This window comes from Kribbella sp. NPDC050281 (genome assembly GCF_040655855.1).
Classification (GTDB): domain Bacteria; phylum Actinomycetota; class Actinomycetes; order Propionibacteriales; family Kribbellaceae; genus Kribbella.
The window spans coordinates 112,387-167,471 of the sequence record NZ_JBFAKS010000016.1 but is presented as its reverse complement, the minus strand read 5'-3'; the positions used below and the strand labels follow the sequence as shown (position 1 = coordinate 167,471).

General features: G+C 68.2%; 57 protein-coding genes and 3 tRNA genes (2 of these 60 only partly in view). 42 read left to right on the top strand and 18 right to left on the bottom strand.

Annotation, left to right across the window (positions count from 1 at the left end; all coding sequences use genetic code 11):
- Positions 1-338: the 3' end of an alpha/beta hydrolase gene (locus AB0I34_RS19660; protein ID WP_360446791.1), read on the top strand. The gene continues 502 nt to the left of window position 1, outside the view; the window shows 338 of its 840 coding nt (coding positions 503-840); its start codon lies beyond the left edge, outside the window; the stop codon is at positions 336-338.
- On the opposite strand, the gene AB0I34_RS19655 is transcribed toward AB0I34_RS19660, so the two are convergent.
- Positions 328-1,230 carry a M23 family metallopeptidase gene (locus AB0I34_RS19655; protein ID WP_360446789.1) on the bottom strand — a complete coding sequence of 301 codons (903 nt, stop codon included), beginning with the start codon at positions 1,228-1,230 and terminating at the stop codon, positions 328-330. The two genes, AB0I34_RS19660 and AB0I34_RS19655, sit on opposite strands and share 11 nt — an antisense overlap.
- A gap of 336 nt (positions 1,231-1,566) precedes the next feature.
- Here AB0I34_RS19655 and AB0I34_RS19650 point away from each other — a divergent pair, with 336 nt between their 5' ends.
- From AB0I34_RS19650 to rpmG, 4 genes are all read left to right on the top strand, one after another.
- Complete coding sequence (locus AB0I34_RS19650) at positions 1,567-2,529, top strand: NAD-dependent epimerase/dehydratase family protein (protein ID WP_360446787.1); 963 nt, start codon at positions 1,567-1,569, stop codon at positions 2,527-2,529.
- 128 nt (positions 2,530-2,657) lie between these two features.
- Positions 2,658-2,730, top strand: a tRNA-Thr gene (locus AB0I34_RS19645).
- 50 nt (positions 2,731-2,780) lie between these two features.
- A tRNA-Met gene (locus tag AB0I34_RS19640) sits at positions 2,781-2,854 on the top strand.
- Positions 2,855-2,916: 62 nt separating this feature from the next.
- The gene (rpmG, locus tag AB0I34_RS19635; RefSeq protein WP_131361122.1) at positions 2,917-3,084 is read left to right on the top strand and encodes a 50S ribosomal protein L33; all 168 of its coding nucleotides are present in this window, start codon (positions 2,917-2,919) and stop codon (positions 3,082-3,084) included.
- A 93-nt stretch (positions 3,085-3,177) separates the two neighbouring features.
- Here rpmG and AB0I34_RS19630 read toward each other — a convergent pair whose 3' ends face one another.
- Positions 3,178-3,924 (bottom strand): (2Fe-2S)-binding protein, encoded by a 747-nt coding sequence (locus AB0I34_RS19630; protein ID WP_360446785.1) that lies wholly within the window; start codon positions 3,922-3,924, stop codon positions 3,178-3,180.
- A 240-nt stretch (positions 3,925-4,164) separates the two neighbouring features.
- Between AB0I34_RS19630 and AB0I34_RS19625 the strand changes: the two genes are divergently transcribed.
- The 10 genes from AB0I34_RS19625 to AB0I34_RS19580 all read left to right on the top strand — a co-directional run bounded on the left by AB0I34_RS19625 (position 4,165) and on the right by AB0I34_RS19580 (position 15,386).
- Positions 4,165-4,587 (top strand): MaoC family dehydratase N-terminal domain-containing protein, encoded by a 423-nt coding sequence (locus AB0I34_RS19625; RefSeq protein ID WP_360446783.1) that lies wholly within the window; start codon positions 4,165-4,167, stop codon positions 4,585-4,587.
- Entirely contained in the window at positions 4,584-4,991 is a 408-nt protein-coding gene (locus AB0I34_RS19620) for a MaoC/PaaZ C-terminal domain-containing protein (protein ID WP_360446781.1), read from the top strand. The genes AB0I34_RS19625 and AB0I34_RS19620 overlap by 4 nt, the downstream gene beginning before the upstream one ends.
- On the top strand, positions 4,988-6,013 hold the full coding sequence (locus AB0I34_RS19615; protein WP_360446779.1) for a UDP-N-acetylmuramate dehydrogenase: 1,026 nt from the start codon (positions 4,988-4,990) through the stop codon (positions 6,011-6,013). The genes AB0I34_RS19620 and AB0I34_RS19615 overlap by 4 nt, the downstream gene beginning before the upstream one ends.
- 187 nt (positions 6,014-6,200) lie before the next feature.
- Positions 6,201-7,739, top strand: a complete 1,539-nt coding sequence (locus AB0I34_RS19610; RefSeq protein ID WP_360446777.1) for a hypothetical protein — start codon at positions 6,201-6,203, stop codon at positions 7,737-7,739.
- A gap of 106 nt (positions 7,740-7,845) precedes the next feature.
- Positions 7,846-9,144 carry an ABC transporter substrate-binding protein gene (locus tag AB0I34_RS19605; protein ID WP_360446775.1) on the top strand — a complete coding sequence of 433 codons (1,299 nt, stop codon included), beginning with the start codon at positions 7,846-7,848 and terminating at the stop codon, positions 9,142-9,144.
- Positions 9,144-10,079 (top strand): sugar ABC transporter permease, encoded by a 936-nt coding sequence (locus AB0I34_RS19600; protein WP_360446773.1) that lies wholly within the window; start codon positions 9,144-9,146, stop codon positions 10,077-10,079. The genes AB0I34_RS19605 and AB0I34_RS19600 overlap by 1 nt, the downstream gene beginning before the upstream one ends.
- Positions 10,072-10,893 (top strand): carbohydrate ABC transporter permease, encoded by an 822-nt coding sequence (locus AB0I34_RS19595; protein WP_360446771.1) that lies wholly within the window; start codon positions 10,072-10,074, stop codon positions 10,891-10,893. The genes AB0I34_RS19600 and AB0I34_RS19595 overlap by 8 nt, the downstream gene beginning before the upstream one ends.
- Positions 10,890-12,266 carry a hypothetical protein gene (locus tag AB0I34_RS19590; protein WP_360446769.1) on the top strand — a complete coding sequence of 459 codons (1,377 nt, stop codon included), beginning with the start codon at positions 10,890-10,892 and terminating at the stop codon, positions 12,264-12,266. The genes AB0I34_RS19595 and AB0I34_RS19590 overlap by 4 nt, the downstream gene beginning before the upstream one ends.
- Positions 12,267-12,285: 19 nt before the next feature.
- Positions 12,286-13,161, top strand: coding sequence for a MurR/RpiR family transcriptional regulator (locus AB0I34_RS19585; RefSeq protein ID WP_360446767.1), 876 nt, complete (start codon positions 12,286-12,288; stop codon positions 13,159-13,161).
- A gap of 11 nt (positions 13,162-13,172) precedes the next feature.
- Entirely contained in the window at positions 13,173-15,386 is a 2,214-nt protein-coding gene (locus AB0I34_RS19580) for an FAD-dependent oxidoreductase (RefSeq protein ID WP_360446765.1), read from the top strand.
- Here the strand turns inward: AB0I34_RS19580 and AB0I34_RS19575 are convergent.
- Positions 15,310-15,996 (bottom strand): 2'-5' RNA ligase family protein, encoded by a 687-nt coding sequence (locus AB0I34_RS19575; RefSeq protein ID WP_360446763.1) that lies wholly within the window; start codon positions 15,994-15,996, stop codon positions 15,310-15,312. The genes AB0I34_RS19580 and AB0I34_RS19575 overlap by 77 nt on opposite strands.
- 11 nt (positions 15,997-16,007) lie before the next feature.
- Positions 16,008-17,324 (bottom strand): hypothetical protein, encoded by a 1,317-nt coding sequence (locus AB0I34_RS19570; RefSeq protein WP_360446761.1) that lies wholly within the window; start codon positions 17,322-17,324, stop codon positions 16,008-16,010.
- A gap of 283 nt (positions 17,325-17,607) precedes the next feature.
- Here AB0I34_RS19570 and AB0I34_RS19565 point away from each other — a divergent pair, with 283 nt between their 5' ends.
- On the top strand, positions 17,608-18,108 hold the full coding sequence (locus AB0I34_RS19565; protein ID WP_360446759.1) for a hypothetical protein: 501 nt from the start codon (positions 17,608-17,610) through the stop codon (positions 18,106-18,108).
- Here the strand turns inward: AB0I34_RS19565 and AB0I34_RS19560 are convergent.
- The 4 genes from AB0I34_RS19560 to AB0I34_RS19545 all read right to left on the bottom strand — a co-directional run bounded on the left by AB0I34_RS19560 (position 18,105) and on the right by AB0I34_RS19545 (position 22,417).
- Positions 18,105-19,475 carry a TrpB-like pyridoxal phosphate-dependent enzyme gene (locus AB0I34_RS19560; RefSeq protein WP_360446758.1) on the bottom strand — a complete coding sequence of 457 codons (1,371 nt, stop codon included), beginning with the start codon at positions 19,473-19,475 and terminating at the stop codon, positions 18,105-18,107. The two genes, AB0I34_RS19565 and AB0I34_RS19560, sit on opposite strands and share 4 nt — an antisense overlap.
- A gap of 63 nt (positions 19,476-19,538) precedes the next feature.
- Complete coding sequence (locus AB0I34_RS19555; protein ID WP_360446756.1) at positions 19,539-20,171, bottom strand: histidine phosphatase family protein; 633 nt, start codon at positions 20,169-20,171, stop codon at positions 19,539-19,541.
- Positions 20,129-21,172, bottom strand: coding sequence for an adenosine deaminase (locus tag AB0I34_RS19550; RefSeq protein ID WP_360446754.1), 1,044 nt, complete (start codon positions 21,170-21,172; stop codon positions 20,129-20,131). Before AB0I34_RS19550 ends, AB0I34_RS19555 begins: the two co-directional genes overlap by 43 nt.
- Positions 21,173-21,223: 51 nt before the next feature.
- Positions 21,224-22,417, bottom strand: a complete 1,194-nt coding sequence (locus tag AB0I34_RS19545) for a pyridoxal phosphate-dependent aminotransferase (RefSeq protein WP_360446752.1) — start codon at positions 22,415-22,417, stop codon at positions 21,224-21,226.
- 265 nt (positions 22,418-22,682) lie between these two features.
- On the opposite strand from AB0I34_RS19545, the gene AB0I34_RS19540 reads away from it, so the two are divergent.
- The 5 genes from AB0I34_RS19540 (at position 22,683) to rplA (ending at position 25,602) form a co-directional block, all read left to right on the top strand.
- Positions 22,683-22,755 (top strand) — tRNA-Trp (locus AB0I34_RS19540).
- Positions 22,756-22,810: 55 nt separating this feature from the next.
- Entirely contained in the window at positions 22,811-23,053 is a 243-nt protein-coding gene (gene secE, locus AB0I34_RS19535) for a preprotein translocase subunit SecE (RefSeq protein WP_360446750.1), read from the top strand.
- An 83-nt stretch (positions 23,054-23,136) separates the two neighbouring features.
- Positions 23,137-24,324 carry a transcription termination/antitermination protein NusG gene (gene nusG, locus AB0I34_RS19530; RefSeq protein WP_360446748.1) on the top strand — a complete coding sequence of 396 codons (1,188 nt, stop codon included), beginning with the start codon at positions 23,137-23,139 and terminating at the stop codon, positions 24,322-24,324.
- A 12-nt stretch (positions 24,325-24,336) separates the two neighbouring features.
- Positions 24,337-24,768 (top strand): 50S ribosomal protein L11, encoded by a 432-nt coding sequence (gene rplK / locus AB0I34_RS19525; protein WP_131361094.1) that lies wholly within the window; start codon positions 24,337-24,339, stop codon positions 24,766-24,768.
- A 111-nt stretch (positions 24,769-24,879) separates the two neighbouring features.
- Positions 24,880-25,602 (top strand): 50S ribosomal protein L1, encoded by a 723-nt coding sequence (gene rplA / locus AB0I34_RS19520; RefSeq protein ID WP_360446745.1) that lies wholly within the window; start codon positions 24,880-24,882, stop codon positions 25,600-25,602.
- Positions 25,603-25,737: 135 nt separating this feature from the next.
- Here the strand turns inward: rplA and AB0I34_RS19515 are convergent, their stop codons facing one another.
- The 3 genes from AB0I34_RS19515 to AB0I34_RS19505 form a co-directional block, all read right to left on the bottom strand.
- Positions 25,738-25,935: a hypothetical protein gene (locus AB0I34_RS19515; protein WP_360446801.1), complete on the bottom strand. Its 198-nt coding sequence runs from the start codon at positions 25,933-25,935 to the stop codon at positions 25,738-25,740.
- A 203-nt stretch (positions 25,936-26,138) separates the two neighbouring features.
- Positions 26,139-26,597: a formyltransferase family protein gene (locus tag AB0I34_RS19510; protein ID WP_360446743.1), complete on the bottom strand. Its 459-nt coding sequence runs from the start codon at positions 26,595-26,597 to the stop codon at positions 26,139-26,141.
- A 1-nt stretch (position 26,598) separates the two neighbouring features.
- On the bottom strand, positions 26,599-27,663 hold the full coding sequence (locus AB0I34_RS19505; protein WP_360446741.1) for an alpha-hydroxy acid oxidase: 1,065 nt from the start codon (positions 27,661-27,663) through the stop codon (positions 26,599-26,601).
- Between the two features lie 242 nt (positions 27,664-27,905).
- Between AB0I34_RS19505 and AB0I34_RS19500 the strand changes: the two genes are divergently transcribed.
- Positions 27,906-29,024 carry a hypothetical protein gene (locus tag AB0I34_RS19500; RefSeq protein WP_360446739.1) on the top strand — a complete coding sequence of 373 codons (1,119 nt, stop codon included), beginning with the start codon at positions 27,906-27,908 and terminating at the stop codon, positions 29,022-29,024.
- Here the strand turns inward: AB0I34_RS19500 and AB0I34_RS19495 are convergent.
- Positions 29,021-29,521, bottom strand: coding sequence for a hypothetical protein (locus tag AB0I34_RS19495; RefSeq protein ID WP_360446737.1), 501 nt, complete (start codon positions 29,519-29,521; stop codon positions 29,021-29,023). The two genes, AB0I34_RS19500 and AB0I34_RS19495, sit on opposite strands and share 4 nt — an antisense overlap.
- Before the next feature lie 155 nt (positions 29,522-29,676).
- On the opposite strand from AB0I34_RS19495, the gene AB0I34_RS19490 reads away from it, so the two are divergent.
- Genes AB0I34_RS19490 through AB0I34_RS19480 form a run of 3 tightly spaced genes read left to right on the top strand, consistent with a single transcriptional unit; the run spans position 29,677 to position 32,323 of the window.
- The gene (locus AB0I34_RS19490) at positions 29,677-30,963 is read left to right on the top strand and encodes a sensor histidine kinase (RefSeq protein WP_360446735.1); all 1,287 of its coding nucleotides are present in this window, start codon (positions 29,677-29,679) and stop codon (positions 30,961-30,963) included.
- A gap of 17 nt (positions 30,964-30,980) precedes the next feature.
- Positions 30,981-31,625: a response regulator transcription factor gene (locus AB0I34_RS19485; protein ID WP_360446733.1), complete on the top strand. Its 645-nt coding sequence runs from the start codon at positions 30,981-30,983 to the stop codon at positions 31,623-31,625.
- A complete protein-coding gene (locus tag AB0I34_RS19480) occupies positions 31,625-32,323 on the top strand; it encodes a hypothetical protein (protein WP_360446731.1) in 699 nt (232 codons plus the stop codon). The genes AB0I34_RS19485 and AB0I34_RS19480 overlap by 1 nt, the downstream gene beginning before the upstream one ends.
- On the opposite strand, the gene AB0I34_RS19475 is transcribed toward AB0I34_RS19480, so the two are convergent.
- The 3 genes from AB0I34_RS19475 to AB0I34_RS19465 form a co-directional block, all read right to left on the bottom strand.
- Positions 32,316-32,951, bottom strand: coding sequence for a bifunctional 4-hydroxy-2-oxoglutarate aldolase/2-dehydro-3-deoxy-phosphogluconate aldolase (locus AB0I34_RS19475; protein ID WP_360446729.1), 636 nt, complete (start codon positions 32,949-32,951; stop codon positions 32,316-32,318). The genes AB0I34_RS19480 and AB0I34_RS19475 overlap by 8 nt on opposite strands.
- Positions 32,952-33,027: 76 nt before the next feature.
- Entirely contained in the window at positions 33,028-34,632 is a 1,605-nt protein-coding gene (locus AB0I34_RS19470; protein WP_360446727.1) for a D-aminoacylase, read from the bottom strand.
- A gap of 1 nt (position 34,633) precedes the next feature.
- Positions 34,634-35,938: an amino acid deaminase gene (locus AB0I34_RS19465; RefSeq protein WP_360446725.1), complete on the bottom strand. Its 1,305-nt coding sequence runs from the start codon at positions 35,936-35,938 to the stop codon at positions 34,634-34,636.
- A 145-nt stretch (positions 35,939-36,083) separates the two neighbouring features.
- On the opposite strand from AB0I34_RS19465, the gene AB0I34_RS19460 reads away from it, so the two are divergent.
- The 3 genes from AB0I34_RS19460 to AB0I34_RS19450 all read left to right on the top strand — a co-directional run bounded on the left by AB0I34_RS19460 (position 36,084) and on the right by AB0I34_RS19450 (position 38,455).
- Complete coding sequence (locus tag AB0I34_RS19460; protein ID WP_360446723.1) at positions 36,084-37,178, top strand: sugar kinase; 1,095 nt, start codon at positions 36,084-36,086, stop codon at positions 37,176-37,178.
- Entirely contained in the window at positions 37,175-37,909 is a 735-nt protein-coding gene (locus AB0I34_RS19455; RefSeq protein WP_360446721.1) for an IclR family transcriptional regulator, read from the top strand. Before AB0I34_RS19460 ends, AB0I34_RS19455 begins: the two co-directional genes overlap by 4 nt.
- A gap of 141 nt (positions 37,910-38,050) precedes the next feature.
- Positions 38,051-38,455: a Rid family detoxifying hydrolase gene (locus tag AB0I34_RS19450; RefSeq protein ID WP_360446719.1), complete on the top strand. Its 405-nt coding sequence runs from the start codon at positions 38,051-38,053 to the stop codon at positions 38,453-38,455.
- A 49-nt stretch (positions 38,456-38,504) separates the two neighbouring features.
- On the opposite strand, the gene AB0I34_RS19445 is transcribed toward AB0I34_RS19450, so the two are convergent.
- A complete protein-coding gene (locus AB0I34_RS19445) occupies positions 38,505-39,362 on the bottom strand; it encodes a fumarylacetoacetate hydrolase family protein (protein WP_360446717.1) in 858 nt (285 codons plus the stop codon).
- A 108-nt stretch (positions 39,363-39,470) separates the two neighbouring features.
- Between AB0I34_RS19445 and AB0I34_RS19440 the strand changes: the two genes are divergently transcribed.
- From AB0I34_RS19440 to rplL, 4 genes are all read left to right on the top strand, one after another.
- Entirely contained in the window at positions 39,471-40,304 is an 834-nt protein-coding gene (locus AB0I34_RS19440; RefSeq protein WP_360446715.1) for an IclR family transcriptional regulator, read from the top strand.
- Positions 40,301-41,494, top strand: a complete 1,194-nt coding sequence (locus AB0I34_RS19435; protein WP_360446713.1) for an MFS transporter — start codon at positions 40,301-40,303, stop codon at positions 41,492-41,494. The genes AB0I34_RS19440 and AB0I34_RS19435 overlap by 4 nt, the downstream gene beginning before the upstream one ends.
- A gap of 249 nt (positions 41,495-41,743) precedes the next feature.
- Positions 41,744-42,367, top strand: coding sequence for a 50S ribosomal protein L10 (rplJ, locus tag AB0I34_RS19430; RefSeq protein WP_360446711.1), 624 nt, complete (start codon positions 41,744-41,746; stop codon positions 42,365-42,367).
- A 65-nt stretch (positions 42,368-42,432) separates the two neighbouring features.
- Positions 42,433-42,822: a 50S ribosomal protein L7/L12 gene (rplL, locus tag AB0I34_RS19425; RefSeq protein ID WP_360446709.1), complete on the top strand. Its 390-nt coding sequence runs from the start codon at positions 42,433-42,435 to the stop codon at positions 42,820-42,822.
- Between the two features lie 47 nt (positions 42,823-42,869).
- Here rplL and AB0I34_RS19420 read toward each other — a convergent pair whose 3' ends face one another.
- Positions 42,870-43,403, bottom strand: a complete 534-nt coding sequence (locus AB0I34_RS19420; protein ID WP_360446707.1) for a phosphatase PAP2 family protein — start codon at positions 43,401-43,403, stop codon at positions 42,870-42,872.
- A complete protein-coding gene (locus AB0I34_RS19415) occupies positions 43,382-44,845 on the bottom strand; it encodes an alkaline phosphatase PhoX (RefSeq protein ID WP_360446705.1) in 1,464 nt (487 codons plus the stop codon). The genes AB0I34_RS19420 and AB0I34_RS19415 overlap by 22 nt, the downstream gene beginning before the upstream one ends.
- A gap of 300 nt (positions 44,846-45,145) precedes the next feature.
- Between AB0I34_RS19415 and AB0I34_RS19410 the strand changes: the two genes are divergently transcribed.
- The 10 genes in view from AB0I34_RS19410 to AB0I34_RS19365 are tightly spaced (at most 4 nt apart) and all read left to right on the top strand, a layout consistent with a single transcriptional unit that may run on beyond the window.
- Positions 45,146-46,093 carry an ABC transporter ATP-binding protein gene (locus tag AB0I34_RS19410; RefSeq protein ID WP_360446703.1) on the top strand — a complete coding sequence of 316 codons (948 nt, stop codon included), beginning with the start codon at positions 45,146-45,148 and terminating at the stop codon, positions 46,091-46,093.
- On the top strand, positions 46,090-46,863 hold the full coding sequence (locus AB0I34_RS19405) for an ABC transporter permease (RefSeq protein WP_131361050.1): 774 nt from the start codon (positions 46,090-46,092) through the stop codon (positions 46,861-46,863). Before AB0I34_RS19410 ends, AB0I34_RS19405 begins: the two co-directional genes overlap by 4 nt.
- A gap of 3 nt (positions 46,864-46,866) precedes the next feature.
- The gene (locus AB0I34_RS19400; protein WP_360446701.1) at positions 46,867-47,697 is read left to right on the top strand and encodes an ABC transporter permease; all 831 of its coding nucleotides are present in this window, start codon (positions 46,867-46,869) and stop codon (positions 47,695-47,697) included.
- Positions 47,698-47,701: 4 nt separating this feature from the next.
- Positions 47,702-49,018 carry an MCE family protein gene (locus AB0I34_RS19395; RefSeq protein ID WP_360446699.1) on the top strand — a complete coding sequence of 439 codons (1,317 nt, stop codon included), beginning with the start codon at positions 47,702-47,704 and terminating at the stop codon, positions 49,016-49,018.
- Positions 49,015-50,049, top strand: coding sequence for an MCE family protein (locus AB0I34_RS19390; RefSeq protein WP_360446697.1), 1,035 nt, complete (start codon positions 49,015-49,017; stop codon positions 50,047-50,049). The genes AB0I34_RS19395 and AB0I34_RS19390 overlap by 4 nt, the downstream gene beginning before the upstream one ends.
- On the top strand, positions 50,046-51,032 hold the full coding sequence (locus tag AB0I34_RS19385) for an MCE family protein (protein WP_360446695.1): 987 nt from the start codon (positions 50,046-50,048) through the stop codon (positions 51,030-51,032). Before AB0I34_RS19390 ends, AB0I34_RS19385 begins: the two co-directional genes overlap by 4 nt.
- Positions 51,032-52,216, top strand: a complete 1,185-nt coding sequence (locus tag AB0I34_RS19380; protein ID WP_360446693.1) for an MCE family protein — start codon at positions 51,032-51,034, stop codon at positions 52,214-52,216. The genes AB0I34_RS19385 and AB0I34_RS19380 overlap by 1 nt, the downstream gene beginning before the upstream one ends.
- The gene (locus AB0I34_RS19375; RefSeq protein WP_360446691.1) at positions 52,213-53,439 is read left to right on the top strand and encodes an MCE family protein; all 1,227 of its coding nucleotides are present in this window, start codon (positions 52,213-52,215) and stop codon (positions 53,437-53,439) included. The genes AB0I34_RS19380 and AB0I34_RS19375 overlap by 4 nt, the downstream gene beginning before the upstream one ends.
- Positions 53,436-54,725, top strand: a complete 1,290-nt coding sequence (locus tag AB0I34_RS19370; protein WP_360446689.1) for an MlaD family protein — start codon at positions 53,436-53,438, stop codon at positions 54,723-54,725. Before AB0I34_RS19375 ends, AB0I34_RS19370 begins: the two co-directional genes overlap by 4 nt.
- On the top strand, positions 54,722-55,085 hold the 5' portion of the coding sequence (locus AB0I34_RS19365) for a hypothetical protein (RefSeq protein WP_360446687.1). Its footprint extends 137 nt past the window's final position; only the first 364 of its 501 coding nucleotides appear in the window; the start codon lies at positions 54,722-54,724; its stop codon lies beyond the right edge, outside the window. Before AB0I34_RS19370 ends, AB0I34_RS19365 begins: the two co-directional genes overlap by 4 nt.

Below are 55,085 nucleotides of genomic sequence, written 5' to 3'. Positions count from 1 at the left end.
TCAACCCGATGTCGTACGCGCGCTGGGACGCCGAAACCCAGGCCCACCAGGCGTTCGAAGACAGCCTCGCCAACTTCGACGCGCTCCGGCAGTTCAACTCACCCGACGCCTTCGACCCGCCCGCGACGCGGGCCGCACTCGAAAAGGTCGAAGCCCCGGCCTTGGTGCTGGCCGGGGCTCTCGACTGGGGCACGGACACCGTCGCCGCCGACGGGTTCGCCGGAGTCTTCCCGCAGGCTCAGCTCGTGATCCTGCCGGGAGTCGCCCACCATCCGTGGCTCGACGATGCCGAGGGCTTCGTGAGCACGGTGGTGAGGTTCCTCGGAACTACGGGTTGACGCCGTGCTCCCGGAGCCACGGCTCCGGGTCGATCGGGGAACCGCCACCGGGCAGGACCTCGAAGTGGACGTGCGGGCCGGTCGTGTTGCCGGTCATGCCGATGGCGCCGACCTTGCTGCCGGCCGACACGGAGTCGCCGACCGAGACGTCGAACTCCGACATGTGGCTGTACGACGTGACCGTGCCGTCGGCATGCCGGACCTTCACCTGGCGGCCGTACGCGCCTTCGTAGTCGGCCTGGATGACCTCGCCGGCCATCACCGAGCGGACCGGCGTACCCATCGGGGCGGCGAAGTCCAGGCCGGTGTGGTTGTGGGCCCAGCGGCCGCCGGCCTGGTCGAAGCGCGCGGTCAGGTGGTAGCCGGTGGTCGGCAGGACGATCTTCGGGGCGGCCTTGGCCTTCGCGGCGGCCGCCTTGGCCTTGGCGAGGGCGGCAGCCTTCGCCGCGGCGAGGGCCTTGGCCTTGGCAGCGGCCTTGCGGGCGGCGACGGCCTTCGCGGAGGCCAGCGCCAACGCCCGCCGTTCGGTCAGGGTCGCGTTCGCGGCCAGGCGAGCGGCGCGCTGCTTCGCGGCCTTGTCGGCCGCCGCCTTGCGGGTGGCGGCCAGGCCCAGGTCGATGCGGGAGGCATCGCGCGAGCCGAGGTCGCGTCGATCGATCCGGGCCGCGGTGAGAGCGTCGGCCTGTGAGGGGCTCAGGCCGGTGCTGGTCGGGGCGGGTCCGGTCGCGGACGACGAGACGCCGACCGCGGTCGTTCCGGCAGCGGCGGCGAGAGCGGCGGTCAGGCCGATCAGTTGGCCGCGGCGGCCGATGTTCCGACGGGACAAGCGATGCTTGGCCACCCGGCGCGCAGTGGCCAGGCGTCGTAGTGCCGGCCGCTCTGCTTCCGGCACGTCATGGTGGTGAGACACGGGGGCCTTCCAGGGGAGGGTGTGCCGCCTGAGGGGGTGACGGCCCATCGACCATAACGAGCACCTCTCAACAGCCTCAAACGCTGCGCGCGACGAGATCACGGAATTTTCGCGACGCGCTGTGATCAGCTCTGTCCGCCTTGTGTGTGCTCAGGCGTACGAACCCGGCGAAAGTGAAGAGTTTTCACCGTGACGCGGATCACGCGCGAAATGGCGCTGAGCAGACCTGCTGGACCGGTATAAGGCGCCATTGCGCAGGCGTCTGCTGATCGCAGACGGAGGCTGCGCGGGCCCGGATCGGCGGGTAGGACTGATGTCATGCGGATCGCGATCTTGGGTGGTACCCGATTCATCGGACGGGCAGTGACGGAGCAGTTGGCGGCGGACGGACACACGCTTCTGGTGGTGCATCGCGGGGAGCATGAGCCCACCGGGCTGCCCGAAGCTGAGCACGCGCACGTGGACCGACACGACGGTGCGGCGCTGGCTGCGGCGCTGAAGCCGTTCGACCCCGAGGCACTGGTCGACGTCTCCGGGATGAATGCGGCGGCGGCCGACGCGGCGCTGGGCGCGGTCGGGGAGTCGGTCAGGCTGGTGGCGATCTCGAGTTGCGACGTCTACCGCGCGTACGACGCCCTGCACTCGGGCCGGAACACCGATGCGGTGCCCTTGAGTGAGTGGTCGCCGCTGCGGACGCGACGCTTCGTCGACGGACCGCAGTACGAGAACCTCGAGATGGAAGAGAGGTACCTGCCGCGCGGCGCCACCGTGCTGCGGTTGGGTGCCGTCTACGGGGAGCACGACTATCAGCGGCGGTTCGAGTTCGTTCTGCGCCGGGTCCGGGCCGGTCGCCGGCGGATCCCGATCGGGTCGGGGCAGTTCCTCTTCAGCCGTGTGTACGTCGGTGATGTCGCCGCGGCGGTCTCCTTGGCCCTGGCAGGAGATCAGCGCGGTGAGGCCTTCAACATCGTGGAGCCGACGACAGCGCCGTACGGATTGCTGGCCGAGCAGATCCTGGAAGCGGTCGATGGCCAGGACGTCGAGTTGGTGAAGGTCCGCGACGACCTGCTGCCGGCGGATCTGGAGCTCACCGGGACGTTGAGCCAGCACCTGCTGATGGATTCGTGGAAGGCGCACACCATGCTCGGCTGGGAGCCGACGGACCCGGCCGGAACGCTGCGGACCTCGGTCCGCTGGCACCTGGAGAACCCGCCGCCGGACGGCTCGGACGACTTCTCGGCCGACGACGCCGCGCTCGAGTCCGCTGCCGGGTCCGCTTAGGCGGAAATTTGGTCAAAGCAGGTGACGGGAACCGGTATGCTTTCCGGGTCGGACAGAGGGGACCGCATGGTGCGCCCGCCTCGATTTCACATCGGGACGGCGGACCGTGTAATCTCTCTCCTCGGCCCGCCCCTTTAGCTCAGTCGGCAGAGCGTCTCCATGGTAAGGAGAAGGTCTACGGTTCGATTCCGTAAAGGGGCTCTGAGCACGGCATCTCGCCCGGTCCGCCGGGTGGGGTGACGAACTCACCCGGCGGGGTAGCTCAGGTGGTTAGAGCACACGGCTCATAATCGTGGTGTCGCGGGTTCGACTCCCGCCCCCGCTACCCACCGACCAGTACTACGAGAGTGCGCGGAACCTGCGTGCTCCTGATCAGAAGAGGCAGCAGTGGCCAAGTCAACCGACATCCGCCCGAAGATCACGCTGGCGTGCACGGTCTGCAAGGAGCGCAACTACATCACCAAGAAGAACCGGCGCAACAACCCGGATCGTCTGGAGATGAAGAAGTACTGCGCGCGCTGCAACGACCACACGGACCACCGCGAGACCCGCTGACCTCAGCTTTCTTCGCGAGGGCCGCTTCGGACACCGAAGCGGCCCTTTCGCTATGCCGTTTCGCTGCGGCTGGACCGGCCCCTTTCGTTGGGCTCAGACCGTGAGGATCGGGCGGCCGCCCTCGTAGGCGGTCAGGCGCTCGTCGCGCGGAGTCAGGCAGCATGAGCCGCAGAGCGTGCCGGTGCCGACCTCGCTGGTGTAGTAGAGACAGCAGGTTCTCCGCAGGTAGACGAGCTTGCCGGCCGCGGTCTCGACCTCGCCCAGCCGGGCCAGGTCGCCGGGCGCCTTGGCGACGAACGTCTGCCAACGCTCCAGCAGGTACGCCGGCTCGACTGTCTCCTCCTCGCGAGTGGCGGCGCAGAACCCCATCGCGGAACCGGCCGCCACCCCACCGTGGAGCTGCCGGAGACCGGCCCGGGTACGCCGGTGCAGTTCGGCGGACAGAGGTAAGAGGTGCTGGCGGAGGACTACGTCGTACAGGGTCTCCAGGCCGCCCGGGAGGTAGTCGGCCGACCGCACGGCGACGGCGGCGAGGCCGTGACCGTCATGCGGGCGGACCCAGAGGTTGTGCGGGCGGATGTCCAGGACATGTCCCTCGACGGCCCACAGCAGGAGCGCGGTCGCGGGGGCGCGGCCGGCGTAGAAGGACATCAAGCTGAGCGCGTTGGCATGGGCGCTGCGGTGACCGCTGGCGTCGTTGTCGCGCTTGAGGAGCTCGGTGAGCTCGGGGCCGTCCGGCTCCAGAATCCGATCGACCCGAAGCCACTCGGAGCCCGCCGGCTCACCGATCTCCAGTTTGTACCGAGGCGCGTACCTGGCCAGCGCCGCCACAGCCGTCACGTTCAACCTTCCCCAGTTCGGTTGAGTGGGTGGCGGCACTCGGAGAAAGAGCGTACCTGCCAGTCCCATGCCTACTGCGCGGCACTCGGCACGGCACCTCGCCGCACTGGAGCAAAGGCCACGATGGAACCACATCGAGGCCTTCACTCCAGCACGCCGATGCACCGCACCGAGCACCTGCTCGCTACGGCATGGGACTGGCAGGCACGCTCTCGCAGTCTGCCAGTAGGCTCTTGCGATATGACGATCGACGCCACGATGGTCGGCCGGAGCTATGCGGCCGCCGAGTCCTACCAGGTGGGCCGGGAGAAGATCCGCGAGTTCGCCGACGCGATCGGCGACCCCAACCCGGCGTACCGGGGTGCCGATGCGGTCGCGCCGCCGACCTTCGCGTTCATGCTGGGCAGCCGGGCGCTGGAGCAGTTGCTGAGCGACGAGGAGCTCGGACTGCGGCTGGACCGGATCGTGCACGGCGCGCAGAAGTTCAGCTACACCCGCCCGATCAAGGCCGGCGACGACATCGCCGCGACCGCGACCATCACCACCGTGCGCAAGGCCGGTGACGTCGAGGTGATCATGTACGAGACCGCCCTGACCACCGTCGACGGCCAACCGATCGCCACCTCGACCTCCACGATCTCGCACAACCGGGCGGGCGCATGAAGACCGCTTCACCGGGCCTCGAGTTGCCCCCGTTGACCGTGACGCTTCGACGTGACGACCTGGTCCGGTACGCCGGTGCCAGCGGCGACTTCAACCCGATCCACTGGAGCGACCGGATGGCCGCCGCGCTCGGGCTGCCCGGCGTGATCGCGCACGGCATGCTCACGATGGCGACCGCGGTCCGCGTCGTCACCGACTGGCTGGACGACCCGGCGGACCTCGTGGAGTACGGCGTACGGTTCACCAAGCCGGTCGTCGTACCGGATGACGACAAGGGTGCGAGCGTGACGTTCTCGGCGAAGGCCGACAAGGTCGCCGACGGACTGGCCGAGTTCGACATCACCGCGATCGCCGGCGAGGAGAAGGTGCTCGGCCGGGCCAGGGCGGTTGTGCGCGTCTCGTGACTACGCATGTACGCCTGGCCGACTTCACCACCCTGCGGATCGGAGGGTTGGCCGACAAGCTCGTCGAGGTCAGCACCGAGGACGACCTGATCACCGCGGTCCGCGACGCCGACGCCGCCGGGGAGCCAGTGCTGCTGCTGTCGGGCGGCAGCAACGTGGTGATCGGCGACGACGGATTCCGCGGCACGGTGGTCAAGATCGCGACGCGTGGCATCCGCGTGGACGCTGACATGTGCTCCGGGGCAATGGTTCACATCGCCGCCGGTGAGGACTGGGATGTCGTCGTCCAGCGCGCGATCGCCGAGGAGTGGAGCGGGCTCGAGTCGATGTCCGGCATCCCGGGTCTGACCGGGTCGACGCCGGTGCAGAACGTCGGCGCCTACGGGCACGAGGTGGCCGAGACGATCGCGTCGGTCCGCGTCTGGGACCGGGTCGACAACGCGGTTCGCACGATGTTCGCCGCCGACTGCGGGTTCAGCTACCGGAGCTCGCGCTTCAAGGCCGACCCGTCGCGGTACGTCGTACTCGAGGTCACCTTCCAGTTGCCGCTCGGCGACCTGTCCGCACCGGTCGGGTACGCCGAACTGGCGCGGGTACTGGATGTCGAGCCGGGGTCGCGGGCGCCGATGACCGACGTACGGGAAGCCGTGCTGGGGTTGCGGCGCAGCAAGGGCATGGTGCTGGACCCGGACGACCACGACACGTGGAGCGCCGGGTCGTTCTTCACCAACCCGATCCTGGACACGGCGGCCGACGTACCCGCGGGTGCGCCGCAGTGGCCCCAGCCCGACGGCCGCGTGAAGACCAGCGCCGCCTGGCTGATCGAACACGCCGGCGTCTCCAAGGGCTTCACGATCGGCTCCGCCGCCGTCTCCACCAAACACACCCTCGCCCTCACCAACCGCGGCAACGCCACCGCCAAGGAACTCCTCTCCCTGGCCGCCCACGTCCGCACCCAGGTCCACCAAGCCTTCGCCATCACCCTCACCAACGAACCAGTCCTGGTGAACTGCACCCTGTGATCCACCGGCGTTGCAGCTTGATGCAATTCGCTACCCGCTGATCAGGGCGGTGTGTCATCATCCTCCGACACTGGGGAGGGTGGGGATGGGGGCCGACGCGCTCAGGCACACCGAGGTGGACGGGGTACCGGTCTACTGGGTGGCTGGTGAAGGAAGACTGCAAGCGAGTCTGTGGTTCCGTGCGGGCATGGTGGACGAGCGTCTGCCCACTGCGGGTCGGCTGCACCTGATCGAGCATCTGGCGTTGCACGGTCGCGAGTCGATCCGGACGCCGGTGAACGGACAGGTCAGCCTCCTTCACACAGCCTTCGCGGTGGCGGGTGAACCGGACGAGGTGACTCGGTCGCTCGCGGACGTGTGTACCTGGCTGACCGACCCGGACTGGGGTGCGATCGACCACGAGCGGCGGGTCCTGCAGGCCGAGTCGGCTCGGCGGTCGGCCGGCCCCACGGAATCCCAGCTGTTCTGGAGGTACGGCGCCCAGGGTCCGGGGCTGGTGGGGTACGAGCAGTTCGGCCTCGGCCAGGCGGGTCCGGAAAGCCTGGCGGAGTGGCTGCGGACGATGTTCGTCCGCGGGAATGCCGGCCTGGCTCTGACCGGACCCCCACCGGCAGGCCTGCGCCTCCTGCTGCCGGACGGTCCGCGCGTAGCGGTACCTGCCGCAGTGCCGTGCGAACAACACACTCCGGCGGCGTTCCCCGATCGTCTTGACGGGGTGGCGCTGTCAGGCGTCGTACGCCGTTCGACCGAGGCGACCGTGCTGGCGGGCGCCCTGCAGCGTGAGCTCCATGCGCACTTCCGGACGGGATCCGGCGTCGGCTACAGCGCGTGGCAGGGGTATGAGCCGGTCGACGCCGCACAGGCCGTGCTGCTCGCCGGGATCGATCTCCTTCCTGAGGCCGTACCCACGGCGACCGACGAAGCGGTCAGAGTCCTGCGGCGGCTGATGACGGACGGCGTCGCGGAGGCCGACCTGCGCGACCAGATCGCTCAGCAGATCGCCGAGCTGCAGGACGACCCGGCCGGTCGGTGGCAGCCGGCCGGCGCGATCCGGGAGCTGCTGGCCGGTCGCCCGGTCACAGACCGGGACCAGATGATCGAGGAGCTTCGGCGCGTCACCCCGGCCGGGGTCCGGGACGTCGCCAAGGACGTCTTCGCGAGTCTGCTGATCTCGGCGGACCCGGCCATCGAGCTGGAGGCACCGCTCAGCTGGCTCCGTATGCCGACGGTCTGGGAGCCGGCCGGCGGCGATCGGTTCCGTTCTGTGCGGCGGACGAAACAGCAGCTTCGTGTCACCGGCCACGGGGTGTACCGCGGCGGTGAGGCGATCGGCGTCGAAGCCCGGTTCGACGACCTGGCGGCGATGGTCGTCTATCCGGACGGTGGGCGCGCGCTGGTCCGTCGGGACGGGTACCAGCTCGTCGTCGAGCCGGAGTTCTGGCGGCGTGGCCGGAAGGCGATCGAACTCATCGATGCCGCAGCGCCCGACGCGGTGCGGGTGGCCGTGCCTGCCCGCGACGAGGCGGGGATCCCTCGTCCCGGGGCCGGCCGGCGACGGCGGGCCTGGCACTGGTCGACCCGGCGCACGCTGTTCCTCCTACCGGTCCTGGCTGCCGCCTCGTTCGCAGGTGGGATCGCGGCCGGCGCCGACAGCGCGTTCTTTCCGCTGGTGCAGCTCGGGACAGTGCTGTCGGTCGCTTGGCTCTATCTGTACCGCTTCAGGTGAGCCTGCTCAGCGCGCCGGACAGTCTGCTGAAAAAGATTTGCAGCTAGGTCTTCCCCTGCTCGACTCGCGTCGCTAATCTTTTGCGGGATTCGATGGGAGGTGGGGTGTGAGGCGAAAAAGATTTTCGCGGCGGGAGGTGCTGGCCGGGCTTGGTGCGGGGGCGCTGGCGACGGTGGTGCCCGGGTGCTCTGGTGGGGGAGCGCGGTCGGCTGTGCTGCAGGTCTGGGGTGGAGTGCCGGCCGCATCCGGGCCGGCGAACGTGGTCAAAGCGTTCGAGCAGCGGTTCCCGCAGTACAAGGTGAACTACACGCGGTTCGTGAACGACGCCCGCGGCAATCTGAAGCTGGACACCGCGCTGCAGGGTGGTGTCGACATCGACGTGTACTTCACCTACTCGCCGGCGTCGCTCGCGCTCCGGGCCGGGTCCGGGCTGGCCGCGGACCTGACCGACCGAGTGACCCAGGACCCGCAACTGAAGGTGTTCCTCGACACCGATCAACCGCGGGCGTACCTCGACGACGGCCGGATCAAGGCGCTCGCCACCGCGCGTGAGCCGTTCTTCGTACTGTTCAACGAGAAGCTCCGGCAGCAGGCCGACGTCGACCTTCCGCAGCAGTGGACGATCGACGAGTACCGCGAGACCGCGAAGAAGCTGACCACCGCGAAGACCATCGGCGCGTACACCGTCCCCGACGTCGCCCGGATCGCGCTCGGCCCGAACTACTGGTACGACGGCGATCGTTCGAACTTCGGTGATCCGCACTTCGAGCAGAGCTTCCGGATCGGCCAGGACATGATCCGGGAGGGGTCCGCATTCCCGTGGACCGAGGTGCTCGCCCGGCACCTGGACTCGTACCAGCAGAACTCGTTCCTCGGCGAGGAGTTCCACCTCTGGCCGACCGCACCGTTCAACCTGCGGTACCTGTACGACCCGAAGAAGTTCCCGCACGACTTCAAGGTCTCGTTCGCGCCACCCCCGACCGTCGACGGCCAGGACTGGAACGGCGGCAGCTACAACAACTTCGTCATGGTCAACCCGAAGTCGCCGAAGGCCGAGGCGGCCTGGGAGTTCGTGAAGTTCTGGCTCACCGAGGGGTCCACGCCGATGCTCGCGGGCGGCAAGCTGCCGACGCTGGGCAACGTCACCGACGACCAGGTGCTCACCGGCATGCTCGGCAAGGAACCTGAGAAGTACTTCGACGTCGAGTCGTTCCGCCGTGTCGTGCTGGACGCGGAACCGAAGCTCGCGACCGACACCCGGCTGGCCGGGTTCCCCGAGATCACCCTCGCGGTGAAGCAGCAGAAGGACCTGTGCTGGCTCGGCGAGAAGGACCCCGGCGCGGCGATCCGTGAGGTACGCCGGGTCGCCGACGCCGCGATCGCCCGGAACGAGAGGAGTTCCTGATGGCCACCGCCACCGTCGTCGCCGCGGAAAGGACCACGGTCCGGGCCGATCCGGGCCCCGGGATCAAGCCGAAGGGCTGGATCGGGCTGCTGTTCATCGCGCCCAACCTGCTCGGCGTCATCGCGTTCACCCTGATCCCGCTGATCAGCGTGATCGTGCTCGCCTTCACCGACTGGAACCTGGTGTCCGGCCTCGGCGGCATCAAGTTCAACGGTCTCGACAACTTCATCGCCATCGCCCGCGACCCCGGCTTCTGGAGCGCGGTCGGCCTGACCCTCGTGTACGTCGGGGTGTCCGTGCCGCTGACCGTCGTCCTCGGACTGGGTCTCGGGATCGCGCTCAACCGGCCGCTGCCGGGCCGCGCCGTACTCCGGGCGATCTTCTTCCTGCCGTACATCGTCAACATCGTCGCGATCGGCATGACCTGGCTGATGCTGATGAACCCGAAGGCGGGCCTGGTCAACCAGGTGCTCGACGTCTTCGGGGTGCAACCGGGCTGGTTCGCCTCGTCGCACTGGGCGCTGCCGGCGCTGATCGTGATGGCGGTGTGGGGTGGCGTCGGCTACTGCTCGCTGATCTACCTGTCCGCGCTGCAGGACGCGCCGCGGCAACTGTACGAGGCGGCCGACATCGACGGCGCCGGGGTGTGGGTGAAGTTCCGCGTGATCACCTGGCCGTCGTTGCTTCCGACAACGATCTTCCTGCTGGTCACGCTGATCATCGGTGCGTCGCAGGGTTTCGGCCTGATCGCGTTGATCACCGCCGGCGGACCGGGCGACTCGACCACGACGATCTCCTACTACATGTACCAGACGGGCTTCCAGTTCTACCGGTTCGGCTATGCCTCGGCGATCGGCCTGGTGACCTTCGTCGGCGTCCTGGTGCTGACCCTGGTGACCTGGCGGGCCCAGCGAGGGAGGGCTCTGCATGACTAAGCGCGCCAAGTGGTACTGGGGGATCCCGCTGTGGATCCTCGCGATCGCCTTCCTCGCGCCGTTCGCGTGGATGCTGTCGACCGCGCTCAAGCAGGACGTGGACGCGTACAAGATCCCGATGCAGTGGATCCCGGATCCGTTCCAGTGGGACAACTTCAGCACGGTACTGAGCGGGGCCACCTCGGTGCTGCCGGCGTTCGGGCGGTCGGTGTTCGTCGCCGTCCTGCGGGTCGCCGGGGAACTGATCACTGCGACGATGGCCGGTTACGCGTTCGCGCGGATGTCGTTCAAGGGCCGGGACAAGCTGTTCCTGGTCTACCTGGCGACCGCGATCATCCCGGCACAGTTGCTGCTCGTACCGCGGTTCATCTACTTCCAGAAGCTCGGGCTCTACGACACATTGTGGGCGCTCATCCTGCCTGGCATGTTCACGGTGCTCGGGACGTTCCTGATGCGGCAGTTCTTCGTCAGTCAGCCGGCCGAGTTCGCCGAAGCGGCCCGGATGGACGGCGCGAACGAGTGGCGGGTGTTCACCCGGATCTACTTGCCGTTGGCAACACCGGTGATCAGCGCACTCGGCATCCTGGCGTTCGTCTGGTCGTGGAACGACTACGAGACACCGCTGGTGCTGATCAGCAACCCGGAGCGCTACACCCTGCCGCTCAGCCTGACCAACTTCGTCGACGAGCAGGGGCAGATCGCCCCGGGTCTGACCATGGCCGCCTCGGTGATCTCGATCGTCCCGGTGCTGGTCGTCTTCGTCGTCCTGCAACGCCGCTTCATCGCGGCCATGACTCACACAGGGATCAAATGATCAACGTCTCAGGTGTCTTCCCGGATCTCGCGCAGGTCGGCGACTTCGGTCCGCCGCGCAGCGAGCTCGGCGTCGGTTCGCTGATGCCGTGGAACGGGAAGCTCTACGTCCAGAACTACAACTCCCACAAGGCGCCGTCCGGTGCCGGCGTCAGTCTCCGGCGGATCGACGCCGACCTGTCGATGGAGATCGTCGCCGAGACCCTCGGTGTGGACGGCACCTACACCAACCGGTTCGTGCACTTCCCGACGTCGCAGCTGGTGCTCGGGCCGCACGTGATCAGTGCCGACCACAAGATCGTCACGATCCCCGAGCTCCAGCCGCTCCGGGTCTGCGGTACGTCGCGGCACCTGACCAAGCCGGACACCCACGTGTACGTGCTGGCGATGGAAGGTGAGCTGCTCGAGCTGGACCTGACGACGTACGAGTGCACGCAGCTCTTCGACCTCAACGACGAGCTCGGCACGGACGGCGAGATGAAGGTCCACTACAAGGACTGCTACACGTCGTTCGGCCGGCTGGTGGTCTGCTCCAACGAGTACGCCGAGCCCGAGTGGGAAGGCGTTCGGTCGCGCGGGCGGCTGGCGGAGTACGACGGCCGATCGTGGAAGGTACTGCGGGATGACCCCTACACCGCGATCGGCGGCCGGCACGAGTTCGGCGGGACCATCTTCGCGACCGGGTGGGACCGGGCGTCGGCGATCCTCGAGGTGTTCACGGAGGCCGACCAGAAGTGGACGCGGTACCGGCTGCCGAAGGCGTCGCACTGCTTCGACCACAAGTGGCAGACCGAGTGGCCGCGGATCCGGGAGGTCGAGCACGAGCGGCTCCTGCTCGATCACCACGGCATGTTCTACGAGCTGTCGCCCTGGGCGTACGGCGGCCGGATCTGGGGCGTGCGGCCGATCTCGACCCATCTGTGGGTGCTGGGCGACTTCTGTTCCTGGCGCGGCATGCTCGTCGCCGGTGCGGACAACGCCTCGCCGAGTCACGGACTCAACCCGACGACGGCCGAGCCGCAGTCCGGGCTGTGGTTCGGGAAGACGGACGACCTGTGGAGCTTCGGCAAGCCGGCTGGGTGGGGTGGTCCGTGGTGGGAGACGCCGGTCGCCGCCGGCGTGCCGTCGGATCCGTATCTGATGACGGGCTTCGACGGGAAGTGCCTGCATCTGGAGAACTTCTCGGCCGATCCGCTCACGATCACTGTCGAGATCGACTTCCACGGGCACGGGCGCTTCGGGGCGGTCACGGAGTTGACGGTCGAGCCGGGGCAGATCCGGACGCACGTGTTCCCGCCCGGGTTCAGCGCGCACTGGGTGCGGGTCGTCAGCGACACCGACGGTGTGGCGAGTGCCCAGTTCGTCTATACGTGATGATCGCGGAATGGGAGACATGGAGAGAGCTGACAGCCCGAGCCCGTTGCAGCTGGTCAAGCGTGCCCTGCCGGAGCTGAACGGTGCGATGCAGCGGGTCGCCGAGCACATCCAGGCGAACCCGGACGAGGTCGCGCGCGGGTCGATCACCAAGCTCGCCGAGGCCGCGCAGACCTCGGCGGCGACGGTGACCCGGTTGTCGACGCACCTCGGGTTCGCCGGGTACCCCGCACTCCGGGCTGCCCTGGCGATGGAGGTCGGCCGCGGGATCGAGGCCGGCTGGGCGAGTGACATCGGGATGGCGATCGGTCCGGCGGACCCGCCCGAACAGGTGCTCAACGTGCTGGCCAGTACCCAGGCGAATGCTCTCCGCAACGCGCTGGCGTCGATCGACCTGGCGGCGGCCGCCCGGGTCGCCGATTCCATCGCGGGCGCACGACGTACCCATATCTATGGGGAGTGGGGCGACGCGATCCCGGCCCGCGAGCTGTACATCCGGTTGCTGCGGATCGGGATCCCGGTGTGGTTCTTCGACGGACCGCAGGCCGGGTCGATCGGCAGCGGGCTGCTGGAATCCGGGGACGTCGCGCTGGTCGTGACCCGGCAGGGCAACGATCCGGCCACGCTGGAGTTCATCAAGCGCTCGAAGGCCGGGGGCGCGCTGACGGTCGCGATCACCGGGGTCGCGGACTCACCGATCGGTCGGGTGGCGGAGGTCGTCTTCGACACCGGTACGCCGGTCGGTGGGACCTGGACCGAGTTCTTCGCCGGGCGGGCCAGTGACACCTTGACCGCCGGCTTGCTGTTCGTCCTGGTCGCGCAGCGCGTCCCGGACCACCTCACCGCCAACCACCCGAACGGGCCCGGACAACCCGTCATCACACCTGACAGCTGAAAGGTTCCTGCATGCAGAAGCTCGAAATCCAGACCGATCTGACCGTCGTCGGCGGAGGGCTCGCCGGCATCTGCGCCGCGATCGGCGCGGCCCGGCAGGGGAGCACGGTGGCCCTGGTCCAGAACCGGCCGGTGCTCGGCGGCAACTCCTCCAGCGAGGTGCGGGTGTGGGTGTGCGGCGCGACCGCACACGGCGTCCAGCACTTCGCCCGGGAGACCGGGATCATGGGCGAGCTGTTCGTGGAGAACCAGTACCGCAACCCCGAGGGGAATCCGTACTACTGGGATCTCGTGCTGCTGGAGGCGGTCCGCGCGGAGCCCCGGATCCAGCTGTTCCTGAACACCGACGTACGGACCGTCGAGGCTCTTGACGGGGAGATCCGGTCGGTGACCGGCTGGCAGATGGGATCGGAGAAGGAGATCCGGTTCGTCAGCCCGGCGTACGCCGACTGCTCGGGCGACGGCCTGGTCGGGTTGCTCGCGGGAGCGGAGTACCGGACCGGACGCGAGCCGCGGACGATGTACGACGAGTCGTGGGCGCCGGACGTACCGGACAACGACACGCTCGGCAGCACGATCCTCTTCTACACGAAGGACACCGGCGCACCGGTGCGGTTCGTGCCGCCGTCGTTCGCGCGCGACATCACCGAGACCGCGATCCCGGATCGCCGCGTGATCCGGTCGGACCTGAACGGATGCGCGTACTGGTGGATCGAGTGGGGTGGAGAGCTCGACGTCGTCGACGACAACGAGGCGATCCGGGACGAACTGCAGGCGGTCGTCTACGGGATCTGGAACTACATCAAGAACTCGGGCCGGTTCGACGCGGACACCCTGACCCTGGAGTGGATCGGGTCGGTGCCGGGGAAGCGTGAGTACCGCCGGTTCCTCGGGGATCACGTGCTGACGCAGCACGACGTACTCGGGCAGACGCTGTTCGAGGATCGGGTCGCGTTCGGTGGGTGGTCGATCGATCTGCACCCGCCTGGTGGGGTCTATGCGAGCGAGCGCGGGTCGAAGCACTGGCATCCGGATGGGAACTACCACATTCCGCTGCGGTCGCTGTACTCGCGGAGTGTGCGCAACCTGTGGATGGCCGGCCGGAACATCAGTGCGAGTCACGTCGCGTTCGGCACGACCCGGGTGATGGCGACCTGCGCGATTCTGGGGGAGGCGGCCGGCATCGGGGCTGCTGTTGCCCTGCGCAACGGCTTGTCACCGCGTGAGTTGGCGTCCTCGCGCTTCGAGTTGATGCGGCATGCGCTCACTCGTGCCGATGGCTCCGTCCTCGGTCTTGTGGACGATGATCCGGCCAACCTTGCTCTGCGGGCCGCCGTCACGGCCTCGTCGACGTTGACCCATCCGGCTGTCGAGGTCTCGTCGGGCACGTTGCCGTTGGAGACCGATCTCGCGATGGTCGTGCCGGTCGATCCTGCGCTGGATCGTCTGGAGCTGTTGGTCGACGCAGCCGAAGACGCCGTACTGACCGTCGAGCTGCACGATCCGGTCAACCCACAGAACTATCTGCCGTTGGCGTTGATCGACTCGCGCTATGTGCCCGTGCCCGCGGGGGAGAAGCGGTGGATCGACGTACTTGTCGACTATCGTCCGGACTACCCCGGCAACGTGATCGTGGTTCTCAAGCAGAACGCCTCTGTCTCCGTCCATACGGCGGCGACGGGGTTGCCCGGGATCATCTACTTCACGCATCGCGACCCGTCGCCTGATGAGCAGTGGACCGAACAGTTCCGCGCCTGGAAGCACATCCTGCCGCGGGCTGGTCTGTGCCTTCGCCTGGGGGAGACGTCGGCGTACGCACCGGAGAAGGTGATCGGCAGCTACTCCCGCCCGTACGGCGGCCCCAACCTCTGGTCCTCCGAAGACCTCGCCTGGGACCCCGACCCGTGGATCGAACTCAGCTGGTCCGCGCCGGTGGATGTCTCCGAGGTTGTCGTGATCCTCGACGACGACGTCGAAGAGGACCTCATCAACCTCCACCACCACCGCACGCCCTTCACGTCGCTCCCCACCCTCCTCGAGTCCTACACCCTCGAGGCTCGCAACGGCACCGCCGACTGGCACCCCATCGCCACCGTCACCAACAACCACCACCGAACCCACCGCCACCCCCTCCCCGCCCCGACCCCCATCACCCACCTCCGCCTAAAACCCCACACCACCAACGGCTCCCCCCGAGCCCACATAATCTCCCTCCGCGCCTACTGATCCAGGGGGATCGTCTCGAGGGGGTCCAGTGGTAGAGGTGGTGGGTTCTGGTGAGGGACAGGAGGGTGAGGGTGGTGATGGAGACGGCGGTTGAGCGGGGTGGGTGGTTGAGGATGCGGGTGGTGATGGGGGCTGCGGGGGCCGGGTGGTTGCAGTAGGCGATGGTGATGTGGGGGTTGAGTTCGGGGAGTTCGGGGACGGCGTCGTCGCCCCAGACGTCGGTGATGGCGGCTCGGGTGAGGTCGCGGAGGTGCTGGAGCGGTTCGATCGGGCGGACCGGGAGTTGGATGGACTCGCGGTCGAGGACGGCCGGGCCGATGCCGACGGGGAACGAGCCGAGGCGGGTGACCCGGTGACGAGTGGCTTTGACGATGTCTGCCAGGTCGGACTCCGGCACCCGGTCGGTGAAGCCGATGCCCTGCAGGGTGAGGTGCAACCACTCCAGCGGCACGGGCGTGAAGCCGGGGAGGTCGTCGACCAGATCGGCGTACGACGCATGCAACGCGGCCATCTCCGATCGGTCCGCGAACGTGACGTGCCAGGTGTAGAAGGAACGGTCGGCGCGCCATCCGGGGCGCCAGTACCAGTGGTCGTGGACTTCTTCGAACATCGACGGGCCTCTCATTTGCTCGGGGTTGCCCTGCTGGCGGGATGACGGGTGAAGACGCGGATGGAGTCGTGCAGCGCGCGAGCCTTCGGATCGGTCGCGTGCCGGCTGAGGCGGGTGAGGGCGGCGACCTCGCTGATGCGATGGATCAACGGACGCACCCGGTACTCGACCGGTGTGGTCAGCACGACCGACACTGCCTCCGTCGCGCCGTCCAGATCACTGAGCTGCAGATGTGCCTTGGCCTGCTGGAGCCGGACCATCCGTTCGGAACCGAAGTTGCGTACCGCGTGCGGCGCTGCCTCGAACTGCGCGATGCCGCGATCCGCGTGCTCGAGGGTGCGCTGTGCTTCGCCCAGCGCCAGGTGCGTGTCGGACCAGATGCCTTCCGCGCGTTCCGGCGTACAGAGGAAAGGGCCACCGAGCTCCGGCACGTCGGTGCGGACCGTGGTGCGCTTCGCGATCGTGAGAGCCTCGCGGGCCTCGGCGTGACGGCCGGTCCGGGCGAGATCGACCGCAGCGACACTGGCCAGGAACAGCGTCGAACTGCCGGTCGCGTACTGCAGTCCGTCCTGCGCGTACGTCGTCGCCCGCGCGAAGTCGTCCTGCCAGAACGCGGCGGTGTGCTGCGTCGCCCGCACCCAGGCTCGCAGGTCGTCGCTCTCGGCGGCCTCGGCACAGGCCCAGGCGGTCCGGGTGTGGCTCTCGGCGACATCCGGGCGGCCGAGGTCGACCGAGATCCAGGCCAGCAGGGTCAGTGCCCAGCCGCCCGCGGCGTACAGGTCGCGGGTCTGGCTCGGCGGCTGCCGGCCGGCGAGGAGGCGGAACGCGCGGTCCCGGATCGCCCGGGCGCGGATGTACAGCGGTCTGGTCGGCGTGCGCAGGTACTGCTGGGTGATGCGCACGATGTCGGCGTGCAGCTGTTCGACGGTCAGGTCGCCGACATTCGACTCCTCGGCGAGGGCGAGGAGCGCGACCGACTCGTCGCCGGCCTGCACCAGGTCGTCCTCGAGCCCGAGCATCGAGCTGGTCCCCGGCTCCGGATCGGTGCCGGCCAGGCCGCCGGGCGCGACGAATCCGAGGTCGGCGTCGTCGACCACGTTCAGGACGAAGCGCAGGCCGGCCCGGTAGGCCGCTCCGGGCCAGCGGACGGCGCCGCGTTCGAGCTTCGCGATGTAGTGCCCGTCGAGCTCGTACTTCGTCTCGGTCGTCTCCCACAGCCAGCCGCAGACCGCCTCCGCGAGCTCGGCCCGGGACATCTGCTCACCGGGCGCGCGGCGGGAAGGAGTGCGTTCGCGGGCGGTGCGGAGGAGTTCGTTCGGGTCTGGCATGGCGGTAACTGTAGGTGTCCGCGCACCCTCTGTGAGGTCGAAGACGAGGGCTGTGGATGATCTGCCCCAGGTTGCCCCGGAATGCCCCGAGATGCCCCGGATTTCTCGCGCTGTAAGGGGTTTCCGGGCGCTGCGCCTGGTCGGCAGGCCGCGAACCGGGGCAGATCGGTGGTCGAGGAGCTCGTAGCTGAGCGTGCATGGCCGGGGCAGACAGGGGCAGGTCGGGGCAGATGAGGGACCGGCTGGCCGCCCATGCGGAGGATCGGCCTCCTAGGGTGGGCGGATGGCCGAGGAAGCGGTGACAACCTTGCGGGCGGAACTCGCCCGGTTCGAGCGGGCCGACGAAGGGTTCGCCTTGCTGGAGGTGTTCCTGGAGGTGGCGCGGCCTTGGCTGGGGCCTGTCGTCCTCGACCCGGTGGAGTTGCGGTTGCCGGACGAGATCACCCACGACCGGCGGCTGGTGCTCGGGCTGATCGACGGGATCGAGGCCGAGCCGCGGCAAGGGAGCGTGGTGGAGCGGGTGTTCGACATGGAGGACGCGCAGGCACGGTGGGACTACGTCCGGCTGGCCTACTGCGCGCAGCAGGCGACCGTCTGGAGCGCCAAGCGGCGTACGACGTACTTCGAGGTCATGCACCAGAGCAGAGCCACCTACTGGCTCCCGGACAGTCTCAAGGCGGCGTACTTCGATGCGGTGCGGGCCAGGGGTTGGGCCGTCCCGGCGGACTGGCTGGAGGCCGTCGCCAAGCGGCCCAAACCCTGGTGGAAGCGCGGTGGGCGCTAGCTCAGAACCGGCAGGCGATCGAGAGCCTGGGCGACCGCGGCCTGGATATCAGCGTCGTCCCAGGAGCGGTCTGTCATCGCACCGCTGAGGTAGGCGTCGTACGCCGCCAGGTCCAGGTGGCCGTGACCGCAGAGAGCGGTGAGGATGACCTTCTCCTCGCCGGACTCCTTGCAGCGCTGGGCTTCCTCGATCGCCGCGGCCAGGGCATGCGTCGGCTCGGGCGCCGGCACGATGCCTTCGGTGCGGGCGAACTGCAAACCTGCGGCGAAGCACTCGGACTGCGGCTTGGCGACCGCCTCGATCTCGCCGGTCTCGTACAGGTGGCTGATCAACGGGCTCATCCCGTGGTACCGCAGACCGCCGGCATGGATCGGGTCCGGGATGAAGTCGTGGCCGAGGGTGTGCATCTTCATCAGCGGCGTCATCCCGATGGTGTCGCCGAAGTCGTACGCGTACGTCCCTTGAGTCAGCGACGGGCACGCGGCCGGCTCGACCGCGCGGACGGTCGGCGACATCCGCCCGGCCCACTTCTCCCGGAGGAACGGGAACGCCAGGCCGCCGAAGTTCGACCCGCCACCGGTGCAGCCGACGAGCAGGTCCGCCGTCTCGCCAACCATGGCGAGCTGGATCAGCGCTTCCTCGCCGATGATCGTCTGGTGCAGCAGCACGTGGTTGAGCACCGAGCCCAGCGCATAGTGCACAGACTCGTCCTGAACGGCGGACTCGACCGCCTCACTGATCGCGATGCCGAGCGATCCGGTCGACTCCGGGTCCTCCGCCAGGATCTTCCGGCCGGCCGCGGTGAGTTCCGACGGACTCGGGTGGACGGTCGCGCCGAAGATCTCCATCATCGTCCGGCGGTACGGCTTCTGGTCGTACGACGCCCGCACCTGCCAGACCTCGCACTCCAGCCCGTACTGCGCGCAGGCGAAGGCGAGCGCTGTGCCCCACTGACCGGCGCCGGTCTCGGTGGTGAGCTTCCGGACACCGGACTTGGCGTTGTAGTAGGCCTGCGGGACGGCCGTGTTCGGCTTGTGCGAGCCGGCCGGGGAGACGCCTTCGTACTTGTAGTAGATCCGCGCCGGGGTGTCGAGCGCCTTCTCCAGCCGGTGCGCCCGGTAGAGCGGGCTGGGTCGCCACAGCCGGTACACATCGAGCACCTCGCCCGGGATGTCGATGTACTGGTCCTGTGAGACCTCCTGCAGGATCAGGTCCATCGGGAACAGCGGCGCGAGATCGTCCGGCCCCACTGGTTGCCCCGTCCCCGGATGCAGCACCGGCGGCGGGGGCGTGGGGAGGTCGTGCAGCACGTTGTACCAACGGGTCGGAAGCTCGTCCTCTGGGAGCAGGATCTTGGTCGGCGTCATGTACGCAACGTAATTCCCGCCCGCAGGCCCGGGCAATGCCCTGCTCAGGAACCAGACCAGCACTTATTCGGCACTCGTCAACCGATCGATCAAGCCGGCGGAGGTGATCCGATAGACCACATCGGACGGTTGATCGCGCCGCAGAGCCTCCTCGCTGCCGAGCCCGACGAGTTGCTTCACCAGCAGCCGGCCGATCATCTCGTGCGCGACGAGCAGCGGTCGGAGCGATCCCGTCGCTGCGATGCTCTGCAACGCGCGTACGGCTCGTAGCTCAGCGTCCGCATAGCTCTCGCCACCGGGAAAGCGGAAGGCGTACTTGTCCTTCTTGCGAGCAGCCCGCTGCCCAGGCCAACCTGAGTCGATCTCCGCCGACGTGAGCCCCGACCACTCACCGTGCGCGACCTCTGCGAGGTCGTCGACCACCCGCACAGGCAGCTCCAGCGCGTCGGCAAGGATCTCCGCCGTACGGCGAGCGCGGCCGAGTGGACTGGTGAAGACAGCATCGATCTGCTCGTCGCTGACCAGAGCTGCGTTCCGCTGCGCCTGCAGCAGCCCGTGCGGAGTCAGTGACGAGTCCAGCCGTCCCTGTCTGCGTCCCTCGACGTTCCACTCGGTCTGCCCGTGGCGAGCCAGGTAGGCGGCCTCGAACAGCACTAGTACGCCGGGACTGGGGCTGGAGTCGTGACGCCGAGCCACTCGTCGATCTCGCTGAGCAGGGACTTCTGGACATCGGGTGGAGCGGTGGAGGCCAGGACCGAGCCGCGGGCCAGGTCCGCGAGCTCCTGGTCGGTGAAGCCGTGGACCGTGCGGGCTGACTCGTACTGCTCGGCCAGACGCGAGCCGAAGAGCAAGGGGTCGTCCGCGCCGAGCGCGATGCGTGCCCCCGACTCGTAGAGCTGGCGCAGCGGCACGTCCTCCGGTCGCTCGTAGACGCCGAGTGAGACGTTGGACGCCGGACAGACCTCCAGCGCGATCTGTGCGTCGACCACACGCTTCAGGAGGTCCGGGTCCTCGACTGTGCGCACCCCATGTCCGATGCGGCCGGCTCCCAGCTCGTCCAGGCAGGTGCGGACGGTCGCGGGGCCACACAGCTCGCCGCCGTGCGGGTCAGCGAGCAGTCCGGCGTTCCGCGCGATCCGGAAGGCCGGTGCGAACTCGGACGTCGTACCACGGCGCTCGTCGTTGGACAGGCCGAAGCCGACCACTCCACGCCCCACGTACTGCGCTGCGAGGCGGGCGAGCGTCCGGGCATCGAGGGGATGCCGGGTGCGGTTGGCGGCGATGATCACCTGCACTGCGATCCCGGTGGTGGCCGACGCGTCCCGGGCCGCGTCCAGGACCAGATCGGTGAACTCGGTGATGCCGTGGAACCGGTTCGCGTACCCCGACGGGTCCACCTGGATCTCCAGCCAGCGGGAGCCGTCGGCCCGGTCGTCCTCGGCCGCCTCCCGGACCAGGCGCCGTACGTCGTCCTCCGTGCGCAGCACCGACCGGGCGATGTCGTACAGGCGCTGGAACCGGAACCAGCCGCGCTCGTCCGCCGCGGACAGATCCGGCGGCCAGTCGGTGCGCAGAGCGTCAGGCAGCCGGACCCCGTGCGTGTCCGCCAGCTCGACCAGCGTCAGGTGGCGCATCGACCCGGAGAAGTGCAGATGCAGGTGCGTCTTCGGCAGCACCCGCAGATCCCGCTGCGTCATTACCGAAGGTTACCGACGGACGGCGTACGGACAGAAATCGGGCTGATCCGGTCAGCTGAGCAACTTGGCGATCCGGCCGACGCCCTCGGCCAGGTCGGCGTCGCCGAGGGCGTAGGACAGCCGCAGGTATCCAGGCGCGCCGAACGCTTCACCCGGGACGACCGCGACCTCAGCCTCGTCCAGGATGATCTCGGCCAGCTCCGCGGAGCTGGTCGGCGTACGCCCGTTGATCTCCTTGCCGAGCACGCCCTTGACCGAGGGGTACGCGTAGAACGCACCGGTCGGCTCGGGGCACTCGACGCCGGGGATCTCGTTCAGCAGCCGCACCATCGTCTGCCGGCGGCGGTCGAACGCCTTCTTCATCTCGTCGACCGCGCTGAGGTCGCCGGACAGGGCGGCGATCGCGGCCCGCTGGGCGATGTTGCAGACGTTCGAGGTCTGGTGCGACTGCAGGTTCGTCGCGGCCTTGACCACGTCCTTCGGGCCGATCATCCAGCCGACCCGCCAACCCGTCATCGCGTAGGTCTTGGCGACCCCGTTCAGTACGACGGTCTTGTCCGCCAGCTCCGGCACCGCGACGGGGAGCGACGTCGACTTGGCGCCGCCGTACGTCAGGTGCTCGTAGATCTCGTCGGTGATCACCCAGAGGTCGTGCTCGAGCGCCCAGCGGCCGATCGCCTCGACCGCCTCCGGGCTGTCCACCGCACCGGTCGGGTTGGACGGCGAGCAGAACAGCAGCGCCTTGGTCTTCTCGGTCCGGGCCGCCTCGAGTTGCTCGACGGTGACGCAGTACCCCTGCGTCTCGTCGGCGAGCACCTCGACCGGCACGCCCCCGGCCAGCTGGATGATCTCCGGGTACGACGTCCAGTACGGCGCCGGCAGCAGCACCTCGTCGCCGGGGTCAAGCAGTGTCGCGCACGCGTTGTAGACAGCGTGCTTCCCGCCGTTGGTCACCAGGACCTGGGCGGCCTCGATCTCGTAGCCGGAGTCGCGCTTGGTCTTGTCGACGATCGCTTGCTTCAGCTCGGGGAGTCCGCCGGCGGGGGTGTAGCGATGGTTCTTCGGATCCCGGGCGGCCGCGACCGCCGCCTCGACGATGTAGTCCGGCGTCGGGAAGTCCGGCTCACCGGCGCCGAACCCGATCACCGGGCGACCGGCCGCCTTGAGCGCCTTCGCCTTGCTGTCGACCGCCATTGTCGCCGATTCACTGATGGCGCCGATCCGCGCCGAAACCCTGGAACCCATGTGCCCATCCTGGCACCAGCGCCGCGGGCCACGCACCGTGGTGTCACCTGGTGATCCGGGGAACACGCAGGGGGCGTGGTCCGTTGGGACCGGTTGGAGGCTGTATGGTTCTGGTCGCGGTGCGACGCCCGGTCCGGGGGTCGTACGGGCAAGGGCCTCGGTTAGACCAGGTGGCGCGGACCCCGTACACTCTTCTAGTCCGGGCGTTGGTGGCCCTGATCCGGCATGCCCGAGATCAGGTCCCGCGGCGTCCGGAGGATTGCAGAGGGCACTAGCTCAACTGGCAGAGCATCGGTCTCCAAAACCGAAGGTTGGGGGTTCAAGTCCCTCGTGCCCTGCAAATCCTGACCGGCGCAGGGCCGGTCAGGCCGCCGCTAGCGAAAGAGGTAGGTCGTGACGGAGACGCGCACCCCGGCACCGTCCGGCGCCGGCAAACCGGCGGAAGGCAAGCAGGGCAGGGGCCTGCTGCGCTTCTACCGCCAGGTGGTTGCCGAGCTCCGCAAGGTCGTCTGGCCCACCCGTAAGCAGCTGTCCACCTACTTCGTGGTCGTCCTGACCTTCGTGGTGTTCGTCATCGCGATCGTTTCGGTCCTCGACCTCGTCTTCGGCTGGGCGATGTTCAAGATCTTCGGCTGAGGTTCGCAGCAGCCCACGAACGCACTCGCCGGGGGTCCCGGGCCCACGGCCCGACCCGAAGCCAGACAAGACCCGATGCACAGATGACGGAGTACAACGTGTCCGAGCGCGACGACGAGGTCCTCAACCTGGAGGACGAGTTCGACGTATCCGCTGACTCCGACGAACCTGACCTCGAGCTCGACTTCGACGAGAACGCCACCGACGATGACGACCTGTTCGCCGGCGACGATGACGATGACGACGACCCGTTCGCCGGGCTCGACGACGAGGACGAGGACGTCAGCGCCGACGACGAGGTCGAGGAGGTCGCGGAGTACTCCGCCGACGACGAGGCCGAGGACGGCCCGGCTGACGCCGACGACTCCGACGAGGAGCCGGTCGTGGTGGTCGCCGCCGCCGACGAGGCCGAGGACGCCGAGGTCGTGACCGAGGCCGACGTCGAGGACGCCGCCGAAGAGCTCGCTGCAGAGACCGCCGAGACCACCTCCGACGAGAGCATCGAGGAGGAGCCGGCCGACGACGAGCTGGTCTTCTCGAGCGCGGACGCGGGCCCGGCCGCCGAGGACGACGCGGACGTGGACGCGTTCGCCGCCGCGACTGCTGCTGCCGAGGCTCAGGCCGGCGAGGAGAGCGAGCCCGAGGAGCCGGGCGACCCGCTCGAGGAGCTGCGCAGCCGGCTGCGCTCGCAGATCGGCGACTGGTACGTCGTCCACACCTATTCGGGGATGGAGAACCGGGTCAAGGGCAACCTCGAGAACCGGATCAACTCCCTGAACATGGAGGACTACATCTTCGAGATCATCGTGCCGACCGAAGAGGTCGCCGAGATCAAGAACGGGCAGCGCCGGATGGTGAAGCGCACCGTGCTCCCCGGCTATGTGCTGGTCCGGATGGACCTGACCGACGAGTCCTGGTCGACCGTGCGGCACACGCCGTCGGTGACCGGCTTCGTCGGCAACAGCCAGAAGCCCGTCCCGCTCAGCCTCGAAGAGGTTGAGAAGATGCTCGCTCCGGCCGTCGTGGCGGCGGCCGAGGCAGCGGCTGCCGAAGCCGGCGCCGCACCCGCCAAGACCGCGGCCAAGAAGAAGGTCGAGGTCGCCGACTTCGGTGTGGGCGACTCGGTCATGGTGGTCGACGGGCCGTTCGCGACCCTGCACGCCACAGTCACGGAGATCAATGCCGAGGCCCAGCGGATCAAGGCCCTGGTCGAGATCTTCGGCCGGGAGACCCCGGTGGAACTCAGCTTCAACCAGATCCAGAAAGTCTAAGGACCCGACAGAATGCCTCCCAAGAAGAAGATCGCTGCCCTGGTCAAGGTGCAGCTCCAGGCCGGTGCCGCGACGCCGGCTCCGCCGGTCGGTACCGCGCTCGGTCCGCACGGCGTCAACATCATGGAGTTCTGCAAGGCGTACAACGCCCAGACAGAATCCATGCGCGGCAACGTGGTTCCGGTCGAGATCACGATCTACGAAGACCGTTCCTTCACGTTCATCACCAAGACGCCGCCGGCGCCGGAGATGATCAAGAAGGCCGCCGGTCTGCAGAAGGGCTCGGCCGTCCCGCAGAAGGACAAGGTCGGCAAGATCACCTCCGACCAGGTCCGCGAGATCGCCACCACCAAGATGCCGGATCTGAACGCGCGCGACATCGACGCCGCGATGAAGATCATCGAGGGCACCGCCCGTTCGATGGGCGTCGTCGTCGAGAAGTAGTACCTCCATCGGTCCGCCGCGGCGGACCAGCAGGAGTGGAAGGGCGAGAGGTTCGCCCGTCATCACCACAACGCGAACGAACAAGCAGCGTTCGCACACAGGAGAACAGACATGACACAGCGCAGTAAGGCCTACCGCGCGATCGCGGAGAAGATCGACTTCGACAAGCTGTACACGCCGCTCGAGGCGATCCGGCTGGCCAAGGAGGCCGCCGGCAGCAAGAAGTTCAACTCCACGCTCGACGTTGCGATGCGCCTCGGGGTCGACCCCCGCAAGGCTGACCAGATGGTGCGCGGCACCGTCAACCTTCCGCACGGCACCGGCAAGACGGCACGGGTCCTCGTCTTCGCCACCGGTGACCGCGCCGAGGCCGCGAAGGCCGCCGGCGCCGACTTCGTCGGCGACGACGACATGATCAAGAAGGTGACCGACGGCTGGCTCGACTTCGACGCCGTCGTCGCCACCCCTGACCTGATGGGCAAGGTCGGCCGGCTCGGCCGCGTCCTCGGCCCGCGTGGTCTGATGCCGAACCCGAAGACGGGCACCGTCACCCCGGACGTGGCCAAGGCCGTGACCGAGATCAAGGGCGGCAAGATCGAGTTCCGGGTCGACCGGCACGCGAACCTGCACTTCATCATCGGCAAGGGCTCGTTCGACGAGAACCAGCTGGTGGAGAACTACAGCGCCGCGCTGGAGGAGATCCTCCGGCTGAAGCCGGCCAGCTCCAAGGGTCGCTACATCAAGAAGACCGTCATCTCCACCACGATGGGGCCGGGAGTTCAGGTTGACCCCAACCTGACCCGCAACCTCACCGACGAGAACGCGGACGACTGACCCACAAGTCAGCACACAGCAGGGCCCCGGTTCTCCCGGGGCCCTTCTGCATGTCCGGGGGCGTCCGGGCTGCGTCCGCTTGTTCGGGGGCGGCGGACGGAGCCGCGCTTGCTTGTCCGGGGGCCCCGGGCGGCCTTAGCTGCGGGTGAAGCGGAGGGGGTGGTCGGCGGTTTGGATGGTCCAGCCGTCGTCGTGCTCGGCAAGCACCGTGCCTGGGGTGCCGGCCGATGGTCCGTCAGCGGGATCGGTACGGCTGATCACCTGAGTGGTGCCGCCGACGCGGATCTGGGCTTGGGGCGAGGTGACGTTGAGGGCGGCGGCCTTGCGGCGGATCTCGGCAGCAGGTACGCCGAGGTCGAGCAGCTTCTCCTCTTCGGTGAAAACGGCGCCTCGCTGGCCCGGGCCGGGTCCTGATCCTCACCGGCCTCTCCAGCGACCAGGCGTGGGACGGCCTCGTCCAGGCACTCGCTGAGCAGCTCGTACCAGGACTGCATGAGTCCGCTGCCGTTCAGATCCGCGGGCAGTGGCGCGATCCGCTACGCCAGGATGGCGCCAGTGTCGAACTCGGCCGCGGTCCGGTGCACGCTCGCCGCGACGCGCTCGTCGCCTTCGTAGATCAGCCGCGCCGGATTCGGTCCGCGGCCTTCCGGCAGCGGTGACGGGTGACAGTTGATCGCGCCGTACTTCGGAATCTGCAGGATCTCGGCCGGGATCAGTCGCGGGAACGCCGCCGAGATGACCACGTCCGGCTGCAACGCCTCGACAACCGGCGCCGCGACCGTACGCAGCTTGCCAGTGATCAGCACATCCGTCCGCCCGGGCAGATCCACCACGAACGGGTTGGCGTCCTCGTCGTACCGGCTGCCCGACGTCAGAGGCAGCGTGACGACCAGCACGATCTCGTGCCCGTTCCGAGCGGCGAAGTCGTGCAGCACCCGGAACCCGGGCATGAACGCATTCAGGCAGACGATGCGCAGCGGCTCCGGACGGCTCATGTCAGCCCCTCCGTCCTCCGAGCAGCCCAGGCTCGCCTGGGATCACCAGATCCGGCGTGAGATCGCCGGGCCGTGCGCAGCCGCTGAGGCGGAGAGTGTGGCTCAGCTCGTCGCCCAAGTCGGTGAGCAGCCGGGTCACGCCGGCCGAGCCTCCGACTGTGAGCGCCCACAGGGCCGGGCGACCGACGAAGACTGCTTGAGCGCCGAGGGCGAGCGCGGCGAGGATGTGTTCGCCGCGGCGGATGCCGCCGTCGACATAGACGTCGGTGCTCGTGCCGGCGAGTGCCTCGGCGACCTCGGGCAGCGCTTGTGCGGTGGCGATGGAGCCGTCGAGCTGGCGTCCGCCGTGGTTGGACACGATCACAGCCGCCGCACCCGCGTCCGCACACCGCTTGGCGTCGTCACCGCGCAGCACACCCTTCACGACCACGGGCAGGCCCGTGCGGTCGGCGAGCCAGCCGATCACGTCGGGGCTCAGGTCGTCGGCCTTGTCCAGGTCGTCGTCGGACCACTCGCCTTCGGGCAGGTTCTTCAGCCACTGGCCGGGCTGAGCGAGCTCCCACACCGTCTGTCCGTCGTCCTCCTTCCGCCCGACCACCGGGGTGTCGACGGTGAGCACGATCGCCTTCGCGCCGCCGGCGACCGCGGCGTCCAGCATCCGCTCGGTGATGGTGCGGTTCCGTACGACGTAGATCTGCAGCCACCACGGCACGCCGGTCTCCCCGAGGTCGGCGAACGACGTGCCCGCGTTGCTCGACACCCCGAGCACCGAACCGGCCGCTCCGACGCCGGTGGCCATCGCGATCTCGCCGTCGGGATCAGCCATCCGCTGCATGGTCGACGGCGCCACCAGCACCGGGGCGTTCACCGGCGTACCGAGCACCGTGGTGCTGATGTCGACGGTGGACACGTCGCGCAGCACGCGGGGCCGGAACCGGTACGACGCCCAGGCCGCGGTGGCCTCGCCGACGCTGGTCCCACCCGCGGAACCCTGCCGGTAATAGCGGTGCACGGCCTCGGGCAACTTCTCGGCGGCCGCGGCCTCCAACGTGTCGATCCATCGCATGCGCCCCATCGTTGCACCTGGACAGTCGAGCCGGGAGGAAAGTTCCGGAAGAGCGCATGAAGAGTGCCGACTCGATTCCGGGTCGGTACACTGGTCGGCATGACGCAGTACGGGCGGCGATTTCTGCGCCCCGGCCGGCACGACGGTGCCGACGGGGTGAGCTGCTGCTGCGCTCTCTCCTGAGGTGACCGCGGCCGACCGGGGTGTCCCCCCGTCGAGACCGTCATCCTGGAGAGAACCCCATGTCTGTACTCACTTCTGAACAACTGCACGCTGCCCTGTCCCTGCGCGACCTGACCGATCCGGCCCAGGGACCGCACGCCGTCCAGCTGGTCGTCGACTCGATCCGTACGGCGCTCGGCGCGGCCTGGCCGTACACGGAGATCTGGACCAGGCGCGACCATCCCGTGGTCAGCCTGGCCGACAACTACGACAACCTCGGGTACGCCGGTGACGCCGTGACCCGGGAGGCCCGCTACACCCGCTACGCGTCGGAGACCGAGGTACTGCGAAGTCACACGTCGGCGACGATCCCGCCGGCACTGCGTGAACTCGCCGGGTCCGCGTCGTCCGACGTACTGATGGTGTGCGCGGGCATCTGTTACCGCCGCGATTCGGTGGACTGGCAACACACCGGTACGCCGCACCAGCTCGACCTCTGGCGGATCAGCCGGAACGTGACGCTCGGAGAGCCCGAGCTGGAAGACATGATTGCCCGACTGGTCGACACGGTCCTGCCCGGCCAGACGTACCGGACTGTGCCGGCGGTGCACCCCTACACGATCCATGGCCGTCAGATCGATGTGCTGCTGGACGATCAGTGGATCGAAATCGGTGAGTGCGGTGTGGCTGCTCCGCACGTCCTCCGCCAAGCCGGACTGGACGAGCGCTGGACCGGACTGGCGATGGGGCCGGGGCTCGATCGCCTGCTGATGCTCCGCAAGGGCATCCGCGATATCCGGCTGCTCAGGTCGACGGATCCTCGGGTGGCCGGGCAGATGCTGGATCTGACGCCGTACAAGCCGGTTTCGACCATGCCGCCGGTGCGTCGCGACCTCTCCGTGGTCGTGGACGCCTCTGCCGATGTATCGGCGGAGGTGCTCGGCGACAAGGTCCGCGACGCCCTCGGACCGGACGCGGACGCCGCGGAGTCGCTGGACGTCCTGGGGGAGACGGCGTACGACGACCTGCCTCCAGCGGCTCGCGAACGGCTGCAACTCACCCCGGGCCAGCGGAATCTGCTGGTCAGACTGGTCCTCCGGCCGGTGGACCGTACGCTGACCGATGCCGAGGCCAACGTCCTGCGTGACAAGGTCTACCGCGCGCTGCACGAGGGGCCGGTCCTGGAGCTGATCGGTTAGCTCCGCCGGAGCTCGCGGGAGGCGACCAGGAACGCGCACACGGCAAGAGGTATCTCCAGCAGAAGTGCCTCTGCCAGCGAGAGAGTGTGATCGGTCCCGGCGGCTGCTGTGCTGACGTCGAACCACGCGTCAGCCAGCAGCAACGTCCCCGCGGCCATCGCGGTCAGGACGGCGTACCTGTTGCGCGTGTGCAGCAGGTACGCCGTCAGTCCGGCGGCGACCGCGGTCCCGCAATCCAAGCCGATCCAGGCCAGCTTCCAGTGGTTGGCCTGGTAGGTGCTGGGCAGGCTCGCCGCGAGAATCAGGCACCACGGGAGCAGAACGGCCGCAACACCGGCGGCCACGAAGGTCGCCGGCCCACCGGGCGATCGGAGCGGGCGGATCCGGCCGTCCAGCCGTCCCTCGGCGAGGTCATCGTCCAGCGCCTCGGCCCCCCGATCGTCGATCGCATCCCCGAGCCGGCCGTCGAGGCCGCAGTCGTTGATTGTCGTCGTCATACCTTCGAGGATTCCGCCGCGGGCGCCGCGGCACATTGTGGTCAGCCCACGGGTCGAGGTGGGGTTAACCCCCGGCCCGAGCCGTGGGATGTCCTGATGTCCGTGCCCATCCCGGCGACGTAAGTTGTGACCTGCGATCGGCCAGACACGGGGCGGTGGTTCGGGTGGTAGGAGTCGCGAGTCCGGTTCCCCGGGCGCCGTGGCGGTTGTGGCGGTCGCCGTACTTGTGGTTGGCAACAATCCATCTGCTCGGCGACATCTTCGTCGTCCTCACCTGCGGCCTGGCGGTGCTGGCGGCGGTGATCGTCGCGATCGTCGCCTGGCCGCTCGGGTACGCCGGCGTGCCGCTGAGCGTCCGTGCGACCGACTTCGTCTACATGCTCGCTGGGTGGGAGCGGGGCCGGGCGGAGATCACCCGCGGGCAGGACGTGCAGGCCTTCTATCCACCCGAACTGACCGGTTCGGGCGGTGCCGACGCCACTGCGGCCGTGATCGATCCGGCGCTCTGGAGGCAGCTCCTCTACTACGTCCTGCTGTTGCCGATGGCAATGGTCTGGGTCGCGGCGATCGTGGTCGCCTGGTCGGTCCCACCGGTGCTGATAGGGCTGCCGCTGTACTTCTCGAAGTTCGCGGCAGCACAGGCACAGCTCGGCCCGTTCGTGATCGACACGATGACGAAGGCGTCGATCGCCGCACTGATCGGTGCGGTCTTCCTGCTGGTGGTGACGCCGTGGCTGATGCGTACGGCGTCGGCGCTGGACGGTCAGTTGGCCCGGGTGTTCCTCGGCCGGTCGATGAACAGAGCACTGGCCGAGCGCGTCACGCAGCTGCTGACGAGCCGGCAGAAGGTGGTCGATTCGGTCGAGTCCGAGCGGCGGCGGATGGAGCGCGACCTGCACGACGGTGCCCAGCAGCGGCTCGTGTCGCTGGCGATGACACTGGGCCGTGCGAAGAACCGCCTCGGAGACAGGGATCCCGCGGTCCGCGTGCTGATCGACGAGGCACATTCCGAGGCGTTGCAGGCGATCGCCGAGATCCGCGACCTGACCCGGGGGCTGCATCCACCGGTGCTGACGGACCGCGGCCTGGACGCGGCGATCTCGGCCGTCGCGGCCCGGTCACCGGTGCCGGTGCGGGTGACGGTCGAGGTGTATCCCCGGCCGTCGCTCACGATCGAGGCGATCGCGTACTTCGTCGTGACCGAGGCGCTGACGAACGTGGCCAAACACTCGGAGGCCGCGGAGGTCGACGTCCGGGTGTCGCGGCGCGGGAACCGGCTCCGCATCGAGGTGGACGACAACGGCCGGGGCGGCGCGGACTTCGCGGCCGGGACGGGGTTGCAGGGCTTGCACGATCGGGTCGCCGGTGTGGACGGATGGCTGGACGTGCACAGTCCACCGGGCGGCGGGACGCTCCTGACGGCCGTGGTGCCGTGCGAATGAACAGCGGAGGTGGAGCGGTGCGAGTGGTGATCGCCGAGGACTCGGTGTTGTTGCGTGAGGGCATTGTCAGACTGCTGGAGGAGCAGGACTGCACAGTGGTCGCCGCGGTCGGTGACGCGGAGGAGTTACTGAAGGCGGTCGACCAGCACCGGCCGGACGTGTGCGTGGTCGACGTACGGATGCCACCGACGTTCACCGATGAGGGTCTGCGTGCGGCGCTCGTCATTCGCGAGCAGTCGCCGCAGACCGGCGTACTCGTGCTGTCGCAGTACGTCGAGGAGCGGTATGCGAGCGAGCTGATCGGAGGCAACCCCGGCGGCGTCGGGTATCTGCTCAAGGACCGTGTGGCCGATGTGGATCAGTTCATCGACGGGCTGCGCCGGGTCGCGGACGGTGGTGCGGCGCTCGACCCGGAGGTGATCTCGCAGTTGCTGGTGCGATCACGGCGGGCCGATCCGCTCGCGGTACTGAGTCCGCGCGAGCAGGACGTATTGCGGGCGATGGCGGAGGGCAGGTCGAACGGCGGGATCGCGCAGGCGCTCGTGGTCGGTGAAGGAGCCGTGGAGAAGCACATCAGCAACATCTTCATGAAGCTCGGGCTGACGCCGACCGACGGGGAGCACCGCCGCGTCCTCGCGGTGCTGAAGTTCTTGGAGACCTGATGGCGCTCACAGTGGCACAGCGGAGGATGCTGGCGATCGGTCTGGTGCCGTTGCTGGTGCTCGTGGTCACGGGCGCCGCGGTGACGGTGAGCATCATCCGCGGGAAGCTGCCGTACGACTACTCGGCCAGCTTCGTGCCGGGGGCGCAGGGCGTGCGGATCGTGTCGGACTCGCACACGCAGGTGCTCGCGAGCGCGGACGGGCAGGTGCATGTCGCGGTCGACGGTTCGTACGCCGTGGAACAGCCTGCGATAGACATCAACACCACAAACGGTCTGCTGCACATCCAGGCGCAATGCCCGGACACCCACTGCGAGATGGACCTCACCGTCGAGGTGCCGTCGCAGTCCGCCGTACGGATCGAGCTTGAAGGAGAGTCCGTCGACGTCGTCAGGGTGGCGTCGCCGCTGTCGATCGACGTCAGCGACGGCTCCGTCACCACGAACCGCCTCCGCAGTCGCCAGGTCTCAGTGGACGTCCGGCGCGGCTCGAGCGATCTGAACTTCGAAAGTCCACCCGACCAGGTGACGGCCAAGGCCAGCGATGGCTCTCTCACAGTCCAGCTGCCGCGGAATGTGACGTACGCGTTCGATGCGGTGGCGTCCCAAGGTTCCAACGACCTGGACCTCCCGAGCGACCCAGCATCACCTCGCCACGTCGTGTTACGCACCAGCTACGGGAGTATCACCGTCAACTGAGAGCAGCGCAGAAGGTCTGCGCCTTGGTGGTGATGGTGTCCCAGTTCGACGCGGCCACGTCGGCGGGGGAGACGACGTCGGTGCCTGCACTGACGGCCAGAGCGCCGGCGGTCAGGTAGTCGCGGGCGTTGCCGGCGTTGATTCCGCCGGACGGCACCAGCGGTACGCCGGGGAACGGACCGTTGAGGTCCTTGAAGTACTTCGGACCGAGCTGATGCGCGGGGAAGATCTTCACCGCATCCGAGCCCAACGCCAGCGCGGTCATCACCTCCGAGGGAGTGAAAGCCCCGAGGATCACCGAGATCCCCGCAGACCGCGCAGCCTCGGCGATCGCGGCGGCGTCCGGACCCTGACCAGGAGTGACCAGGAACTGCGCACCGGCGTCGATTGCCTGCTTGGCCTGGGCGCCGGTCTGGACAGTGCCGGCCCCGACCACCGCGCCAGTCTCGGCCGCGGTCGAGGCGGCGCGCTCGAGGTGCCGGGGGAGATCCGGGGTAGTGAAGGTCAGCTCGACCACATGAATGCCGCCGGCAACTAGCGCGGCGCACAGGTCGCGGGCGTCGGCGATCTCCGGCGCCCGGACAACGGTCAGTACCCGGTCCGCGCGCAGCAGGTCCAGCACACTCATCCGCGTCCTCGCTTCGCTCCGGGCGCGGACCAGGCACAAGGCGTGCTGTGCTCGATGTTGAACTTGCTTCGCTCGTTCATGAGATTCCTCTCGCAGTCGGAGTACGGCGGATCGCGCCGCCAGGCAGGGCGTCGGTGCGTTGACCGGCGTCGATCACGGGGACGCCGTTGACCAGGACGTACGGGATGCCCTCGGCCTGCTGCCGCGGCTCCTCGAAGGTCGCGGTGTCGCGAACCGTCACCGGATCGAACAGCACCAGGTCGGCGACGTACCCCTCCCGGACCAGACCGCGGTCGGTCAGCCGCAGCCGCCGGGCCGGGCGGCCGGTGAGGTGATGGATGCAGTCGGCCAACTCCAGTACGCCGAGCTCACGGACGTACCGGCCGAGGTAGCGCGGGAACGTCCCCCATGACCGCGGATGCGGTTTGCCGCCGACCAGGATCCCGTCCGAGCCGCCGGTGTGGCTCGAGTGCTGCATGATCGTCCGCACGTTCTCCTCGTGCCCGACGTGTTGCAGGATCGACGTCGCCAGGTTGTCCTCGACCAGCAGGTCGAAGAAGACGTCCGCCGGCGCCCGGCCGTTCTCCGCGGCGAGCGCAGCGACGGTGTTGCCAACGGCACCGGTCAGCGCCGGGTTGCGTACGCCGCCGATCTCGATGGTGTTCCAGTCGGTCACGCAGCCGTGGCAACCGTCCGACCCGACCTGCTCCAGCTCGACGGCGATCCGGGCCCGCTGCTCCGGATGCTGCAGCCGGGCCAGTTGCGCGTCCGGCCCGCCCTCGGCGGTCCAGCTCGGCAGGATTGCGCCCAAGGTCGTTGACCCAGGCAAGTACGGGTAGGTGTCCGTGGTGACGTCGATGCCGTCCGCGAGCGCCTTGTCGATCATCGCGACGAGCTCGGCGCCGCGGCCGCGGTTCGGCTCGAAGTTCATCACCGCGTGGGTCAGGTGCAGCGCGCACCCGGATCGGCGGGCCACCTCGACCATCTCGCCGTACGCGTCCAGTGCGTTCTTGCCGTACGACCGCTGGTGCGGACCGTAGTAGCCGCCGTACTGCGCGACGACGCCACACAGCTCGACCAGTTCGTCGGTGGTCGCGAACATGCCTGGGGTGTAGGTGAGACCGCTGCTCATCCCGACCGCGCCCTGCTCCAGCCCCTCGGCCAGCAAGCGCTTCATCTCGTCCAGCTCGGCGCGGGTGGCCGGGCGGTTCTCGGTGCCGACGACCATCATCCGCAGCGTGCCCTGCGGGATCAGGTACGCCGCGTTGCACGCGATGCCCTGGTCGAGCCGGCCGAGGTACCCGGCGACCGTGGACCAGCTGAAGTCGAAGTCGTCGGGTTCGCCGTTCCAGCCGGCGATCTGGCGCCGGACCGCGACCCGCGTCGGATCGTCGATCGGCGCGAACGACAACCCGTCCTGACCGAGCACCTCCAGCGTGACGCCCTGGCTCACCTTCGCCGTGTGGTTCGGGGTGGCCAGGATCTGCAGGTCGGAGTGCGCGTGCATGTCGATGAACCCGGGCGACAGAGCCAGGCCGGCCGCGTCGATCGTACGCCGCGCCGACGGCAGGTCGTTGCCGATGGCCACGATCCGGCCGGCGTCGACCGCCACATCCGCCCGTACGCCGGGAGCACCGGACCCGTCCAGCACGAACGCGCCGGTGATCAGCAGGTCCGCCATGTCAGAAGAAGGTCCTGACCAGATCGACGACCACGGGATCCGCCGCGTCCGGATCGTCCACGACCGGGATCAGCCCCCACTTGTCGAACGCCGTACACGGATGCGACAACCCGATCCGCAACTCGTCGCCGATCACCACCGGTACGTCGGTGAAGTGCAGGAACCCATGCTGGTCGTTGAGCTTCGTGACCGTCATCCCAGTGGCCTGCAGCACCGGCTCACCGTCGGACCGCGGCCGGATCAGCTGCGGCTCCGGCATGTCCTGGTCGAACGGCAGGTCGCGTTTGCCGGCGTCGAAGATCGCCAGCCCCGGCTCGGGCTGCGACGTGATCCGGACCCAGGTATGCATCGCCGACACCAGCCGCTCGCCGTCCGTCCGCGGCGTCTCGCCCAGAGGCGACACCCGACGGTAGAGCCCGTCGTCATGACTGATGTACGCGCCGGACCGCAGTACGACGCGTGCTCCATCGGCGCTGAGTGGCCCGAGCACCTCGGCCACAAGTTCGAAGTACTGACTGCCACCGGCGCTGACCACCGGCGTGATGTCGGCGTCGTACAGACTCTGCAAGCGGTGGTGGATCCCAGCAAACTCATTGAGGTACGCCCGCACTCCCGCGAGACCGGCCTCGTCGACGCCATGCCCGACGGCGCCCTCGTACCCGGCGACTCCGGCCAGCCGCAACGTCGACGCCGCCGCGATCGCCTCACCGACGGCCACCGCGGTGTCGGCATCCCTGGCGCCGGTCCGGCCGTCGAGTCCACCGATCTCGACGAGTACGTCGAGTGGCCGCGCGTCCGGACCGACGTACGCCGACCGGGCCGCCTCCATGATCTCCACGGTCCGCACCGAGTCGGCCCAGCACAGCACCTCGAACTCCGGGTCCCGGGCGAGCTCGTCGGCGATCCAGCGCAGCTGTAGCGGGGAGATCACCGCGTTCGCGATCAGTACCCGGCGGACGCCGTAGGCGCGGGCGACGCCGAGCTGGAAGACGTTCGCAAGCGTGATTGCCCAGGAGCCGGCGTCGAGCTGCATCGCCCAGAGCGCCGGAGCCATCGTGGTCTTGCCGTGTGGTGCGAGCTCGAGTCCGTGGTGGGCGGACCATCGGGCGAGGGTCTCGATGTTGTGACGCAGACCGGGCGCGGACAGCGTCATCACCGGAGTGGGCAGCTGGGACAGCCGGGGCTTGTCGGCCAGCACCTCCGCGACGGTCCGGCCCCAGAACGCGGGCGGTAGGGCCTTGTCTCGCCAGCTCACTGGCTGGTCGGCGAGGGCGGCGATGGCGTCGGCATCGTAGGCGGCTGGCATCTGCTCCCCTGATGGTGGTCGATATTGCAGAATGCGCAACGATGATTGCGCATTCTGACGATACGGTTGTAGCATCGCGCCGAAATCCCCGTCAACGACACGTGTCTCAGCTCCCATCCCATCACTCGCACCCCGAGGAGTGCCGATGGCCGAACCGCTCCATGAGACGGCCGCCGCCCCAGACCTCGCCAACCCAGACCTCGCCGCCCCGGACCTGCCTGCGCCGGACCGTGCTGCGAAGACCCCCGCCGCGAAGATCCCCGCCGCGATCTGCATCGGCGAGGCGATGATCATGCTGGCGGGGGAGACCGAGGTACCGCTCGAGGACGTCGAGACGTTCCGGCGATCAGTCGGCGGAGCCGAGTGCAACGTGTCCGGCGGACTCGCCGCACTCGACATCCCGACCGGCTGGATCTCGCGGCTGGGAGACGACGGCTTCGGTCGGCACGTCCTGCGCGACCTGCAGAAGCGCGGTGTGGAGGTCGGTGGAGTCGAGATCGACCCCGACCGGCCGACCGCGATGTATGTGAAGGAGTCGCTGGGCGGTCGCTCGCGGATGCACTACTACCGGACCGGCTCGGCGGCCTCGGCCATGAATCCCTCGTTCCTGGACCGGCCGGCGGTCCGAGACCGGCTGGCACAGGCAAAGCTGGTGCACACCACCGGAATCACCGCAGCGATCTCCGAAACGGCCGCACTGATGTTGGACAGCCTGGCTGAGCAGCAGCACGACTTCACCTTGAGCGTCGACCTCAACTGGCGCCCGGCTCTGTGGCGCGACAAGGACCCGGCTCCACTGTGGCGGTTGCTGCGCGCGGCGGACGTCGTACTGATCGGTGCTGACGAGGCGCTGGTGTTCGCCGGCACCAAGGACCCCGGTGAGCTGCGTGAACTCCTCGGACCGCGGTCGACGCTGGTCCTGAAGGACGACGCGCACACCGCGCTGGTGCTGGAGCCGGACGGACGTCGTACTGAGGTTCCTGCGCTCACAGTCGAGGTGGTCGAGCCGGTAGGTGCGGGCGACGCCTTCGCTGCGGGCTTCCTGGCCGGGACGCTGCAGGGGCTGCCGATGGTGCAGCGGCTCCGGCTGGGGCATCTCGGTGCAGCGGCCGTGCTGGCCGTGCCGGAGGACCACGCTGCTCCGCTCGACCCTGCCGTGCGCCAGGCGCTGCTGACCTGCTCCGACGAGGAGTGGGCCGCTACGCACGTCGGCCCGGCTGGTGTGAAGACGGCGGCATGAGTCAGAGTCTCGCCAGGGCGCTGCAGATCCTCGCCAGTCTGGGCGAGGGGGAGCGCTCGCTCGACCAGTTGGCGTCTGAGCTCGGCGTACACAAGACGACTGTGCTGCGGCTGCTGCGGACCATGGAGGCAGATCGGTTCGTACGGCGTGACGACGCGCACCGCTACCGGTTGGGGTCGCGGCTGTTCGCGCTGGCGGATGCGGCACGCGAGCAGCACGTCGTACGCGAGGTGGCGGCGCCACATCTGCGTCAGCTGAACCAGAAGACCGGTCAGACGGTCCACTTGGCGGCGTGGGAGAACGGTGAGGTCATCTACGTCGACAAGCTCGACAGCGTGCGGTCGGTGCGGATGTACTCGCAGATCGGCGTACCGGCCGCGCTGCACTGCACGGCTGTCGGGAAGGTGCTGCTGGCGGCTCAGCCGAAGCGGATCCGGGAGGCACTGCTCGAGTCGATCGAGTACCACGCGTTCACGCCGCAGACGATCACCGATCCGGATGCTCTGCGCGCCGAACTGGACGCGGTCCGGGCGCAGGGATGGGCGCAGGACCGGGCCGAGCACGAGTCCTTCATCAACTGCATCGGTGCGCCCGTCGCCGACCAGCACGGCCGGATCGTGGGGGCCGTCTCGATCTCGGTGCCCGACGTCCTGCTGGACTATGGGCAGGTGCTCGAGCTTCTGCCCGAGCTGCTCGCCACCACCAAGGCGATCAGCGCCGACTACAACTGAAGCGCCGACCACAACTGAAGCGCCGACCACAACTGAAGCGTCGACTACAACTGAAGCGCCGACCACAACTGAAGCGCCGACCACAACTGAAGCGCCGACCACAACTGAAGCGTCGACTACAACTGAGAGGTGTCAGACCTGATGTCCGACAAGACCGCCGTCTCCACCACCGAGGCGCCCGCGCCGATGCCGGTGTACTCGCAGGGCGTCCGCAAGGGCAACATCCTGCAGGTGTCCGGTCAGGGGTCGGTCGACCCGGCCACCGGCGAGTTCGTCTTCACCGGTGACGTGAAGGGCCAGACCACGCGGGTGCTGCAGAACGTCGAGGCGATCCTGAAGGCCGGCGGCGGCAGCTTCGACGACGTGGTGATGATGCGCGTCTACCTCACCAAGCGCGAGGACTTCGCCGTCATGAACGAGGCGTACGCCGAGTTCCTCTCCACCCGCACCCCCAGCGGCGTCCTCCCCTCCCGCACCACCGTCTTCACCGGCCTCCCCCGCGAAGACATGCTGGTAGAGATCGACGCCCTCGCCGTCCTCAGCTGATCCGCCCAGGCACCTGGTGCTATCCAGTAGCACCAGGTGCCACCGCCTATCAGCGGCCGGCGGTGACCGGGTTGGTGAGGACGCCGACGCCGGGGATGCGGGATTCGGCGGTGTCGCCCGGGGTGATGTGGACGGCGCCGGGGGTTCCGGGGGAGATGATGTCGCCGGGGTAGAGGGGCATCACCTTGCTGTGGAAGCTGACCAGGAACGCGGGGCTGAAGGCCATGTTCGCGATCGTGTTGCTGCGGTGGACCTCGCCGTTCAGGACCGTCGAGACCTCGACCGCGTCGAGTGAGCCCCAGTGCGCCAGTACGGCGTCCAGGCTGGTGATCCACGGGCCGAAGGAGAAGAAGCCGGGGAAGTTCTTCGACCGGGTCAGGAAGCGCGGGTTCTTCTCGAGGATGTCCTCGGCGGTCTGGTCCAGCACCGGGACGACGCCGAAGACGTGGTCGAGCGCCTCGTCCTCCTCCACCTGGTAGCACTCCCGGCCGATCACCAGCCCCAGTTCGGCCTCCGCCGTCGTCCGCCGGCTCTGCGACGGCACCGGGATCGGATCCCCCGGACCGATGATCGTGTGGTCGCCCTTCATGAACGACGCCGGCTCGGTCGGCACGTTCTCGGACAGGTCGCCGGCGTGCTCGAGGTAGTTCAGCCCGATGCCCCAGATCTTGCGCGGATTCCGGTACGGCGCCACGCACTCGGCCGACGCGTGGAACACGTCGTCCGGCGCGCGCTCCGCCGCGAGCGCGAGCTCCGCCAGGGTCGTCGTACCGAACAGCGCCGGCAGGTCCGGAGCGAAGCCGAGGTCGGCGATCGGCACCACACCACGATCCGGATCGAGCACCACCGGTACTTCGTTGCCACTAGCAAGCGTCGCGGATCCCACCTGGACGAATCGGCCGGCCATGCTGCTCCTTCGACGCGCGGGTGACAGGTCCGCCACAGCCTAGATGCGGACCTGTCCGTATATCGGGAGCGGATGCAAAGTTCCCGTATCGTGGGATACGGTTTCGTCATGCAGGAAAGCCCCGGACGCCATGGATCGGTGCAGTCCATCGATCGGGCGGTGGCGATCCTGCGCTGCTTCGACGGCCGGACGCCCGATCTCGGCATCAGTGACCTGGCCCGCGCGACCGGTCTGTCCACCAGCACCGTGCACCGGCTGCTGCTGGCGATGCAGGAGAACGGGCTGATCCGCCAGACGGCACACCGTCGGTACGCGATCGGTCCGCTGGTCGCCCAGTTGGCGCACAGTGGCGGGATCCCGGCGACCTTGCGGGACGCTGCGATGCCGGTACTGCGTGCCCTTCGCGACGAGACCGAGGAGACGGCCGCCGTGCACGAGTTGCTCCCGTCCGGGCAACGCGTCGTCCTCGACCAGGTCGAGAGCCGTCACCAGTTACGCCGTACGTACACGGAGTTCGGCATACCGGTGCAGTTGCCACTAGGTGCTCCAGGCAAGGTTCTGCTGGCGTTCTCCCCGTGGAAGCGGCAGGTCGAGGTGCTGGCCGGTCCGCTCGAGCAGGTGCTGTCGCAGACCATCACCGATCCGCTCGTGCTGGCCGCTCAGCTGGCCGAGATCCGGACCCGAGGCTTCGCGAAGTCCCTGTCCGAACGAACGCCCGGCATCAGATCCGTGGCCGCCCCGGTCTTCGACTTCTCCGGTCAGGCGGTCGGCTGCCTGTCGGTCTCGGGACCGGAGATGCGGATGCCGGTGGAGCGGATGGACGAGTTCGGCGAGCGGGTGGTCCCTGCCGCGTGGTCGGTGTCCGAGCTGCTCGGCGCCACCCCGGCCGAACGCGACCGCGGTACGGCGCGCGCCTCGGAGCCGGCGGTCAGCCGCTCATGACCGGAGCGGCAAGCCTCTGGAAGATCGCACCATCGGTCTATCTGCCCGCTCTGCTCTACGGCATCGGGCAAGGCGCGATCGCGCCCGTGGTCGCGGTGTCCGCCACCCACCTCGGCGCCTCGGTCGCCGTCGCCGGTCTGGTCGTGGCGGCGGCCGGTCTCGGCCAGGTCATCGGTGACATCCCGGCAGGTGCGCTCACCACCAAGATCGGTGAGCGGAGCGCGATGCTCTCCGCGACCGTGCTGGTCGCTCTGGCGCTGGCGGCCTGCATCGTCGTCCCGACGGTCTGGGGTCTGGCGATCGCGATCGGCGCGACCGGACTGGCCGGCGCGGTGTGGGGTCTGGCTCGTCAGGCGTACTTGAGCGAGGCCGTGCCGATCCAGTTGCGCGCCCGTGCCCTGTCCACCCTTGGCGGCGTACAGCGCATCGGCTCCTTCATCGGACCGTTCCTCGGCGCGTTCGCGATGCGCTTCCTCGGCACCGACGGCGCCTACTGGGTCCACCTGGTCGCCGCAGTCCTGGCGTGTGGCGTGCTGCTTAGCCTTCCCGACGTCGAGTCGGTACGACGTACGCGCGGGAGCCGGCCGGTGTCCGCGCAGTCGACCTGGGGTGTGATCCGCGATCACCTGCCAGTACTGCGGACTCTCGGCGTCGGTGCACTGCTGGTCGGTGCGGTCCGTGCGTCACGGCAGGTGGTCATTCCGCTGTGGGCGTTGCACATCGGGCTCGATCCGCAGGCGACCAGCATCATCTTCGGACTGTCGGGCGCCGTCGACATGCTGCTGTTCTATCCCGCCGGGTCGGTGATGGACCGCCTTGGCCGCAAATGGGTCGCCGTACCGTCCATGCTTGTCCTCGGGCTGGCGCATCTGCTGCTGCCGTTGACACACACCACGGTCGCGCTCACCGCGGTCGCGTTGCTGATGGGTGTCGGCAACGGTCTGGGCGCGGGCGTGATCATGACGTTGGGTGCGGACGCCTCTCCGCCGATCGGGCGCGCGCAGTTCCTCGGTGCGTTCCGGCTGTTCGCCGACACCGGCAACGGCAGCGGGCCGTTGCTGCTGGCCGGGGCTACAGCTCTGTTCGGACTCTCTCCAGCGATCGTGATCATGGCACTCACCGGATGGGCCGCGGCCACGGCGATGCATCGCTGGATCCCGCCACACCCGACCGCCGAAGCACCGGCCTGACGGAACCGATTTGGTTTCCGGAGTAACGGTCAGGCACAATGAACCTTGCCGAAGACCGCTGGTCGTCACTTTCGAGTGACTGAAGGTCCCACAGATTGAGTGGGCGGCCCGCGTAGGTGACTTGGACAGTGTGACATCAGTATGTTCACGCCCTTGCGCCTGCGCAGGGGCGTTTTCTCGTTCTGAGGGGCCGGCCCGGGTCGAGGCGTTGAAGCCAAACCCTGCGAAAGCAGGTTGGAAGGAGACCCCATGGCGAGGCCGGACAAGGCAGCCGCTGTCGCCGAGCTCACGGACGAGTTCCGGAGCTCGAACGGCGCAGTGCTGACCGAGTACCGCGGTCTCACCGTGGCGCAGCTGCGGCAACTGCGTACTGCGCTCGGTGACGACGTGAACTACGCCGTGGTGAAGAACACGCTGACCAAGATCGCGGCCAAGGACGCCGGTGTCGACTCGTTCGACTCGCTGCTCGAGGGCCCATCGGCAATCGCCTTCATCAAGGGTGACCCGGTGACCGCGGCCAAGGGACTGCGTGACTTCGCCAAGGCGAATCCCCTTCTCGTCATCAAGGGTGGAGTGCTGGAAGGCAAGGCACTCGGCTCTGACGAGATCAGCAAGCTCGCTGACCTGGAGTCGCGTGAGGTTCTCCTCGCGAAGCTCGCAGGTGCGATGAAGGCGGCCCCGCAGCAAGCGGTGTCGCTGTTCGCTGCTCCGCTGTCGCAGGCCGCGCGCCTGTTCGCGGCGCTGCAGGACAAGCTGCCGGCCGAGGCCGCCCCCGTGCAGGACACGGTTGCGGACGAGGCGCCGGCCGTGCAGGACACGGTCGAGGCACCTGCCGAGGCGAGCACCGAGGAGACCGCGGCAGCCGACAGCTGACGCGGATCTCACCCGTAACACCCCATCAGTGATCACCAGTACCAGTATCAGGAAGGACCGCCACCATGGCGAAGCTCAGCACCGAAGAGCTGCTCGGCCAGTTCAAGGAACTGACCCTGCTGGAGCTCTCGGAGTTCGTTAAGGCGTTCGAGGAGGAGTTCGGCGTGACCGCCGCTGCTCCGGTCGCCGTTGCCGCCGCTGCTCCGGGTGCCCCGGCCGCCGCTGCCGAGGAGGCCGCGGAGCAGGACGAGTTCGACGTCGTTCTCGAGAGCGCCGGCGACAAGAAGATCCAGGTCATCAAGGAGGTGCGCGGTCTCACCAGCCTTGGTCTGAAGGAGGCCAAGGACCTCGTCGAGGCGGCTCCGAAGCCGATCCTGGAGAAGGTCGACAAGGCTGCCGCGGAGAAGGCCAAGGAGGCCCTCGAGGGCGCCGGCGCCACCGTCACCCTGAAGTGACCTGTGCGGCATCAGCCGCACACCCAGCAGTACGCCGAAGGGCGGTCCTACCCAGGACCGCCCTTCGTCACGTTCCGGAGCATCCCGACCCGCGTCAGCGCCCAGACCCACGTCAGTGCCCAGACCCACGCCGCGAGCACATCGGTCGGATAGTGCCGTCCAAGCGCCAACTGCGACCATCCGACCGCCAGGAGAACAGCCCCTCCCAGCAGAACCGCGGCCGGTCGTCGGTACAGGATCAGCACCAGTGCACCGACCAGAGCCGCGGTGTTCGCCGCGTGACCACTCGGGAAGCTGTACTCCGACACGTCCGGCGGCAACGGCCAGAGATCCGGTCGCGACCGCCCGACGAGCTGCTTCAGCAGCGGATTCACCGTCCACACGACGCCGACCCCGGCCGCGAAGAACACCGCGTCCGTCGACCGGCGTAGGACCAGCAGCACAACCAGGACGACGACTGCGACGATTGCAAGTGGTTCCAGTTCGGTCAGGTCGCTGATGAGCCGGGCAACCGTCGCGTCGTCGTGCAGCCAGAGCAGGAGGTCTTCTTCGACGTCCGTCAGACGCCGATCCGGTGCCATGGGCCCCAGATGGCGAACGACATGCCGCGACTGGCCTGGATGTTGACGAACAACGTGTGGCCGTCCGGGCTGAAGGTGGAACCGGCGAACTCGTCCCCGGAGCGGTCCACCCCGGTGCTGCTGGTCAGCCGGTTCAGCGCGATGTCGAACAGTTGGCCGCCCCGCGACAGGCCACGCAGGTAGTTGTCCTCGGTGTTGTCCTCGCAGACCACCAGGGTCCCGCGCCTGCTGGTCGTCACGTTGTCCGGGAAGTCCAGCGTCGCCCGGTTCGGCGACTGATAGATCAGCTGCAGCTTCCGCGCCCGGGTGTGGTACGCCCAGATCTGGCCGAACCCGTTGCCGTACCCACCGACCGGATCCGGTCCGGTCTCCGCCGCGCCACCACCCTGCGTCGAGCAGAAGTACACGACGTTGTCGTCGTACACCTGTCCTTCCAGCCGGGAGAAGTACGCCGCTCCCTGCGCACGACCCTGGTCACCGACGTACACGAGCGCCTGGTCGTTAGTCGTCGGCGCGGTCTGCCCTGGTGTGTACGGGAACGCCGGCGCCGGGTCGTCGATGTCGACCCAGGTGACGTCGTACGTCGCCCGCCTCGGCTGTTCCGCGGCCAGGTTGAGGTTCGGACGGCCTTTGACGGCCAGCATCTGCAACCGGCCGCCGTCCTCGATCCGCCCATGCTTCGTCGGGTTGCGCGGTGGGCGATAGCGGAAGAACCCGGACGGGAACGCGAAGTTGTCCTCGGTCAGGTAGAGGAACCCGTCCCTGGGATCGAACGAGACGGCCTCGTGCGCGAAGCGGCCGGCGTGGGTGATCGGCTCGCGCTCGGACTGGCCGCGGGCCGGGACCTCGAAGACGAAACCGTGCGGTTTGGTCAGCGCCACGTTCGGCGCGCCGGTGAAATCGGGTCCTACGTCGGGCCCGTTCACCGTTTCCTCACACGTGATCCAGCTGCCCCACGGCATGATTCCGCCGCTGCAGTTCATCATCGTGCCGTTCAGGCTGGTGTAGGCGTCGACCACTTCGCCGAATCGCGTCACCTCGATCGTCGTCGTCCCGCCTTGTGCCATCGTGTCGTACGGCGTCCCCGGACCGAACGGCGTACCGGGGTTGTTCAGCTCGTGGTTGCGGACAAGCACGATGTTGCCGTTGCGCCGGGTGAACGCGCCCATGCCGTCGTGCCGTCCAGGCAGGTTCGTACCGTCGGTCAGCACGACCGGGAACTCGGTGTCGTGGAAGGACCGGTAGTTGAAGCCCTCCGGCAGATGCAGCCGGACCTTGCCGTCGCGCCGATCCGGAATCGCCCGCAGCGCCCGGAACGGCGCACCGCTCTGCGGCGACGCGACCGCCTGCTGGGCCACGAATCCCTGGAACGGCCCGGCCGCGAACACCCCGCCCGCGACGGCCGCACTGCCCTTCAGGAATGTTCGTCGTTCGATGCTCATGCGTCGTCCCCTCCATGGCCGTGCGAAACCTTTGATCGACGCTAACTTTCGGGTCGCGGTCCGGACAGACCTCGGGCAGCCGCTAAGATCGCCGGTGCCGTGTGCCTATCAGCACTCCGTGTTGGCCGATCGACGCATTGTGATCGACGTGACCGGAGCGTGACCAAGCGGTCACCGTCGCTTGACATGCGGGGGTTTACGCAAAACCGTACTCGTGCGTAACCTAGGCAACCGTGCCTCGTTGGACCGGGCAGAAACTCGTCGGTTCGGGGCCTGACAGACTTCCCGTGAGGAGGACCGGTGGGCGTAGAAGTCCGCGTCGAAGGTCTCACCAAGTCCTTCGGAAACCAGCTGATCTGGGGCGACGTGTCCCTGACGCTGCCTGCCGGCGAGATCTGCGTCATGCTCGGCCCGTCTGGCACCGGAAAGTCGGTGTTCCTCAAGACGCTGATCGGTCTGCTCAAGCCGGACAGGGGCCACATCTACATCGAGGGCACGGACATCGCGACCTGCAGCGAGCGCGAGCTGTACGAGATCCGCCGCCTGTTCGGCGTGCTGTTCCAGGACGGCGCGATGTTCGGCTCGATGAATCTGTACGACAATGTCGCGTTCCCGCTCCGCGAGCACACCAAGAAGTCCGAGTCCGAGATCCGCTCCATCGTGATGGAGAAGATGGAGATGGTCGGCCTCGTCGGCGCGGAGAAGAAGCTGCCCGGCGAGATCTCCGGCGGTATGCGCAAGCGGGCCGGCCTGGCCCGCGCGCTGGTGCTGGACCCCGAGATCCTGCTGGTCGACGAGCCGGACTCCGGTCTGGACCCGGTCCGTACGTCGTTCCTGAACCAGGTGATGATCGACCTCAACGAGGCCTTCGGCGCGACGTTCCTGATCGTCACCCACGACGTCAACACCGCGCGGACGGTGCCCGACAACATCGGCATGCTGTACCACCGGCATCTGGCCATGTTCGGACCGCGCGAGATGCTGCTGTCCAGCGAGGAGCCGGTCATCCGGCAGTTCCTGAACGCGCAGATGATCGGCCCGATCGGTATGTCCGAGGAGAAGGACGCCGACGAGCTGGCCGCCGAGGCCGGCCAGGAGCTTCCGCCGTTGCCGCCCATCCCGATCCAGCAGCTGCCGAGCAGCGGCATGCTCCGGGCGACGCAACGCCCGCCGGGTGAGTGGTGCCGGGAGAACGGCATCGCCCCGCCACCCGGTTCGTTCGCGGACACGAGGGTGGGCGCGACGTGACTGTTTCCGCGACCGCCCCGCTGAAGCATGCCGGCTCGCTGTTCTCCTTCGCCCTCGACACTGCCCGCGCCTCGGTGCGCCGGCCGTTCCAGTTGAGGGAGTTCCTTCAGCAGGCGTGGTTCGTCGCCAGCGTGACGATCATCCCGACCGCCCTGGTCGCGATCCCGTTCGGTGCGGTGATCGCCTTGCAGGTCGGCGGGCTGATCAAGCAGTTCGGCGCGCAGGCCTTCACCGGGTCGGCCGCCGTACTGGCCGTGGTCCGGGAGGCGTCGCCGATCGCGACCGCGCTACTGATTGCAGGCGCCGGCGGTTCGGCCATCTGCGCGGACCTGGGCTCGCGGAAGATCCGCGAGGAACTGGACGCGATGATGGTGCTCGGCATCGACCCGATCCAGCGGCTGGTGGTGCCGCGGGTGCTGGCGACGATGCTGGTCGCGTTCTTCCTGAACGGTTTCGTCAGCGTGGTCGGCGTGATGGGCGGCTACGTCTTCAACGTCGTCCTGCAGGACGGCACGCCAGGTAGTTATATAGCCTCGTTCACCGCGCTGGCTCACCTGCCCGACCTGTGGCAGGGGCAGGCGAAGGCCCTGGTCTTCGGATTCATCGCCGCGGTCGTGGCGTCGTACAAGGGAGTGAACGCGGGCGGCGGGCCGAAGGGTGTCGGCGACGCGGTGAACCAGTCTGTTGTGATCACCTTCATGCTGCTGTTCGTCGCGAACTTCTCGATGACCGCGATCTACTTCCAGCTCGTTCCGCCGAAGGGGGCCTGAAGAATGTCAGCCCTCGTCGACACCCTGGTGAAGAAGCCGCTGCACTCGCTCGACCGGCTGGGCGAGCAGCTCTCGTTCTACATCAAGGCGCTGGCCTGGTCGGGCAAGTCGATCACCCGGTACCGCAAGGAAATCCTCCGGCTGCTGGCCGAGGTGACGCTGGGCACCGGCGCCCTCGCGGTGATCGGCGGCACCGTCGGCGTGATCACGTTCCTCGCCTTCTTCACCGGCACCGAGGTCGGCCTGCAGGGCTACTCCGCCCTCAACCAGATCGGTACGTCGGCCTTCGCCGGGTTCGTCAGCGCGTACATCAACACCCGTGAGATCGGCCCGCTGATCGCCGGGATCGCGCTGGCCGCGACCGTCGGCTGCGGCTTCACCGCGCAGTTGGGCGCGATGCGGATCAGCGAGGAAATCGACGCCCTCGAGGTGATGGCCATCCCGTCGCTGCCGTTCCTGGTCACCACCCGGATCATCGCCGGCCTGGTCGCGGTCATCCCGCTGTACGTCGTCGGCCTGCTCGCGTCGTACTTCGCCACCCGGCTCACCGTGACCACGTTCTACGGGCAGAGTACGGGCACGTACGACCACTATTTCCATCTCTTCCTGCCACCCGGCGATGTGCTGTGGTCGTTCGGCAAGGTGCTGGTGTTCTCCGTCCTGGTGATCCTGGTGCACTGCTACCACGGCTACCACGCGACCGGCGGTCCGGCCGGTGTGGGCGTCGCGGTCGGTCGTGCGGTCCGGACCTCCATCGTCGTCATCAACGTCGTCGACCTGCTGCTCTCGATGGCAATCTGGGGTACGACGACCACCGTCAGGCTGGCGGGGTGACGGCATGACGAGACGAGTCCTGGGGGTCGCTTTCATCGGCGTGCTCTGCTTCCTGCTCTGGTTGACGTACGCGTTCTACGCCAAGGTCTTCACCAAGACGGTCGACGTCGAGCTCAAGACCAGCCACATCGGCCTGCAGTTGAACGAGCACGCCGACGTGAAGCTGCGCGGCATCATCGTCGGCGAGGTCCGCAGCGTCTCCACCGACGGCGACGAGGCGACGGTGAACCTGGCGCTCAAGCCGGACCAGATCGGCGAGATCTCGAGCGCGGTCAGCGCCCGGATCCTGCCGAAGACGCTGTTCGGTGAGAAGTACGTCGCCCTGGTGCCGCCGGAGGGCTCCGAGGGTCGCCACATCCGCGCCGGAGACGTGATCTCACGGGACAAGACCGCGGTCGGCATCGAGATCGAGAAGGTGCTGAACGACGCGTTGCCGCTGCTGCAGGCGGTCGACCCGGCCGACCTGAACGCCACGCTGAACACTCTGGCCACCGCGCTCGAGGGTCGCGGCGCCGAGATCGGCGGCACGCTGACCCAGTTGGACGGCTACCTGAAGAAGCTGAACCCGAACGTCCCGAAGCTGATGGACGCACTGACCAAGCTCACCCAGGTCTCCGAGCTGTACGGCGATGCCACGCCGGACCTGGTCCGGGCGCTGCGCAACCTGACCGTCACCGGCAACACGGTGGTGGAGAAGCAGGCGCAGCTGCAGAAGTTCTTCGTCGACGTGCAGGGCCTGTCCTCGACCACGAACACGTTCCTGAAGCAGAACGAGGACAAGGTGATCCGGCTCGGCGAGGTGAGCCGGCCGGTGCTCGATCTGCTGGAGCGGTACTCGCCCGAGATGCCGTGCTTCCTCAAGGTGATGACCGAGACCGCCCCGAGGCTCAACGACACGTTCCGCGACGGCAGGCTGAACATCAACCTCGAGCTGATCACCAACCAGCCGACGCCCTACGCGCCGAACGAACTGCCGGCGTACAAGGACCACCGTGGGCCGACCTGTGTCGGCAAGAACTACAGTCACCCCGGTGCGAATCCAGGTCCGTACACCCAGCAGAACCCCGCGCCGTACGTCACCGGTGACGACGGCGTGATCGGCGACCACAACAAGAACCAGCGCTTCCCGCTCAACCTGCAGCTGAACCGGGCGGTGCCGGGCTTCGACCTGGACACCGGCGGCGTCGGTACGCCGGCCGAGCAGCAGGTGATCGACTCGGTCGTCGGCCCCGCGATGGGCGTCTCGGCCACCGACGTACCCGATCTGACCACCCTCATGGTCGGCCCCCTCCTCCGGGGAGGCCAGGTGAATCTCAAATGAAACTCCTCGACAAGAAGACCTCGATCGACACCGTGCGGCTGGCGATCTTCGTGGTCGTGACGACGGTGGCGACCGCGCTGCTGGCGGTGACGATCGGGAACATCACCTTCAACGCGACGACGAAGTACCGCGCCGTGTTCACCGACGCGGTCGGGCTGAACAAGGGTGACGACATCCGGATCGCCGGCGTGAAGGTCGGTCAGGTCGACAAGATCGCGCTGTACCAGGACACCTTGGCGATGGTGACCTTCAGCGTCGACTCCGACCAGATCCTCGACGCCTCGACGCACGCGACGCTGCGCTACCGGAACCTGGTCGGCAACCGCTACATCGCGCTCACCGACGGCGTCGGTGGTGGCGACCGGATGAAGAAGAACGCCGTCATCCCGAAGGAGCGCACGGCTCCGGCGCTGGACCTGTCGGTGTTGTTCAACGGGTTCAAGCCGCTGTTCACCGCGCTCACGCCGGCGGACGTGAACCAGTTCGCGTTCGAGGTGATCAAGGTGCTGCAAGGCGAGGGCGGCACGATCGAGTCGCTGCTGGCCAAGACGGCGTCGCTGACCACCACGCTGGCCGACGCGGACCAGGTGATCGGTGACCTGATCACCAACCTGACCTCGACGCTGCAGATCGTCTCCCAGCGGCAGCAGAACTTCTCCCAGTTGCTGGTGAACCTGCAGCAGTTCATCACCGGGCTGAGCCAGGACATCAACCCGATCCTGAACTCGCTCGGTTCGATCAACTCGCTGAACACCAAGACGGCCGGCCTGCTGCAGCAGACCCGGGTGCCGATCAAGGCGGATCTGGACAAGATCCGCGCGGTCGCCACCACCCTGGACGACACCCAGGCGATCTGGGTCAAGACGCTGCAGAACATGCCGGGGAAGCTGAACACGATGACCCGGACCGCGTCGTACGGCTCCTGGTTCAACTTCTACCTGTGCAACTTCGACGGCAACGTCACCCTGCCGACCGGGACCCGCATCCCCGTTGCCTACGACAACAACTCGGCGAGGTGCACCAAGCCATGAAGCCGTTCCGTGAGCAGAACCAGGTGACCGTCGGCGTGATCGGCCTGACCGTGATCGGGCTGATCATGCTGGCCGCGTTCAAGGCGCAGGACCTGCCGCTGATCGGTGGCGGGACGAAGTACGCCGCGCAGTTCTCCGAGGCCGGTGGCCTGAAGCCGAACGACGAGATCCGGGTCGCCGGCGTCCGCGTCGGGCAGGTGCGCAAGGTCGAGCTCGAGGGCACGCATGTGCGGGTCGACTTCGTGGTGGACAAGGGCGTGAAGCTCGGTGACCAGACCGGGGCCGAGATGAAGATCAAGACCCTGCTCGGCCAGAAGTACCTGAAGCTGAACCCGGCCGGCAAGGGCGAGCTGAAGGCCGGATCCGAGATCCCGCTGGACCGCACCGTCTCGGCGTACGACGTGGTGGACGCGTTCACGGATCTCGCGAACACGGCCGAGCGGATCGACACCACGCAGCTGGCCAAGGCCCTCGACACGCTGTCGGCGACGTTCAAGAACACGCCGGACGAGGTGCAGGCGTCGCTGACCGGCCTGTCTCGGCTGTCTCAGAACGTCGCCAAGCGGGACGAGCAGCTGAAACTGCTGCTGCAGCACTCGAACGTGGTCACAAAGGTCCTTGCCGACCGCAACCAGCAGCTGATCAAGCTGCTGAAGGACGGCAACTCGGTCTTCCAAGCCGTGCAGGCCCGGCGGGCACTGATCCACCAGTTGCTGGTCTCGACGCAGAAGCTGTCCGCGCAGATCACCGCGCTGGTCCGGGAGAACCGCAAGGACCTGACACCGACGTTGCAGAAGGTCAACGCCGTACTGGCCACGCTGCTGAAGAACCAGAACGACCTGGACGCGAGCATCCGCGGGCTGGCGCCGTTCGTCAAGCTGTTCACGAACACCCTGGGCACCGGCCCGTGGTTCGACACCTACGTGGAGAACCTGGTTCCGGTGCCGGAGATCCCGTTGCCGAAGGTCGGAGGTGGCGGCTGATGAAGCTCGCGTCACTGTCCCGCCTGGTCGCGATGGCGGTCGTCCTGGTGATCGTCACGGTCACCGTCATTTCGCTGTGGCCGAAGGCCGATCGGGTCTCCGCGACGGCGTACTTCCCGCGTGCGGTGTCGGTGTACCCCGGTTCCGACGTACGGATCCTCGGGATCAAGGTCGGCGAGGTGGAGAGCGTCACCCCGGCCGGCCGGTCGGTCCGGGTGAAGTTCTGGTGGGAGGCCGAGCACAAGGTGCCGGCCAACGCCAAGGCGGTGATCGCCGCGCCGTCGATCGTGGCCGACCGGTACCTCCAGCTCACTCCGGTGTACTCCAAGGGTGATGTGATGGCCGATGGTGCCGAGATCCCGATGGACCGGACCGCCGTGCCGCTGGAGCTGGACCAGATCTACCAGAGCCTGAACGACCTGTCCGTCGCACTCGGGCCGAAGGGCGCGAACGACCAGGGCGCGCTGTCCCGGCTCCTGGACGTGTCCGCGCAGAACCTCAACGGCCAGGGCGCCAAGCTGAACCAGACGATCACGGACGTGTCCAAGCTGACCGGGACGCTGGCGAGCAACTCGCAGAGCCTGTTCTCGACCATCCGGCAGTTGCAGACGTTCGTGTCCGCGCTGGCCGCCAACGATCAACTGGTGAAGCAGTTCAACACCAACTTCGCCGCCACCTCGACCACCCTGGCCGGCGAGCGGAAGGACCTGGCGTCGTCGCTGTCGCTGCTGGCGACCGCACTCGGCGAGGTCGCGACGTTCGTGAAGGACAACCGGACGCTGGTGAAGACAACGGTCTCCGGCGCGACCGACCTGTCGCAGATCCTGGTCAAGGAGAAGGCCGCGCTGGCCGAGGTGCTGGACACGGCTCCGCTCGGCCTGGGCAACCTGGCCCGGATCTACAACCCGCAGTTCGGCACGCTGGACCAGCGGATCAACCTGGCCCAGCTGGACGATCCGGCGACGTTCATCTGCTCGCTGCTGCTGCAGGCCAACCAGCCGCTCTCGACCTGCTCGGCGCTCAAGCCTGTCCTCGCCGCGCTGCCGAAGCTGCCGCTGCTGAGCCAGATCACCGGCGCTCCGCCGAGCGGCGGCCCGGCCGGTACGCCGTGGGCGCCGGCGCCGGCCCCGAAGCTGTCGAGCCCGGACCCGGTCGACCCGACCCTCGGGGGGCTGGTCCGATGAGACGCCGTACGAAGATCGTCGCCGGAGTGCTCGGTCTGGCCATGGTGCTGACCGGGTGCGACTTCAGCGTGTACTCGCTGCCGCTGCCCGGTGGCGCGAAGATCAAGGGACCGTCGTACACCGTGACGGTCGAGTTCGCCGACGTACTGGACCTGGTGCCGAAGTCGTCGGTGAAGGTGGACGACGTCACCGTCGGCACGGTCGAGAAGGTCTGGCTGGACGGGTACGTCGCGAAGGTCCGGCTGAAGCTGCCGAAGAGCCTCGACCTGCCGGACAACGCGCGGGCGACGATCCGGCAGACCAGCCTGCTGGGCGAGAAGTTCGTCTCGCTCGCTCCGCCGACCGGGTCGGAGAAGCCGCGCGGGAAGCTGGACAACGGCGAGCTCATCCCGCTGTCGCGGACCACCAGCAACGTCGAGGTCGAGGAAGTCCTGTCGGCGCTGTCGCTGCTGCTGAACGGTGGCGGTGTGGCTCAGCTGCAGATCATCACCCAGGAGCTGAACAAGGCGCTGACCGGCAACGAGCCGGCCATCCGCAGCGTGCTGACCCAGCTGAACACGTTCGTCGGCACCTTGGATCAGAACAAGCAGCGGATCGTCACCGCGATCACGGCGGTCGACGCGCTGGCCAAGAAGCTGAACGCCCAGAAGGCGACGTTGGCCACCGCGATCGACTCGCTGCCGAAGTCGATCGCGACGCTGGACAAGCAGCGGGCGGCCCTGGTCAAGACGCTGCAGGCCCTGGCGACGCTGGGGAACACGGCGACCCGGGTGATCACCGCGTCCCAGAAGGACCTGGTCGCGAACCTGCAGTCGCTGTACCCGATCCTGACCAAGCTGGCCCAGGCGGGGGAGGACCTGCCGAAGTCGCTCGAGCTGCTGTTCACCTACCCGTTCCCGGACGGCGCGGCCAAGGCGGTCGGCGGTGACTTCACCAACCTCGGGATCACGCTGGACGTGAACACGCAGAAGGCACTGCAAGGTCTGCTGGGTCTCAAGCTGCCGACCGGCGGGCCCGCGTCGATCCCGTTGCCCGGGCTGAGCATCCCGCTGCACAACTCGACCAACCCGCAGGGCAACGGCCTGCCGGCGCTTCCGGTCCCGACCGGGACGGCGACGAGCTGCATCTCGCTGCTCGGCCTGCCGGTCTGTACGCCGAAGCTGAACCGGCCCGGGCTCGATCCCGACCTGGCCCGGGCGCTGATGCCGGGGGTGGCGAAGTGATCACCAGAGCGGTCCGGATCCAGTTGATGGTGTTCCTGCTGATCACCGTCGTCGGTGTCGCCTTCGTGGGTGCGAAGTACGCCCAGGTGGACAAGCTGTTCTTCGACGAGGACTACACGGTCAGCGCCAGCTTCGCCGAGTCCGGCGGCATCTTCACCGGCGCCGAGGTGACGTACCGCGGCCAGCCGGTCGGCCGGGTCGGCGAACTCAAGCTGCTGTCCGACGGCGTCGAGGTGAACCTCGACATCGAGAAGAACACGAAGATCCCCAGCGACCTGCTCGCGGTGGTCGCGAACCGGTCCGCGATCGGCGAGCAGTACGTCGACCTGCAGCCGCGGCGCGACGGTGGCCCGTACCTCCGCGACAACTCCACGATCGCCCGCGCGGACACCGCGATCCCGATCGACACCACCGAACTGCTGCTGAACCTGGACCAGTTGGTCAACTCGGTCGACAAGAAGAGCCTGCAGACCACGGTCCGCGAGCTCGGCGCGGCGCTGAAGGGCCGCGGCACCGACCTGCAGCGGATCATCGACAGCTCCGGCACGCTGATCGACGACGCGGACGCCAACATCCTGCAGACGATCAAGCTGATCAACGACGGCGACACCGTGCTGGCCACCCAGGTCGCCAGCGGCGACGCGATCAAGACCTGGGCGAAGAATCTCGCGCTGCTGTCCGACACCCTGGTCAGCTCGGACGCGGATCTGCGCCAGGTGATCGACCAGGGCTCGCTCGCGTCGCAGCAGATCACCGGACTGATCCAGGACAACCGGGCGGACATCGCGGTGCTGCTCGGTAACCTGCTGACGGTGAGCGAGATGACCGCGGTCCGGCTGGACGCCGTCGAGCAGCTGCTGGTGGTGTACCCGGCGGTGTCGATGGGCGGGTACGTCGTACCCGCCAAGAACGCCGACGGGCACTACGACGCGCACTTCGGCCTGGTGCTCGGCTTCGACCCGCCCGCGTGCCGGGCCGGCTACGGCAGCACGAACCAGCGGGTCCCGCAGGATCTCACCAACATCCCGGCCAACAACAAGGCGGGGTGCACCGCGAAGCCGTCCACGGACGTGAACGTCCGCGGCTCGCAGAACAAGCCGAGCCCGTCGACCCGCGGCGACCGGAACCGGACCGGCTACGGCATCGGCTACGACCCGACCACCGGCGCCGCCGGCGGCTCCGGCGGCATGCCGGAGATCGTCCTCGGCTCGACCGGTGGCCAGGAGGAGCTGCTCGGCAGCGACTCCTGGAAAGCTCTCATCCTTGGACCGGTGACCGGCAAGTGACTTCTGGTAAGTCCCGGCGGGGACCTTTGATTCTGGCGTGGGCGCTGAGCGTTCTGCTCGTGGTGGCGCTGGCGGGTACGACGCTGTCGGTGATCGCACTGCAGAAGCAGCGGGCCGGCGACTCGCAGCGCGACGGCGCGATGAAGGCCGCCCGGCAGTTGGCGCTGGACTTCACGACGTACGACTACAAGACGTGGGATGCCGACGCGAAGCGGGTGCTGGACGACTCCACCGGTCAGTTCAAACAGGAGTTCCAGGCCGGCACCGACTCGGTGAAGGCCGAGGTGCTGACCAACAAGGCGACCTCCAAGGGTGACGTGAAGGAGGCCGCGGTGGTCTCGAACGATAAGGACTCCGCCC

Excerpts from the sequence above, each read along its gene's own strand:
- AB0I34_RS19400 (WP_360446701.1), top strand. The coding sequence starts at position 46,867 with ATGTCAGCCCTCGTCGACACCCTGGTGAAGAAGCCGCTGCACTCGCTC.
- AB0I34_RS19420 (WP_360446707.1), bottom strand. The coding sequence starts at position 43,403 with ATGGCACCGGATCGGCGTCTGACGGACGTCGAAGAAGACCTCCTGCTC.
- AB0I34_RS19650 (WP_360446787.1), top strand. The coding sequence starts at position 1,567 with ATGCGGATCGCGATCTTGGGTGGTACCCGATTCATCGGACGGGCAGTG.
- AB0I34_RS19465 (WP_360446725.1), bottom strand. The coding sequence starts at position 35,938 with ATGCCAGCCGCCTACGATGCCGACGCCATCGCCGCCCTCGCCGACCAG.
- AB0I34_RS19385 (WP_360446695.1), top strand. The coding sequence starts at position 50,046 with ATGAAGCCGTTCCGTGAGCAGAACCAGGTGACCGTCGGCGTGATCGGC.
- AB0I34_RS19505 (WP_360446741.1), bottom strand. The coding sequence starts at position 27,663 with ATGCGATGGATCGACACGTTGGAGGCCGCGGCCGCCGAGAAGTTGCCC.
- AB0I34_RS19445 (WP_360446717.1), bottom strand. The coding sequence starts at position 39,362 with ATGGCCGGCCGATTCGTCCAGGTGGGATCCGCGACGCTTGCTAGTGGC.
- rplK (WP_131361094.1), top strand. The coding sequence starts at position 24,337 with ATGCCTCCCAAGAAGAAGATCGCTGCCCTGGTCAAGGTGCAGCTCCAG.
- AB0I34_RS19475 (WP_360446729.1), bottom strand. The coding sequence starts at position 32,951 with ATGAGTGTGCTGGACCTGCTGCGCGCGGACCGGGTACTGACCGTTGTC.
- AB0I34_RS19560 (WP_360446758.1), bottom strand. The coding sequence starts at position 19,475 with ATGACGCCGACCAAGATCCTGCTCCCAGAGGACGAGCTTCCGACCCGT.
- AB0I34_RS19545 (WP_360446752.1), bottom strand. The coding sequence starts at position 22,417 with ATGGGTTCCAGGGTTTCGGCGCGGATCGGCGCCATCAGTGAATCGGCG.
- AB0I34_RS19440 (WP_360446715.1), top strand. The coding sequence starts at position 39,471 with ATGCAGGAAAGCCCCGGACGCCATGGATCGGTGCAGTCCATCGATCGG.
- AB0I34_RS19500 (WP_360446739.1), top strand. The coding sequence starts at position 27,906 with ATGTCTGTACTCACTTCTGAACAACTGCACGCTGCCCTGTCCCTGCGC.
- AB0I34_RS19375 (WP_360446691.1), top strand. The coding sequence starts at position 52,213 with ATGAGACGCCGTACGAAGATCGTCGCCGGAGTGCTCGGTCTGGCCATG.
- AB0I34_RS19595 (WP_360446771.1), top strand. The coding sequence starts at position 10,072 with ATGACTAAGCGCGCCAAGTGGTACTGGGGGATCCCGCTGTGGATCCTC.
- AB0I34_RS19585 (WP_360446767.1), top strand. The coding sequence starts at position 12,286 with ATGGAGAGAGCTGACAGCCCGAGCCCGTTGCAGCTGGTCAAGCGTGCC.
- AB0I34_RS19380 (WP_360446693.1), top strand. The coding sequence starts at position 51,032 with ATGAAGCTCGCGTCACTGTCCCGCCTGGTCGCGATGGCGGTCGTCCTG.
- AB0I34_RS19390 (WP_360446697.1), top strand. The coding sequence starts at position 49,015 with ATGAAACTCCTCGACAAGAAGACCTCGATCGACACCGTGCGGCTGGCG.
- nusG (WP_360446748.1), top strand. The coding sequence starts at position 23,137 with ATGACGGAGTACAACGTGTCCGAGCGCGACGACGAGGTCCTCAACCTG.
- AB0I34_RS19570 (WP_360446761.1), bottom strand. The coding sequence starts at position 17,324 with ATGCCAGACCCGAACGAACTCCTCCGCACCGCCCGCGAACGCACTCCT.
- AB0I34_RS19460 (WP_360446723.1), top strand. The coding sequence starts at position 36,084 with ATGGCCGAACCGCTCCATGAGACGGCCGCCGCCCCAGACCTCGCCAAC.
- AB0I34_RS19435 (WP_360446713.1), top strand. The coding sequence starts at position 40,301 with ATGACCGGAGCGGCAAGCCTCTGGAAGATCGCACCATCGGTCTATCTG.
- AB0I34_RS19610 (WP_360446777.1), top strand. The coding sequence starts at position 6,201 with ATGGTGGACGAGCGTCTGCCCACTGCGGGTCGGCTGCACCTGATCGAG.
- AB0I34_RS19470 (WP_360446727.1), bottom strand. The coding sequence starts at position 34,632 with ATGGCGGACCTGCTGATCACCGGCGCGTTCGTGCTGGACGGGTCCGGT.
- AB0I34_RS19415 (WP_360446705.1), bottom strand. The coding sequence starts at position 44,845 with ATGAGCATCGAACGACGAACATTCCTGAAGGGCAGTGCGGCCGTCGCG.
- AB0I34_RS19455 (WP_360446721.1), top strand. The coding sequence starts at position 37,175 with ATGAGTCAGAGTCTCGCCAGGGCGCTGCAGATCCTCGCCAGTCTGGGC.
- AB0I34_RS19550 (WP_360446754.1), bottom strand. The coding sequence starts at position 21,172 with ATGACGCAGCGGGATCTGCGGGTGCTGCCGAAGACGCACCTGCATCTG.
- AB0I34_RS19600 (WP_360446773.1), top strand. The coding sequence starts at position 9,144 with ATGGCCACCGCCACCGTCGTCGCCGCGGAAAGGACCACGGTCCGGGCC.
- AB0I34_RS19510 (WP_360446743.1), bottom strand. The coding sequence starts at position 26,597 with ATGAGCCGTCCGGAGCCGCTGCGCATCGTCTGCCTGAATGCGTTCATG.
- AB0I34_RS19395 (WP_360446699.1), top strand. The coding sequence starts at position 47,702 with ATGACGAGACGAGTCCTGGGGGTCGCTTTCATCGGCGTGCTCTGCTTC.
- rplA (WP_360446745.1), top strand. The coding sequence starts at position 24,880 with ATGACACAGCGCAGTAAGGCCTACCGCGCGATCGCGGAGAAGATCGAC.
- AB0I34_RS19565 (WP_360446759.1), top strand. The coding sequence starts at position 17,608 with ATGGCCGAGGAAGCGGTGACAACCTTGCGGGCGGAACTCGCCCGGTTC.
- AB0I34_RS19480 (WP_360446731.1), top strand. The coding sequence starts at position 31,625 with ATGGCGCTCACAGTGGCACAGCGGAGGATGCTGGCGATCGGTCTGGTG.
- AB0I34_RS19450 (WP_360446719.1), top strand. The coding sequence starts at position 38,051 with ATGTCCGACAAGACCGCCGTCTCCACCACCGAGGCGCCCGCGCCGATG.
- AB0I34_RS19575 (WP_360446763.1), bottom strand. The coding sequence starts at position 15,996 with ATGTTCGAAGAAGTCCACGACCACTGGTACTGGCGCCCCGGATGGCGC.
- AB0I34_RS19620 (WP_360446781.1), top strand. The coding sequence starts at position 4,584 with ATGAAGACCGCTTCACCGGGCCTCGAGTTGCCCCCGTTGACCGTGACG.
- AB0I34_RS19625 (WP_360446783.1), top strand. The coding sequence starts at position 4,165 with ATGACGATCGACGCCACGATGGTCGGCCGGAGCTATGCGGCCGCCGAG.
- AB0I34_RS19495 (WP_360446737.1), bottom strand. The coding sequence starts at position 29,521 with ATGACGACGACAATCAACGACTGCGGCCTCGACGGCCGGCTCGGGGAT.
- rplL (WP_360446709.1), top strand. The coding sequence starts at position 42,433 with ATGGCGAAGCTCAGCACCGAAGAGCTGCTCGGCCAGTTCAAGGAACTG.
- rplJ (WP_360446711.1), top strand. The coding sequence starts at position 41,744 with ATGGCGAGGCCGGACAAGGCAGCCGCTGTCGCCGAGCTCACGGACGAG.
- AB0I34_RS19590 (WP_360446769.1), top strand. The coding sequence starts at position 10,890 with ATGATCAACGTCTCAGGTGTCTTCCCGGATCTCGCGCAGGTCGGCGAC.
- AB0I34_RS19580 (WP_360446765.1), top strand. The coding sequence starts at position 13,173 with ATGCAGAAGCTCGAAATCCAGACCGATCTGACCGTCGTCGGCGGAGGG.